The organism is Sphaerisporangium fuscum (assembly GCF_018531465.1).
Taxonomy (GTDB): domain Bacteria; phylum Actinomycetota; class Actinomycetes; order Streptosporangiales; family Streptosporangiaceae; genus Sphaerisporangium; species Sphaerisporangium fuscum.
In genome coordinates, this window is the sequence record NZ_JAHDTF010000055.1 from 1 (window position 1) to 42,527 (window position 42,527).

36 protein-coding genes and 3 pseudogenes are annotated in these 42,527 nt (G+C 69.3%); 26 read left to right on the forward strand and 13 right to left on the reverse strand.

Annotation, left to right across the window (positions count from 1 at the left end; genetic code table 11):
• Nucleotides 1-182: 182 nt before the first annotated feature.
• A pseudogene (locus KIK05_RS49650) lies at nt 183-1,996 on the forward strand (IS481 family transposase).
• Between the two features lie 464 nt (nt 1,997-2,460).
• A pseudogene (locus KIK05_RS44225) lies at nt 2,461-3,210 on the forward strand (NAD-dependent epimerase/dehydratase family protein); the annotation flags it as partial.
• A gap of 300 nt (nt 3,211-3,510) precedes the next feature.
• Here the strand turns inward: KIK05_RS44225 and KIK05_RS44230 are convergent.
• Nucleotides 3,511-3,867 (reverse strand): STAS domain-containing protein, encoded by a 357-nt coding sequence (locus KIK05_RS44230; protein ID WP_214416925.1) that lies wholly within the window; start codon nt 3,865-3,867, stop codon nt 3,511-3,513.
• Between the two features lie 276 nt (nt 3,868-4,143).
• Here KIK05_RS44230 and KIK05_RS44235 point away from each other — a divergent pair, with 276 nt between their 5' ends.
• Entirely contained in the window at nt 4,144-4,482 is a 339-nt protein-coding gene (locus KIK05_RS44235) for a helix-turn-helix transcriptional regulator (RefSeq protein ID WP_308250405.1), read from the forward strand.
• A 124-nt stretch (nt 4,483-4,606) separates the two neighbouring features.
• Here KIK05_RS44235 and KIK05_RS44240 read toward each other — a convergent pair whose 3' ends face one another.
• The gene (locus KIK05_RS44240; protein WP_214416927.1) at nt 4,607-5,569 is read right to left on the reverse strand and encodes an anti-sigma factor RsbA family regulatory protein; all 963 of its coding nucleotides are present in this window, start codon (nt 5,567-5,569) and stop codon (nt 4,607-4,609) included.
• Entirely contained in the window at nt 5,566-6,507 is a 942-nt protein-coding gene (locus KIK05_RS44245) for an MEDS and STAS domain-containing protein (RefSeq protein ID WP_214416928.1), read from the reverse strand. The genes KIK05_RS44240 and KIK05_RS44245 overlap by 4 nt, the downstream gene beginning before the upstream one ends.
• Before the next feature lie 272 nt (nt 6,508-6,779).
• On the opposite strand from KIK05_RS44245, the gene KIK05_RS44250 reads away from it, so the two are divergent.
• The 6 genes and pseudogenes from KIK05_RS44250 to KIK05_RS44270 all read left to right on the forward strand — a co-directional run bounded on the left by KIK05_RS44250 (nt 6,780) and on the right by KIK05_RS44270 (nt 10,526).
• Nucleotides 6,780-7,088: a hypothetical protein gene (locus tag KIK05_RS44250; protein ID WP_214416929.1), complete on the forward strand. Its 309-nt coding sequence runs from the start codon at nt 6,780-6,782 to the stop codon at nt 7,086-7,088.
• Between the two features lie 26 nt (nt 7,089-7,114).
• On the forward strand, nt 7,115-7,249 hold the full coding sequence (locus KIK05_RS48605; protein WP_284681622.1) for a hypothetical protein: 135 nt from the start codon (nt 7,115-7,117) through the stop codon (nt 7,247-7,249).
• Between the two features lie 256 nt (nt 7,250-7,505).
• Nucleotides 7,506-8,378 (forward strand): SDR family NAD(P)-dependent oxidoreductase, encoded by an 873-nt coding sequence (locus tag KIK05_RS44255; protein ID WP_214416930.1) that lies wholly within the window; start codon nt 7,506-7,508, stop codon nt 8,376-8,378.
• Nucleotides 8,379-8,397: 19 nt separating this feature from the next.
• Nucleotides 8,398-8,871, forward strand: coding sequence for a MerR family transcriptional regulator (locus KIK05_RS44260; protein ID WP_214416931.1), 474 nt, complete (start codon nt 8,398-8,400; stop codon nt 8,869-8,871).
• Between the two features lie 322 nt (nt 8,872-9,193).
• Nucleotides 9,194-9,334, forward strand: a complete 141-nt coding sequence (locus tag KIK05_RS44265; RefSeq protein WP_214416932.1) for a hypothetical protein — start codon at nt 9,194-9,196, stop codon at nt 9,332-9,334.
• A gap of 423 nt (nt 9,335-9,757) precedes the next feature.
• Nucleotides 9,758-10,526, forward strand: a pseudogene (locus KIK05_RS44270) (transposase).
• 64 nt (nt 10,527-10,590) lie between these two features.
• Here the strand turns inward: KIK05_RS44270 and KIK05_RS44275 are convergent.
• A complete protein-coding gene (locus tag KIK05_RS44275; RefSeq protein ID WP_214416933.1) occupies nt 10,591-11,034 on the reverse strand; it encodes a winged helix-turn-helix transcriptional regulator in 444 nt (147 codons plus the stop codon).
• A 129-nt stretch (nt 11,035-11,163) separates the two neighbouring features.
• Here KIK05_RS44275 and KIK05_RS44280 point away from each other — a divergent pair, with 129 nt between their 5' ends.
• Entirely contained in the window at nt 11,164-12,036 is an 873-nt protein-coding gene (locus KIK05_RS44280) for an aldo/keto reductase family oxidoreductase (RefSeq protein ID WP_214416934.1), read from the forward strand.
• A gap of 124 nt (nt 12,037-12,160) precedes the next feature.
• A complete protein-coding gene (locus tag KIK05_RS44285) occupies nt 12,161-13,627 on the forward strand; it encodes an SDR family NAD(P)-dependent oxidoreductase (protein ID WP_214416935.1) in 1,467 nt (488 codons plus the stop codon).
• On the opposite strand, the gene KIK05_RS44290 is transcribed toward KIK05_RS44285, so the two are convergent.
• Together KIK05_RS44290 and KIK05_RS44295 are read right to left on the reverse strand one after the other, a co-directional pair.
• A complete protein-coding gene (locus tag KIK05_RS44290) occupies nt 13,560-15,788 on the reverse strand; it encodes a hypothetical protein (protein ID WP_372455666.1) in 2,229 nt (742 codons plus the stop codon). The two genes, KIK05_RS44285 and KIK05_RS44290, sit on opposite strands and share 68 nt — an antisense overlap.
• A 231-nt stretch (nt 15,789-16,019) precedes the next feature.
• Complete coding sequence (locus tag KIK05_RS44295; RefSeq protein ID WP_214416937.1) at nt 16,020-16,994, reverse strand: LysR family transcriptional regulator; 975 nt, start codon at nt 16,992-16,994, stop codon at nt 16,020-16,022.
• Nucleotides 16,995-17,102: 108 nt separating this feature from the next.
• Here KIK05_RS44295 and KIK05_RS44300 point away from each other — a divergent pair, with 108 nt between their 5' ends.
• Entirely contained in the window at nt 17,103-17,726 is a 624-nt protein-coding gene (locus KIK05_RS44300) for a LysE family translocator (RefSeq protein WP_214416938.1), read from the forward strand.
• 107 nt (nt 17,727-17,833) lie between these two features.
• Here the strand turns inward: KIK05_RS44300 and KIK05_RS44305 are convergent, their stop codons facing one another.
• The 3 genes from KIK05_RS44305 to KIK05_RS44315 form a co-directional block, all read right to left on the reverse strand.
• On the reverse strand, nt 17,834-18,772 hold the full coding sequence (locus tag KIK05_RS44305) for an RNA ligase family protein (RefSeq protein WP_214416939.1): 939 nt from the start codon (nt 18,770-18,772) through the stop codon (nt 17,834-17,836).
• A 36-nt stretch (nt 18,773-18,808) separates the two neighbouring features.
• Entirely contained in the window at nt 18,809-19,714 is a 906-nt protein-coding gene (locus tag KIK05_RS44310; RefSeq protein ID WP_214416940.1) for a DUF6924 domain-containing protein, read from the reverse strand.
• A 172-nt stretch (nt 19,715-19,886) separates the two neighbouring features.
• On the reverse strand, nt 19,887-21,056 hold the full coding sequence (locus KIK05_RS44315; RefSeq protein WP_214416941.1) for an ROK family protein: 1,170 nt from the start codon (nt 21,054-21,056) through the stop codon (nt 19,887-19,889).
• A 201-nt stretch (nt 21,057-21,257) separates the two neighbouring features.
• On the opposite strand from KIK05_RS44315, the gene KIK05_RS44320 reads away from it, so the two are divergent.
• Entirely contained in the window at nt 21,258-22,418 is a 1,161-nt protein-coding gene (locus tag KIK05_RS44320; protein ID WP_214416942.1) for an epoxide hydrolase family protein, read from the forward strand.
• A gap of 2 nt (nt 22,419-22,420) precedes the next feature.
• Here the strand turns inward: KIK05_RS44320 and KIK05_RS44325 are convergent, their stop codons facing one another.
• Complete coding sequence (locus KIK05_RS44325) at nt 22,421-23,341, reverse strand: MurR/RpiR family transcriptional regulator (protein ID WP_214416943.1); 921 nt, start codon at nt 23,339-23,341, stop codon at nt 22,421-22,423.
• Nucleotides 23,342-23,519: 178 nt separating this feature from the next.
• Here KIK05_RS44325 and KIK05_RS44330 point away from each other — a divergent pair, with 178 nt between their 5' ends.
• The 8 genes from KIK05_RS44330 (at nt 23,520) to KIK05_RS44365 (ending at nt 33,329) form a co-directional block, all read left to right on the forward strand.
• Entirely contained in the window at nt 23,520-25,073 is a 1,554-nt protein-coding gene (locus tag KIK05_RS44330) for an ABC transporter substrate-binding protein (RefSeq protein ID WP_250564482.1), read from the forward strand.
• Nucleotides 25,074-25,103: 30 nt separating this feature from the next.
• On the forward strand, nt 25,104-26,075 hold the full coding sequence (locus tag KIK05_RS44335) for an ABC transporter permease (protein ID WP_250564483.1): 972 nt from the start codon (nt 25,104-25,106) through the stop codon (nt 26,073-26,075).
• Nucleotides 26,072-26,938 (forward strand): ABC transporter permease, encoded by an 867-nt coding sequence (locus KIK05_RS44340; RefSeq protein WP_214416944.1) that lies wholly within the window; start codon nt 26,072-26,074, stop codon nt 26,936-26,938. Before KIK05_RS44335 ends, KIK05_RS44340 begins: the two co-directional genes overlap by 4 nt.
• The gene (gene murQ / locus KIK05_RS44345) at nt 26,935-27,753 is read left to right on the forward strand and encodes an N-acetylmuramic acid 6-phosphate etherase (RefSeq protein WP_214416945.1); all 819 of its coding nucleotides are present in this window, start codon (nt 26,935-26,937) and stop codon (nt 27,751-27,753) included. The genes KIK05_RS44340 and murQ overlap by 4 nt, the downstream gene beginning before the upstream one ends.
• Nucleotides 27,754-27,838: 85 nt before the next feature.
• On the forward strand, nt 27,839-29,521 hold the full coding sequence (locus tag KIK05_RS44350; RefSeq protein WP_250564484.1) for an anhydro-N-acetylmuramic acid kinase: 1,683 nt from the start codon (nt 27,839-27,841) through the stop codon (nt 29,519-29,521).
• Nucleotides 29,518-30,666 (forward strand): serine hydrolase domain-containing protein, encoded by a 1,149-nt coding sequence (locus KIK05_RS44355; RefSeq protein ID WP_214416947.1) that lies wholly within the window; start codon nt 29,518-29,520, stop codon nt 30,664-30,666. The genes KIK05_RS44350 and KIK05_RS44355 overlap by 4 nt, the downstream gene beginning before the upstream one ends.
• Nucleotides 30,667-30,719: 53 nt before the next feature.
• On the forward strand, nt 30,720-32,438 hold the full coding sequence (locus tag KIK05_RS44360) for an ABC transporter ATP-binding protein (RefSeq protein ID WP_214416948.1): 1,719 nt from the start codon (nt 30,720-30,722) through the stop codon (nt 32,436-32,438).
• 147 nt (nt 32,439-32,585) lie between these two features.
• Nucleotides 32,586-33,329 (forward strand): VOC family protein, encoded by a 744-nt coding sequence (locus KIK05_RS44365; protein WP_214416949.1) that lies wholly within the window; start codon nt 32,586-32,588, stop codon nt 33,327-33,329.
• Nucleotides 33,330-33,473: 144 nt separating this feature from the next.
• Here KIK05_RS44365 and KIK05_RS44370 read toward each other — a convergent pair whose 3' ends face one another.
• Nucleotides 33,474-33,827: a hypothetical protein gene (locus tag KIK05_RS44370; protein ID WP_214416950.1), complete on the reverse strand. Its 354-nt coding sequence runs from the start codon at nt 33,825-33,827 to the stop codon at nt 33,474-33,476.
• A 135-nt stretch (nt 33,828-33,962) separates the two neighbouring features.
• Between KIK05_RS44370 and KIK05_RS44375 the strand changes: the two genes are divergently transcribed.
• From KIK05_RS44375 to KIK05_RS44390, 4 genes are read left to right on the forward strand one after another with little or no spacing between them, the layout of a single operon-like run.
• Entirely contained in the window at nt 33,963-35,063 is a 1,101-nt protein-coding gene (locus KIK05_RS44375; protein WP_308250406.1) for a tyrosine-type recombinase/integrase, read from the forward strand.
• A complete protein-coding gene (locus KIK05_RS44380) occupies nt 35,060-35,395 on the forward strand; it encodes a helix-turn-helix domain-containing protein (RefSeq protein WP_214416951.1) in 336 nt (111 codons plus the stop codon). The genes KIK05_RS44375 and KIK05_RS44380 overlap by 4 nt, the downstream gene beginning before the upstream one ends.
• Nucleotides 35,396-35,433: 38 nt before the next feature.
• Nucleotides 35,434-36,366, forward strand: coding sequence for a hypothetical protein (locus KIK05_RS44385; protein ID WP_214416952.1), 933 nt, complete (start codon nt 35,434-35,436; stop codon nt 36,364-36,366).
• A gap of 38 nt (nt 36,367-36,404) precedes the next feature.
• Entirely contained in the window at nt 36,405-39,515 is a 3,111-nt protein-coding gene (locus KIK05_RS44390) for a Tn3 family transposase (RefSeq protein WP_308250407.1), read from the forward strand.
• Between the two features lie 318 nt (nt 39,516-39,833).
• Here KIK05_RS44390 and KIK05_RS44395 read toward each other — a convergent pair whose 3' ends face one another.
• Together KIK05_RS44395 and KIK05_RS44400 are read right to left on the reverse strand one after the other, a co-directional pair.
• A complete protein-coding gene (locus KIK05_RS44395) occupies nt 39,834-40,763 on the reverse strand; it encodes a hypothetical protein (protein WP_214416954.1) in 930 nt (309 codons plus the stop codon).
• The gene (locus tag KIK05_RS44400) at nt 40,760-41,143 is read right to left on the reverse strand and encodes a PadR family transcriptional regulator (RefSeq protein WP_214416955.1); all 384 of its coding nucleotides are present in this window, start codon (nt 41,141-41,143) and stop codon (nt 40,760-40,762) included. The genes KIK05_RS44395 and KIK05_RS44400 overlap by 4 nt, the downstream gene beginning before the upstream one ends.
• Before the next feature lie 182 nt (nt 41,144-41,325).
• Here KIK05_RS44400 and KIK05_RS44405 point away from each other — a divergent pair, with 182 nt between their 5' ends.
• Nucleotides 41,326-42,252 (forward strand): tyrosine-type recombinase/integrase, encoded by a 927-nt coding sequence (locus tag KIK05_RS44405; RefSeq protein ID WP_214416956.1) that lies wholly within the window; start codon nt 41,326-41,328, stop codon nt 42,250-42,252.
• Nucleotides 42,253-42,527: the final 275 nt, after the last annotated feature.

The window sequence follows — 42,527 nt, forward strand, 5'->3', positions numbered from 1 at the left end:
GGTGGGCCGCCGCCCTTGACCCCTATAAGCACAATTCGGCAATCCACGCCCGGCAACCTTGTCCTGTCTCGCTTGATGGCTGACACTCGGTCCTCGCTTGATGCTTGACACCTTGATCGTCTTCTGGCCTTTCTCGTGGCGTTGTCCGCGTTTCGGAGGAGGCCGGGATGGCGCTGGTGGAGTTGAGTGTCGTGGAGCAGCGATATCACGCGGTGATGGAGGTATTGGCGGGCGCACCGGTCACCGAGGTCGCGGGCCGCTATGGCGTGTCGCGGCAGTCGGTGCATACCTGGATGCGCCGGTATCGCGAGGGCGGGCTGGGGGCGCTGGCGGATCGCTCGCATCGGGTGAAGTCGCATCCGATGCAGACCCCGGCGCAGGTGGAGGTGTTGATCTGCGAGCTGCGGCGTGCGCATCCGCGGTGGGGGCCGCAGACGTTGCTGTGGGAGCTGCGCCGGCGCGGGGTGGAGCCGTTGCCGTCCCGTGCGAGTGTCTATCGGGCTCTGGTGCGTAACGGGCTGATCGATCCGATGGCGCGTAAGCGTAAGCGCTCGGATTATGTGCGGTGGGAGCGGCCGGGGCCGATGCAGTTGTGGCAGATGGACATCATGGGCGGGGTGTTCCTGGCGGACGGCACCGAGTGCAAGCTGATCACCGGGATCGACGACCACGCCCGGTTTTGCGTGATCGCCTCTGTGGTGGTGAGGGCGACCGGCCGGGCGGTGTGTGCGGCGTTCGCCGGCGCGATGCGAACGTTCGGGGTGCCGCAGGAGGTGCTCACCGACAACGGCAAGCAGTTCACCTGCCGGTTCGGTGGTCCGCGAGCGGGTGAGGTGCTGTTTGAGCGGATCTGCCGTGAGAACGGCATCACCGCGCGCACCACCAAGCCCCGTTCCCCGACGACCACCGGGAAGATCGAGCGGTTCCATCAGACCGTCCGCCGTGAACTGCTGGACCAGGCCGACCCGTTCGACTCGCTGCAGGCCGCTCAGGCGTCGGTGGACGCGTTCGTGATCCGCTATAACACCGCCCGGCCGCATCAGGCGCTGGACATGGCCTTCCCCGTCGACCGGTTCACCGAGCCCCGGCCACACGTCCAACAGCAGCAGACGGACCAACCGTTGGCGTTGCGGCTGCCCGCCGGTCTTGCCGCGCTCGATGGGCTTCGGCGGCCCCACCCCCGCACCCGCACCGGCCATCCGTCGCCGCCTCGGCTGCGACCGCGGCGCCGACAAGGGCGTTGCCGGCCACCGTGGAAGCCGTCGAGGTGGACCGGATCGTCCCCGCCTCGGGCAACCTGCAGATCGCCGGCCAGCAGGTCTGGCTCGGTCCGGACCGCGCCGGGATGTCCATCACGTTGTGGATCAGCACCGCCCACCTGCATGTGCTCACCACCTCAGGTGCCCGGCTGAAAACCGTGCCCTCCCGGCTCACCGCCGCCGACCTGACCCGCCTGCTCGCCACGGCCGACGCGCGAGTAGCCGGGCCGGCTCCGATCCTCGCGCTGGATGAGGGCTACCCGGCCGTCGAGATCGACCGCCTGGTCAGCACCGCGGGCACGGTCAGCCTGGCCAACCGGGCCCTGTGCATCGGCACCACCCTGGCCGGCCGGCGCGTCACCATCCGGATGGACGGCATCACCGCCCAGATCCTCGACGAGGAACGCAGCCTGCTGCGGACGGTTCGCTGCCCGCTGCCGATCACCGAATGCGGGCGGCTGCAGGGCGCACGAACCGCCGGCTCGCCCCCGTCGCCTGCGTCCGGGCCGGTCACCGTCCAGCGAGTCGTCAGCATCAAAGGCGGAATCATGGTCACCGGCCAGAAGATCAACCTGGGTCGCGTCCACGCCCGGAAGATCGTCACCGTGACGGTCGACGACAGCCACATCGCCATCCACGACGACGCCGAGACCATCAAGGTCGTGACCCGAACCACCACTCAGGAAGTGGCCCGGATCAAATCCGCAGACCATACTAAGCGGAGAAAGATCGTCTAGGCCGTGTCAAGCATCAACCGAAGCCAAAGCGTCAAGTATCAAGTGAGTCACGACAACGCCCGGCAACCTGACGGGCCCCGGGCAACAGACCCGAGGCCCGCGTGAAACGCCGTCGAGCATGACGTGGCGTTCGAGGGCATTCGAGGACCGACAGTAGCGCAGAACATCGGCGATGCGGCGAAGGCTCAACAGCGCGGCGAGTCTTTCGGCAACGGCTTCGCCCGTAGGTCGCGTGCCGACGAAAGCCTTGCAGGTTAGAGCTGCTGTATCCGGCATGGGGTATCGAAAGACGTGCCGTCCCCGAGCGTCAGAAGCGCAGTTCAGGGCTCAGGTCGAACCCCCAGGAGCCGCATCCCCATTCGTGTCGGTCCCGAACACTGTGGCCTGCGTCGCGTAGGCGTGACCGGGCGTGGCGTTGAAGTGCGGTATTTCGTAGTGCCCGGTGGCGCAGGGGAACTGCTGACTCCAGCGCGGCCGTCGTCTACCACTGCGCCGCATCCGCCTACCACCGTTGGGTGCAGGAGCTTCCCGGGCTGACCGCGGCGATCCGCCAGGGCGCAGCCGGCGCGAAGCTGGTCTTCGCCGACAACTTGTACATGTACGGTCCGGTGGACGCGCCCATGACCGAGGACCTGCCGTACGCCGGGCGCACCCCCATGAGCCGAGTTCGCGCCGAGATGGCCGAGTCGCTCCTGGCCGCGCACCGCGCCGGCGACCTGCGCGTCGCCATCGGCAGGGCCTCCGACTATTACGGTGCCGGCGGTGTTAACAGCACGGTCGGCGCCACCGTGTTCGGGCAGGCGACTCGCGGCCGGACCATCCGCTGGACCGGCTCGCTGGACCAGCCGCACTCGTTTAACTACCTGCCTGACATCGCCCGTGCCCTGGTCACGCTAGGGACAGACGAGCGGGCCGACGGCCAGGTCTGGCACCTGCCGGCCGACCGGCCTGTGACCGGGCGAGAGTTCATCGATCTGATCTCCGCCGAGCTCGGGCATCCGGTGAAAGCCGCGGCCCTCGGCCGCCTCATGCAGCGCGTCCTTGGGCTGTTCAACCCCACCATCCGGACCCTCGGCCAGACCTGGTACCAGCGAGACCGCCCATTCGTCGCTGACACCTCCACGTTCACCCACACCTTTGGGCCGCTCTCCATAACCCCGCACCGTGAGGCCATCGCCGCCGCCCTCGACTGGTACCGCACCCACCCCTCGTGACCGGTCGGGGGCCCGAAGCGGTTCGTCGAGGTGCTCACGTGGATCGGTACGCGGCGCACATGCGGTGCCATCGTCGCGGCCGTCGAGGACTGACCTCGGGTGCGTCTGTCTTCGAGGTCACTCGTCCCGGTCCGGTCGCCACAGGTCGCGGCCGACGAGCCAGGCCAGGGTGCCAATGCGGTCGCGGGTGAGCTGGTCGGCGGGGACGCGGCGGTTGCGGGTGGAGAGCGAGATCATAGGAGCTCTCCTCACCACCACCCTCAATCCCGAATTGTTCTTTCGGGTATCAAGAAGGCCAGATCATGCGCAGGTGTCGATGACGTTCCCCTGGCCCAGGAGGTGGAGCAGGCGACGCATGAGCGACGGAACGTTCGCCAGTCGGGCCGAACCATCGCGGCACAGGCCGGCCAGCATGCGCAGACCGGCGACGTCGACGAACTCCAGTCGGGCGACGTCGATGGTCAGGACCCCCTCGCCCGCCCTGACCTCTGTCAGCGTCTTTGCGACTGCCGGGGTGTTGCCGGCGTCGAGTTCGCCGATCAGCCGGACCAGGCCCCCCTGGGAGAGCGGGCTGTAGGTGATGCGAAGCGTGCGATCGAGATGGAGCACCGCCTCGATGAGACCGGCGTCGGGTGCGGACTCGTCGTTGATCGTCACGGGAGCGCCCTCGGTTGTAGCCGGATTCCGGCTGGCGTGGTCGACGGCCGGCGCGCCCAGGGGTGGCGAAGCGGCCCCTGGGGGCCGGTGCTGCGTGAGAGCCATTGACCCCCCTGCCTGCGTGGGCATGTAGGCACAAACCTGGGCATTTCAGTCATACATTGGAACAATGATACACGAAACAATGTTCCTGTATAGTACTTCGTGTAGCGGCGTCTGGCGATGTCCGCTTCGGGAACATGTGTCTACCGATGCCGGGATGACGGGATATGCGACGTGGCCGCTAACAGCATCGACGAGCGTTCGTCGTCCTGGACGTTCCTGACCCACCACGCCCGCGTCCTGCTGGAGATCGCCCGCAACCCGCAGACGCGGCTGCGCGACATCGCCGCCGTCATCGGCATCACCGAGCGCGCGGTGCAGGGCATCGTGAGCGACCTGCACCAGGAGGGCTACCTTTCCCGATCCAAGATCGGCCGCCGCAACCGCTATACGATCAATCCTGATCGGGGCTTCCGCTACCCGACGGAGTCGAACGTGCCCATCGGCGTACTGCTGGACATCTTCACGCGCCACCAGCGAGCACGCGACACCGATCAGACGCCCAGACGGTAGACCGCTGCCCGGACGAGATCGCGCAGGACAGCGCCGACTACCTACGGCACCATCCGGCACGAACGGATAGTCGGCGGCCTGCCCAGGCTGGATGCGGCCCGGCAGCTCATCACTTGCGCGTTGGTCAGGTGCGAGCCAAGTGCAGGCGGATCTGCGTGCCGGGCATCTGGGTGCGGATCTGCATCAGGGTGCACAGCTGGCGGACCACCCACAGGCCATGCCCGGACGAAGCGTCGGGGGCGGGCGCCAGATAGCCGGGGAACGGGGCCGTCATCTGGCCGAGGTCGATGACGTCGCAGATCACCCCATCACCGTCAGCCCACATGCGTACCCGTCCCCGGCCGTCGGCATGCTGAAGGGTGTTGGTGGCCAGCTCGCCGACCGCGAGGATCAGCCGCTGGGTCTGCTCGCTGCTCATCCCCAGCGCGCACGCACCCTCGGCCAGGCGGTGCCGCAGGGCCCTCAGGTCGGCGTCGAATTCGACCTCCATCACACTCCCCGGAAAGCTCGGTGGGGGTGGCAGCGGCAGCTCGTCCCCCGGGTAGGTGAAGGCGGCCGGGGCAGTGTAGGCCTCACTGACGTGCGGGCCGGCGCCGGACAGAAGCTCGGGGTGAGTGCGGCGGGCGTGCGCGACGATGCGTCCGGGCAGTGTCCGCTCGTCGTAGGGGCACACGATCCAGGCGGGGGCCGCGGCGAACGCGGCGTTGATCACCGATTCGTAGCGGGTCCACTCGGCCTCCTCCACGTCGCTGCGGCCATGCCAGACCGGCTCCCCGATGATCCGCACCCGCGGGTGGCCGGTCTTATGGGTGTCGACGTACCTGCCGTAGGCGGCCAGCGTGCGGCCGGGCGCGTGGTACCAGTCGGCCGCCTCGATGAACTCCACCTGGGTTGCCGCCCGGCCGAGAGTGTCCTTAAGCAGGGCGACGTTCGCCCGCGTGGTGACCGCCAGCACCCGGTCGCCCCGCTCCAGCCCCTCGCGGCAGAACGGCGTCATCGCGGCAGCGAACGCCTCGTCGCTGTCGTAGAACAGCGCCTGATGGATCAGCCCCGCCTCGGGTTCCAGGCCGGATGCCAAGATGGTCACGCGCCCACCTCCTGCGGCCTTTTGTCGATCACCAGGCCTGGTGCGTCGTCCCAGCCGACAAGAGTGACGACCTGGGCCAGCATGGGAGCCATGTTCCGCACCCGGACCCTCCCAGGGCGCAGGCACGCGGCCGCGCGGACAAGCACGCGCAGCCCGGCCACGTCGATGAACTCCAGTCCGGACATGTCGATACGGGCCTCACCCCCGGCGCCGACCTGACCGGCCGCCCAGCTGAGAACATCGGCCCAGCCATCGGTGTTGGAGTGGTCGATGGTGCCGGTGACGCGCAGCACCAACCCGCCGTCGGGGTCCAGGGCGGAAACCACGCGCAATGGTCCGTGCTGGAAGATCGCGTTCAGGTGTACTCTCCCTGGATGGCATGCGGCCAGCGTGGTCAACTGGTCGGGCGGGAACCGGCGCGTGTCGTACTGGCAGATCGCCGCCGCGTGCCCCTCCTCGAATAGGGCGGTCGCCCGGCGTTCGTACTCCTCCAGCCGCTCGGCTCCTGGGATCGGGGACAATGCCCAGCTCATCTCGCCGGTCATTCGCAATCCCGTGAACCCGCAGGCCAGGCTCGCGTCGATCTCGCTCCGCAGGGCGACGATCATCTCGGACGGGTCGAACCGGCCCGATGCCAGATAGCTGTCCTCGGCGGATCGGATCCCCAGGGCTCCTCGCTGGACGGCGGCGTCCACGTCCAACCCGGCCTCGGACAGCCAGCCGTGTACCCGCCGCTCGCCCACGCCCTCGGTGAAGTACACAACCCGCTCCCCGGCCGCCAGAGCGCCACCGACGAATTCGGTCACCACTTGACGCTGTTCATCCTCGTGAGCATACGCCAGGCACAGATGATCACCCAAACGGATGTCTTTGACCTCGCGCACCGCATCACCCACAGGAACAAAATTCTTTTCCGCTCGAAGGATAACGTCACGCATTCCTGACTCGATAGCAGGGGACGCTCCGCCCCGCCAGGCCCCGCAGCCCGGGCGCGCAGGTGACCATTGCTGGCGCCCAAGCCCTCTGCTTCTCAAGCGGTGCCCGGGGCTGAGGGAGCAGCGCCGAGCACCACCAGTGAGCCCATCACACCGGATACGCCACGGTCAGCCGCTCCCGGACCCGGCATGCACACCCGGCGCCCTCAACCCGAAGGTCACCCCATCGACGCTGACCACGACGATCCGGGTACACCAAGGGCATCCGTCCCCCGGTGAACATCACCAGCCGGGAGAAGGTGGCGAACGCCCGGTCCTACGGCTACACCGGCCCGCTCCGTGACGCCGAGTACGACCACCTCATCAGCCTGCAACTGGGCGGCGACCCCAACGACCCGCCCAACCTGTGGGGCGAGCCACCCTCCCCCGGCCACAAGCCCGGCGCCGGCCCCAACAACCCCAAAGACGCCGTAGAGAGCCGGCTGCACTCCGCCATCTGCAAGGGAACCGTCACCCTGGCGGCGGCGCAGCAGGCCATCGCCACCGACTGGAGCACCGCCGAATCGGTCCTGCACCTGACCTGACAGCTATCCCGGCTGGCGTCCGGCCGGTGACGTTCGAGCGTGGCGCGCCCCGCCTCGAGGGGGACGGGGCCGCCACGGCCGCCGATCAGGCCAGCGTCAGCGTGATGGTGACGCCGAACCGCACCAGCACGACGACGGTCACCACGCCGAGCGCGACGTAGGCGGCGGCGCGGCCGAACTTCCCGCGCCACTCCGGCTGCCCGTCACCCGGCCGACGCGGCAGGTCACGACCGTTCCCGCTCCCGCTCCCTTAGGACAAGATCGTCCTGGACGGCATCGGCCTGCGCCGCACGCTGTGGGGCCTGCCGGCCCGCTACGACGTCATGTTTGGGAGCCTCGTGGCCATCGGAATCATCGTTGCACCGGCCGGAAAGCCTGCTTGCCTTCGAGCGCGCTCGAATGTCTATCTTCGCCGTCATGACTACAACAAACGGGACCAAGACCTGGATCATCACCGGTGCGAGCTCCGGCCTCGGCCTGGCGTTGGCCGAGGCGGCGCTGGCCGCGGGCGAGCAGGTGGTCGGCACGGCGCGGCGGGCCGGCCGGTTCGACGCGCTCCGGGCTCAGTACGGTGACCGGCTGCTGCCGGTCGAGCACGACGTGCGCGACACGGACGCGGCCGCGGCGGTCGTACGGCGCGCGCTCGACGCATTCGGGCACGTCGACGTACTTGTCAACAATGCCGGAGTCGGGCAGGTGGGCGCCGCGGAGGAGGTCACGGACGCGCAGTTGCGCGACATGCTCGAGCAGCACCTCTTTGGCCCGGCCGCCTACGTGCGCGCGGTGCTGCCGCACATGCGTGCGCGTCGTTCCGGTGCGATCGTGCAGATGAGCAGTCAAGGCGGGCGGATGTCCTTCCCCGCCGTCGGCAGCTACTCGGCTGGCAAGTTCGCGCTCGAAGGCTGGTCGGAGGCGCTGGCGGGCGAGGTCGCGCCGTTCGGCGTCCGCGTCCTCATCGCCGAGCCCAGCCGCTTCCGCACCGCCTTCAATTCCGCCGAGGTACTCAACACCGTGGACCAGAACCCGATCTATGACGAGGTGCTCGGTGCCGTCCGCGCGAACATGGCCGAGGCCGACGGCATCCAGGAGGGCGACCCGGCACGCGCCGCCTCGGCCATCCGCGACATGCTCGACACGCCCGACGCGCCGCTCAGGCTTCCGCTCGGCGCCGAGGCCGTGCGCAATCTCACCCGCACTTACAGGAACGCACTCAGCGACGTCGAGAAGTGGGCGCATGTAAGCCAATCGGCCGACTTTCCCGGCATGCCGCCAGCGCTACGCGCGTTCTGAGCTCCGTACCATGTCGAACATGGCCACCGAAGACCTGATCGAACGCATCCTCGCCGCCGGCGACGAACCGTCCGCATCGGTCATCGATGCGCTGCACGAACTCCTCGACGACACCACGATCGAGACCTCGGCGACGCCCAAGAGTGTCGCCGAGGCCGCCCGCCTGATCGGCCTGTCCCCCCACACCCTCCGCTACTACGAGCAGGAGGGACTCCTGCGGCCGGCACGCAACGCCTCCGGTTACCGCGAATACTCGGCGTTCGACCTGCGCCGCCTCATCTTCCTCACCCGGATGCGGCTGTCGGGAATGACCATGCAGGATCTCAAGCGCTACATCGCCCTCGTCGAGCATGGCCCGAGCACCATCCCGGAACGCCGGCGCATCATGCTCGACCAGCGCGACCGCATCGTGCGACAGATCCGCGAACTCACTCTCGCCCTGGAGACGACCGAATACAAGATCCGCGTCTACGACGGGCACCCAGAAGGCTGACCGGCGGCCGGGGTGACCGCGCAACAAGCCCTGACGAGCCTTCTCAGGCGCTCCTAGACCGGTCCAGTCCCTTCACAACAGGTCCACAGGACCCGGATCCCGCCGTGGCGAACGTGCCTGACAACCCTAGATAACGTGTCAGGCACGTCTGTTGGAGCGCATTTGCCTGACGTGCCTGACGCTTCAAAAAGACCCAAGATAACTCGCGCACCTGCCCTAAGGCGCGTCGGCGACCGCGCGTGCATGCTCACGTCCGACGCGAAGGAGCACGCGGCCAGAACGCCAATCCCGAGGAGCGTCACGCTGGTGGCCTGCAGCACCGGTGACCGTCGTCGACGCTGCGCTGTTCGCCGAGATCCTCGCCGAGCGGAACCCGGGACCAATCTCGACCACGAGCGCGACAACCGGCGGAGCGATGAACGCGCCCGCTGGCGAGGTGAGGCGCATGACGCTGTTCGCGTAGGTCACGCTGCGGAGCTGTTCGACCTGGCGGGGAAGCCCGCGCCGTGGCGCGCTCGATCGGGGGCGGTGCTAACGCGGCGGGTGACTGACCGGTCGTCCCGCCGCGTCATCGAGCGTAGCAATCCCCTGACACAGACTCCTGCTGCCCCGGCCGCGCCCTTCTGACCTGCACTTCAACCCACCTCTGTGGCGTAGAAAGGAATCAGCTCCCGTGCACAACCTGCCTTCCCCACCGTCGGAGGTCGCGGCAACTCCCAAGGCCGAACGAGCCGCTCGCGTCCGCCGGCGTTCCCACCGGATGGAACATGCTTGTAACCGGGACACCACTCTGCGACATCATTTAGAGCCTGCGCAGATAGGCGGGGGGACCCAGGCAGCGAGGCGGGGACCGGTCTCCGTGATCATAGAGGTGCGACGCTCGGTGATCACTGGGGAGTCCTGTGCCCGTCCTTCCGCATGGCTGACCGCCCCGCTGTGGGACCGATTCGCGGCCCTGCTGCCCGAGCCTCCCGCGGTCGATCCGGCCCATCCGTTGGGGTGTCACCGGCCCCGCTCGGCGACCGGATCGTGTTCGACAAGCTACTGCAACTGCTGCGGTTCGGCTGCTCGTACCGGGCGATCGCCGACACCACCTGCTCGGCGACCATCATCCGCAACCGCCGCGACGAGTAGATCTCCCTCCGCGTCTTCGTCCCGCTCAAGCAGATCGCGTCGCCGGGCGCTCACCGGTCGACCGCGGCGAGCAAGGCCTCAAACGCTCGGGCATGACCGATGGTTACGGAATCCCGCTCGGTAGGGTCCTCGCCGGAGCGAACCGCCACGACTCCCCACTGCTCGCCCCGATCCTGGACTTGCTGGAGCACCTGGGACCGCTGCCCGACGACATCACCGTGCACCTGGACGCCGGCTACGACTCGGACAAGACCCGCACCGAACTCGCCGCCCGCCACCTGCACGGCCGCATCGCGCACAAGGGCGAGAAGGCGCCGATCCAGGCCAGCGAGCGGTGGCACGTCGAGCGCACCCACGCCTGGCAGAACGCCTTCCACCGCCTTGCCCGCTGCTACGAGCGTCGTGCGACCGTCGCCAACGCCTTCTTCGACCTCGCAGACACGATCATCACCGTCCGTAGCCTGATCCGCCGAGCCTGGACCACCCATCGCTGGGACGACCGCCCCAAGCGACGTCCTTGAGCCCCGTCCATCTGCCCGGCCTCTTGCGCACACGTTCGGCGCTGATGAGCAACCCTGGTGTGGTTCAGGCGACGCGGGTGTCGTAGGTCTCGCGGTTGGCGAGCACATCGTCCATGTGCGTCTCGGCCCAGGCCTTGATGCCCCGCATCATCTCGTACAGCGACAGGCCGAGATCGGTCAGCTCGTAGGAGACCGTGACCGGTACGGTCGGCACCACAGTGCGGGACACCAGGCCGTCGCGCTCCAGGGAGCGCAGCGTCTGGGTGAGCATCTTCTGGCTGACGCCGGCCAGCAGGCGCTGCAGCTCCGAGTAGCGCATCACCCGGGGCCCGCCGGCGCAGTCGGCGCCGGGCTGATGCGCGCTGTCGCTGCCGAGCGCGGCCAGGATCAGCGTAACCCACTTGTCCGAGATCCGGTCGAGCAGCTTGCGGCTGGGGCAGGCCGCCACGAAGGCGTCGTACTCCACCTTGGCCTGTGCCCTTTGCTGGGCTGCCGTCATCGTCGCCATGGACCATTCCTCTCATCCGAGGTGCCTTACGCACTTCGAAGTGCCTACTTCCCGACAAGAAGCTACGCCCCAATAGTGGTGCAAGGCGCCGTCAGGCACCACCCCCTGGCTCAACACGAAAGGCACACCATGGGCACCCCCTCCGCCTCGCTTCCCGGCGGCACCTGGACCCTGGGCGACCTGATTGTCACCCGGTTCGGCTACGGCGCCATGCAGCTCGCCGGCCCCTGGGTCTTGGGTCCGCCTGCCGACCGCGAGGGCGCACTCGCCGTTCTCCGTGAGGCCGTCGGCCTCGGCATCACCCACATCGACACCGCCGACGCCTACGGGCCACACATCACCAACCAGCTGATCCGCGAAGCGCTGCACCCGTACTCCGACTCGCTGCACATCGTGACCAAGGTCGGGGCGACCCGCGACGAAGAGGGAGGCTGGCCCCCGGCACGCAGGCCTGAAGAGCTGCGCCGGGCCGTCACCGAGAACCTTGAGAACCTCGGCCTCGACACGCTCGACGTGGTCAACCTCCGGCTCGGCGACGCCCAGGGCCCCGTGCCCGGTTCGCTCGCGGAGGCGTTCGGGGCGCTCGTCGACCTCCAGCGGCAGGGCCTCATCCGGCATCTCGGCGTGAGCAACGCGACGGCGGAACAGGTCGCCGAGGCACGCTCGATCGCGCCGATCGTGTGCGTGCAGAACATGTACAACCTCGCCCACCGCCACGACGACGACCTGATCGACGAACTCGCAGAGCAGGGCATCGCCTACGTGCCCTTCTTCCCCCTCGGAGGCTTCAGCCCGCTGCAGTCCTCGGCACTCACGGCCGTGGCCACCCGGTTAAACGCGACGCCCATGTCGGTGGCCCTGGCCTGGCTCCTGCAGCGGTCGCCGAACATCCTGCTGATCCCCGGCACCTCATCGGTGGCACACCTGCGCGAGAACGCCACCGGCGCGGGCCTCCCGCTGTCCGAGGACGATCTCGCCGAGCTCGACAAGATCGGCCGCTAACCCTGCGGCGCTCTCCAGCGGCTGGGCCGGATCGACCGCGGGACGCTCGGGCACCAGCGCCGCGAATTGATCCGCGGGCCGGTCAGTGGCGTTCCGCGGCACGGTCGGCGGGGAGCATGGGGGTATGGCACGAAATGTGGACCTGAGTGAGTTTCTGCGTCGCTGCCGTGCCCGGATCAGCCCGGAATCGGCGGGCCTGCCCGAGCGGGGCGCCTACCGGCGGGTGCCGGGCCTGCGGCGCGAGGAGGTCGCCCAACTGGCCGGGGTGAGCACCGACTACTACACGCGGCTGGAGCAGGGGCGGCAGATCAGCCCCACGCCCGGGGTGCTGGAGGCGATCGCGGGCGCGCTGCGCATGGACGACGCCGAACGAGCCCATCTGTTCGACCTCGTGCGGCCCCAGCCCGCCGCCCGCCGGAGCCCACTGCGGGTGCAGAAGGTCCGCTCCGGGCTGCATCGGTTCCTGGGCTCCTTCACCGACCAGGCCGCCTTCGTCCTGGGGCGGCGCGGCGACGGCCTGGCCGCCAATCGCCTGGCCAAGGCGCTGCTGGCCGACTTCGACGCCATGCCCTACCGGGAGCGGAATGCCCGGCGAGAACGACCAGACCCTCCTAATCTACCTGCCGGCCACCGACCGGTCCTCCCAGGACGCCTGGCGCCTTCTGGCCAGCTGGGCCGCAGATCCCCTCCCCCGGCCGACAGCCGATCAGGCCGCTTCCGATTCCGCCGGTCGCGCACACGACCCCAGGAGCACCTCATGAGCACCACCCACCGCAATTCCGTCCGCCCTCTCGCCCTGGTGACCGGCGCGTCCGCGGGTATCGGCTACCAGCTGGCCCTGCTGTTCGCCCGCAACGGCTACGACCTGGTCGCCACCGGCCGCAGCGACACCATCGACCGCGTCGCCGCCGACTTCGAACGGCACGGCGCCCACGTAGTTCCCGTACGGGCCGACCTGTCGGAACGCGACGGCGTCCAAGCGGTGTGGCGGGCGGTCCAAGACACCGGCCGACCGCTGGAGGCGGCCGTGCTCAACGCCGGGCGCAGCATCGGCGGCGCGTTCCTCGACACCGATCTGGACGACGAACTCGACCTGCTCGCCCTCAACGTCACCTCCGTTGTCGCGCTCGCCAAACCCGTCGTCCGGCACATGGCCGATCACGGCAACGGCAGAATCCTCATCACCTCGTCCCTGTCGGCGACGCTGCCCACCCCGTACGAGACCGTCTATGGCCCCTCCCGCGCGTTCACGTACATGTTCGCCGAGGCACTGCGCCAGGAGATGAAGGACCGCGCGCCCGGTGTCACCGTCACCGCGCTGCTGCCCGGCGCCACCGACAGCGACTTCCACGCCCGTGCCGGAATGAGCAAGACCGCCTTCGGCCCCGGCGCCAAGAAGAACAGCCGCGTTCAGGTCGCCGCCCAGGGTTACCGCGCCCTCATGGCCGGCAAAGACCATGTCATCGGCGGAGACCTGCGCACGAAACTCACCGCACTGACCAACCGTCTGCTCCCCGAACCGTTCAAAGCCGCCCGTCACGCCCGTAAGGCGCGGCCCCGCAACACCGCGCCCCGGCAACGCCGGGGCTGAGGATCCGGCTCCGGGACGCCATCACATGATCACGGTACATGGCGTATCTGATGACCGCCGAGGTCATCTTCCGTGGTTCGAGCGGCCCCCAGAAGATCGCGCTCGACGCGGGTCGCATCCCACATACACGGGTGCTCCCTCCTTGATCTGCTCGGCTATCGTCTCGTCGATGCAGTCGGCGAGATGTAGCTCGTAGACCTGTACAAGCTCGCCGTTCTCCTCGTACGTGCTGGGGCCGTCGCCGAAGCGGCGCCGCACCGCCTCCAGCGCCGGTCCCACCTCGCGGGAGGCCGCCAGCCGTGGACGGCATGCCCACCAACACCTCGAGCAGGAGGCTGAAGCCTTCCGACTCGTCGTCCTCGCCGTTCTCGTCGTGGACGAGGTCCGCCCTCCGCCGGATCTCGGCGGCGATCGTGTCGGCCGTCTCCGGGAGGCCGATCGCCTGTAAGGTCACCTTCGCCTGATGTCGGGTGTCCCGGTAGATCTCCGCGTCCTCGAGCACCGCCAGCAGAGTCGGCGTCGTGGACGCCGCGGCGGCACCGAGCCGCCTGAGGGCGTCCAGCAGCCGGTACTTGGTCGTCTCGTCACGCCACCAGCCGTCGGCGTCCTCCTGGGTCGGGAAGGGGAACGCGCGCAGCGCCGCATGCACCACCGGGACCGCGGTGGCGCCTCGTTCGCCCAGGGTGGCCGAGGTGAGTATCCCGAGGAAGTCGCCGATCGTGGGCAGGCCGGCGACGAGGTCCTCCGTCGTGGGATCGTCCTCGCCGGTGAAGTAGGCCAGCAACCTCCCGGCGGAACCGTCCCCGTCGTAGCGGCGGAACATCTGGGACAGGGCGGTGGTGGCCTGGCCTTCGTCGATTCCTGCCAGCGCGATCACGGCCGCCTCCCGGGCCGCCGGGTCCGCACCGTTCACGATCAGGTCCGCCAGCGCGTCCGCCGCTGTCCCGCGCCAGGCTTCGTCGAGGTCGCCCGAAGCCAGTTCCCCGACCGCGGCCACGCTCGCCGGGCCGTCGTCCCAGTGGTGGCGGATGTCGTCGAGCAGGGTTTCCACGTCACCACCGTCCATCATCCTGGAAGGGCGGCCGATGCGTTTCGGTATGAGCCCGGCATGGCCGGACCATTGGAGAACGTGGACCTGGCCTCCGCGCCCGCCGATCAGCCAGCACCGCCCGTCCGGCGTGCCGGCCACGTGAGTCAGCTCTCGGGGGACGGCGGGCGTGGGAGGCGTGAAGCGGCCGACGGGCCCGCGGCCGTGTAGTCGCCAGAGCGCGGCCGTCCCGTCCTGGGACGCCGACATCACCAGGTCCGTGCCGGTGGCGAGTGCCAACGCCCGGACGCGGCCGGCATGCGCCTGAACCCGTCCGAGGCAATGGCCGGAGCGGGTATCCCACCACGACAGCGAACCGTCCCGCCCGCCGAGCACCACCAGCGGCCGGTCCGGATGCGCGGCGATCGCCGTGGGCCGGGCGGGCGGGGTGAACGCGGTCACGACCATCCCGGTCTCCGCATCGAGAACGACCATCCGGCCACGCCGCGGGGACACCACGAGCCGCCACAGGTCGCAACAGCGCGTCAGCCGCTGATCCACCGCGTCGTCTTCGCCGCCGAAGGCCCACACGACCTCGGCATCGGCGTACGGTCTTTCCCTGGGAGGCCGGCGCCAGGCCTCGATCAGTCCTCTGTCACCGCTCACGACGATCAGACCGGAGCCGGTACGTCCCAGCGCCGCCAGATCATGCCGACCACTCAAGCCGAAGACGCCCAGCCATCGAAAGTCTCCGCACTGCCTGAGCACCGCCTCCCGGTCCGCGGATGTGAGGAGCCGCCCGCCGTCCCAAGGAAGCCGTCGCCATTCCAGGGCCTCGGCCGCCACCGTCCACAGCGAGGCCGGTCCGTCCGTGGTGAGCAGTTGGGGCCGCCTGGCGTCGCCGATGAAGGCGGCGTTCTCCACAGGTCCGTCCTGCAACCCTCCCACATAGGCGGTGAGCAGGCCATGGCTCAGATCCCACAGCCGGATCTCGCCGGAGCGCGCGCCGGTCGCCCCCATCCGTCCGTCTGCGGAGACCGCGACCGCGGTGACGGCGGCGCCATGGTCCTCGGACGGCCTTGAACAAGATTCATCGTCGCCGGGCATCTCCGAGAGGTAGCACGTTGCCGGCATTTCTGGCGACTCGAAATCCGGCTGGCCCGGCGCGAATTCTCAAGGGTTCAGACACCGTCCTCGTCCACGACGGCCGACGACACGTCCCGAGACAGCGCGCCGTCTGCAGCGGCCGCAGGCCACCACCCCGGGCTCCGGCTACGGCGGGGGCGACGCCGAGCCCGCTGCCGGCGTCGGTGGTCGGGGCGGAGCGGGCCGGCCAGGTGGTGCCGATTCAGAACCGCAGGGGTTTCAGGCTCCGTGCGGTGAGTTCGATGAGCGTCGTTGTTCTGGCAGGGGAGCCTCCCAGGTGGCGGTGATGTCGTGGGCGACATCATGTAGGAGGTCGATGAGCATGTCCGCGAGTGGTGTGAGGCTGGCGTCGGTTCTGGTCAGGGCGTAGAGCCGGCGGTAGGGCCTGGGGTGGGCCAGTTCGCGATGGGTGGTGCCAGGCGCGTGGGTCAGGGCCAGGCGCGAGACCAGGGCCACTGCGATGCCTGTGCCGACGAGGGCCTGGGCGACGTCGTAGGACCCGGTCTCGAACCGCACGGTGGGAGTGAAGCCGGCCTCGCGGGCAGCGTCGTGGAACTGTTCGCGGGCGGCATGGCCGGCCAGGATGGAAACCCATGATTCGTCGCGCAGTTGTTCCAGGTGAAGCTCGGTGTCCGCGGGCTGCCCGGTGGCCAGTGGGTGGTCATCGGGGAGAACCACGACCATCGGGTCCACCAGGAGCGGGTGGGCCCGTAGGTGTGGGGGCGGCGCGAGCGGTGTGCCCCAGGACGCGACGATGGCGAGGTCAAGGCGCCCCGCGCTGATCTCGTCCGCTCCGCGCCCGGACACCACGTCGACGACCGAGACGTCGGCGTTCGGATGGCGGTGCCGCAGGGCCGTCAGGGCAGGTGGCAGCAGGTGCAGGGCGGCCGCCTGGAACGTTCCGATGCGCAGACGGAGCGAGAGGTGGCCGAGCAGCGCGGCCAGTTGCGCCTCGGCCTTGTCCGATGCCTCCTCCACGGTTCGGCCATGGGAGGCGAGGAGCGCGCCGGCCGCGGTGAGCGTTGCTCCGCGAGGACCACGGATGACCAGGGGCACCTGCCAGTCGCGTTCGGCCTTGACCACCTGCTGTGTGACCGCCGCGGGTGTGAGTCGGAGCGCGTGAGCCGCCGCCGTCAAGGAGCCGTGGCGCTCGATCAACGCGAGAAGCCGCAGCTGTCCCGGATCCACCACCATTCAATAATCCTAACGCTGTCCCCTTCTCTTTTAACTTCTCTTACGAGTACGGGAGAGGAAGACTGGTGGGACACCATCGGCCGCAATCCCCGGAAGGGGCTCTTTCCCATGCCCACGCATGTGCCCGTTTTCATCGTCACCACCTTGCTGCTGGCGATGCTGCCAGGCGCGAGTCAGGCCCTGATGATCCGGCAGGTTCTGGAAGGCGGGCAACGCACAGTCCGAGGCACGCTCGCGGGCAACGCCACCGGCTTCCTGCTGTGGTCCACGGCCGCCGCGGCCGGACTGTCCGCCGTCCTGCTGGCCAGCCCCACCGCGTACGCGATGGTCCGGATCGCAGGCGGCATCGTGCTGGTGATCCTCGGGGTGAACACGCTGCGGACCGCGCTCACCACCGTCTCCACTCGCCCGCCCCGCCAGGGCGGGCGCCGCACCGGCTTCGCGGGCGGATATCTCACCGGCCTGATCACCAACCTCGGCAACCCCAAGGCGGGCGTGTTCGCCGTCTCGGTGCTGCCCCAGTTCGTGACCGCGAAAGGCCCGGTGTTCCTGTCGACCGTCGCATTGGGAGCCCTGTGGGCGCTCATCAGCGCCTCCTGGTACACGTTGCTCACCTGGGCCGTCAGCCGAGGACGTGCCCTGGTATCGCGGCCGACCGTCCTGCGGGGACTCCGCGTGACCACCGGCATCGTCCTGGTGGGGCTGGGCGCCGCGGTGGCGGCAGGCGCCTGAGGGCCAGGCCGGTGCTGGCGGGCCAGGCCGACATCGACCGGGCCGGCGTCCACGGCACGCCCATGGGCGGACGAGTGGCCCAGTAGATCGCCCCGGCGTAGCCGCTCTCACTCGTGGCACATCGCTCGGACGACCTCTCGCAGGTAGGCGTGCAGTTCGTCCTCATCGCCATCCCCGAGGGCCGCCATGGCGGCGGGGAAGGCGTCGGTCAGATCGACCATGACGTCGAGCACGACCTCGTCCATGAACTCGCTGAAGGACCCCGGTCCCGTCTTGGATCGCGCGCTGTCCAGCCGTGGTTTGTTCACCATGGTTCTGGCGAGCCGGCCTAAGTCGTAGGAGGAAAGCTGCGTGTGCCGGTTCCAGGGCCGGCTCTCGTCGAAGCGCTGCTCGTCGAACTCCTCGATCTTCATCTTGATGATCGGCCGATGTCCCGCCGGCGCGGAGATGTCAGGACGCATGACGATCCCTTCCGCGAAGTTGCCCGGGATGTCCGGCAGACCGTGCAGGCGTGGCACTCGGGTGGGGAACCGCAGCGGCAGGGCGTCCAACTCCTGCCTGGTGCCCCTGCCGAGCAGGGGCACGACGTCGAGTCCGGCGGACGCCGCCAGGGCAGCCACGTCGGCGTAGGGCAGCAAGAGGCCGGCGTCGTCCGGATGGTCGTGTCGGAGCACGTCGAAGAGCGCGAAGCGCAGGCCCGGGCTGTACCAGACCCCGGTCTGCACCGCGCTGACCCCGGGCACCGGCGCGACGTCGGCGTGTGGGTAGTGGCCGCCGTACAACTCTCCATAGACGCGCACGACCGCGCCGCCTGACGACAGTGCCGCCCTGGTCACCTGCTCCAGTTCGCCGCGCAGCAGTTGCCAGCCGAAGAACGCCTCCTCCCCGTGCAGCCACGCCTTGCGCTTACCGATGCGGAACTCCCGGCCGTCGTAGGCGATGACCAGCTGCGCTCCGTGGATCTTCTCAGTCGCGATCCAGTCGCCGTCGGCGGCGACGGCGGCACTCGACGCAAGGGGGATCTTGGGGAAGGGCACATGACGCATGGCGGAATTCTCGGTCTCCCCACTTCTGATGTCACCTCAGCCGCCTTCCCACCACGGGGTCGTGCCCTCCTCGGCGACGAACTCGTAGAAGTCCATGTTGGCGAGACTCAGGTTGCACTCCATCGGTCCGACCTGGGCGCAGGGAAGGACGGCGGGTTGCCCCGGGGTGTCGTAAAGGTCGACGACGGTCAGTGGCCGGTCGGGCTCGGCGAAGGTCCTCGCGTCGGCGAGCGCGACCAGCGTGGTGTGCTCTTCGGGCGGGACCAGCGCCGGGACCTGACCCGGTAGGAGGCCCTCGAAGGCCGGGTCGTCGACGACGAGCGCTGCCAAAGGGATGTTCTCCACGTCGCTCTCGCCGGGGTTCAGGCCTGCGCCGATCCAACCGTCCTCGCCGACTCCGCCCAGCTCGTCGATCAGGCCGCGCCAGCCCTCCTCGTCGTCGAAGGAGGTCCGGACCAGCAAGGCCGCGTCGGAAGAGGGTAGCGCCGGGAAGGACCGGCCGGGCGACGCCGTCGGCGCGGGGAAGGCCGGTCGGCCACCGTCCCCCTGGTATATGCCGCATATGTCCATGTCGCGTATCAGGTCGTCGAATGCGAGTGCGCCGTCCTGCAAGGCGGTCAGGATCTCGCCGAGCCGGACCGGTGGTACCCGGACGCCGCGCCCGGGTACCACCGCCAGGTCCACCAGCAACGGCGCGTCCCCGCCGTACACCACCAAACCGTCCGACAGGACGGCGACGGGCGGCACAGGGCCGCCGGTCGGGACGAGCGCCGGGATGTTGCCGCCGTGCAGGCCGTCCAGGCCGGGGTCCTCGATCGGGCACAGCCGCACGCCCCTGCCTCCGAGGACGAGGACCTCGCCTTCCCGGCGGCCTCCGATCTCGTCAAGCAGCTCGCCCCACCGTGCGGTGCCGTGCTCGTAGCACGTACAGACCAACAGCACTTCACCAGGCTCTGCCTGGGGAAGCTTGGGTAAGGACATGGCTCTCCTCCGTGTCGTCTCATCGTCAGCAGTCCCGATCATGGTGACTTCCTGCAGGACATCCTGGTTGATCACAGCCGTCTGCGCTCGTTTCCCCGCAGGTCGCCGACCGGGAGTAATCCGGCGCGCGACGCTATGCAGGAGAGCCGAGGGCCGCCCAGGCGGTGAGGCCCTCTTCGGTGAGGAAGTGGTCGAGCGCGGTCACCACCGCCCCGTACAGTGCCCCGTCGCGGCCAAGGGCGGCGGCGACGACGGGAGGTGGGTGCGGGCGGCGGAAGCGCATGAGGCCGTCGGCCAGGGCGGCGGCGAACTCCGGCTCGGCGGCGGCCCGGAGTGACTCCGCGAGGGCGCCCAGTGTGACGACGGCGGGGTCGAGGGCGTTGATCAGCCCGGCGAGGCCACGGGCCAGTCCGGTCGCGGTGTGGCCGACGGCCGCCCGGACGGCCGGATCCGCCGGGATGCGGGTGAGGGCCTGCTCCGCGTACGTGCGGGGGTCGCGGGGCGGGGGCTCGCCGAGATGGCGGGCGATGGCGCGGCCGTCGACCATGAGGTCCCAGCAGCCCCGCGCGCCGCAGGGGCAGCGCAGGCCGTGATCGCCGAATGGAAGGTGACCGAACTCCCCGCCGGCGCCTGTCGCGCCGTCCACCGGCCGGCCGTCGACGACCAGGGTGCCGCCGACGCCCACCTCCACGGTGATGTGCAGGACGGTCGTGGCTCCGGCGGCGGCGCCCTGCCGGGCCTCGGCGAGTCCCGCGAGGGTCGCGTCGTTGCCGATCAGCAGCGGCATGCGCGGATCGGCCGCCAGCGCTGTCAGATCCACCGCGTCCCAGCCGAGCGCGGAGGACTGGACGACGCTGCCGTGCCGCACGGTCGCGGCGATCGCCACGGAGACCGCCCGGACGCGTTCTCCGAGCCGGTGGTGGAGGCGACGCACCGCCTGGGCGACCGTGCCGACCACATGCGCGGGATCACGGCTTCGGTGAGTGCCGGTTTCCGCGATGCCGGGCCTCCCGTCGAGCGGCGCGACCGCGCACCGCCAGTCCTCCTGCCGCAGGTCCACGGCGATCACGACGGGACCGTCCGGATGAGGGGTGAGCACGGTCGTCCGACGCCCTCGGCTCGCCGTGGCGACAGGAGTCTCGGCGAGAAGGCACAGGTCGCGCAACCGGGCGGTGATCTCGGTGGCCGAGCCGGTGCTGAGACCGAGCCGGCGCGCAACGGCGGCCCTGGTCACGCCCGGCTCCCGGCGCATCTGGTCGAGCACCGCGAGCGCGCCGCGCCAGCGGACATCCCTGGCACGCACGGACCACGGTCGGCTTCCGGGGCTTGCCATGCGTAACCTCCCCTCCTTTATGCTCGTTGCACGAGTTTATTCAAAGGGGGCGCTGTGCGGAGGCGACGACCGGACCTCGGGACGATCGAATCGCTCCCCAGCAGGCGCTCCTCCCGGCCGCGCGGACGCCGAGCACATGTTCACCACCGACGCTCCGACGAGGAGGGCGGCATGACCGACGATGTGACCCCTTTCCATCTCGACGTCTCCGAGTCCGTACTGGACGACCTGCGGGAACGCCTGACGCGCACGCGGTGGCCGGAGGAGGAGACCGTCGAGGACTGGTCGCAGGGCGTCCCACTGGGCTACCTGCGCGAGCTGTGCCGGTACTGGGCCGAGGACTACGACTGGCGGGCCACCGAGCGACGCCTGAACGCCCTGCCGCAGTTCCGGACGTCCATCGACGGGCTTGGGATCCACTTCCTCCACGCCCGCTCGCCGCACGAGGACGCGCTGCCGCTCATCCTCACCCACGGCTGGCCGGGTTCTATCGTGGAGTTCCTCAAGGTCATCGGACCACTCACCGACCCGACGGCGTACGGCGGCGACGCCCGCGACGCGTTCCACGTCGTCTGCCCGTCGCTGCCCGGCTACGGATTCAGCGACAAACCGGCCCGCCGCGGCTGGGGCGTCGAACGGATCGCCGACGCCTGGATCCGGCTCATGGCGCGCCTGGGCTACGAGCGCTACGGTGCGCAGGGCGCCGACTGGGGCACCACCATCACCACCCTGATCGGCCGGAACGATCCGGGCCACGTGGCCGGCATCCACCTCACCCCGCCGCTCGCGGCCCCGGACCCGGCGACGTTCGGCGACCTCACCGGCGCGGAGCGGGCCGCCCTGTCCTCGCTGGAGGAGGCCCAGCGGTGGGAGGACGGGTACTCGCTGGAACAGTCCACCAGGCCGCAGACCATCGGATACGGGCTCGTCGACTCCCCATCGCTGCTGTGCGCCTGGATCATCGAGAAGTTCCGCTCCTGGACCGACTGCGACGGCCACCCCGAGAACGCGCTCACCCGCGACGAACTCCTCGACAACCTCATGTTCTACTGGCTGCCCGGGACCGGCGCGTCCGCCGCCCGCCTCTACTGGGAGAGCTTCAAACAGGTCCAGCGGCTCTTCACCGCCGAGACGACGGACCTGGTGACCGTCCCGACCGGATGCTCGATCTTCCCCAAGGAGAACCCCCGCCCCTCCCGGCGGTGGGCCGAGAAGCGCTTCACCGACATCCGCCACTGGAACGAGCCCGACAAGGGCGGTCACTTCGCCGCGTTCGAGCAACCCGAACTCTTCGTCGAGGAGCTTCGCGCCTTCTTTCGCCTCGTCCGCTGACCTCAGGGCGCGCCGGGTGGGCTCATCTGCGGGTCGCGGGTGTGGACCACGGTGTAGGTGCTGCGCAGCGCGTTCATCGATTCGTCGTAGGAGGCTTGGGCGACGGCGGTGAACAGGCAGTCGACGACCATGAGCTGGGCGATGCGGCTGCCGAACGCGCCGGAGCGGAACCGTGTCTCCCGTGCGGCGGTGGTCAGCACCACGTCGGCGGCGGCGGCCAGCGGGGATCGGGGGAAGTTGGTGATCGCGATGGTCGCCGCTCCCGCCTTGCGGGCGACGGTGAGGAAGTGCACGGTGTCGACGGTGGCGCCGCTGTGGGAGATGGCGACGGCGACGCAGTGCTCGTCCAGAGTGGCCGCCGACGTCCAGGCCGAGTGCGGGTCGGGCCAGTTGATCACGGTGCTGCCGATGCGGGTCAGCTTCTGCTGCAGGTCCAGCCCGACCAGTGAGCCGGCGCCGGCCCCGAAGCTGTCGACCCGCCGGGCGGCGCGCACCAGGGCGACCGCCCGGCCGAGTGCGTGGGTGTCCAGCGTGCGCGCGGTGTCGGCGATGGACAGCTTCTCGTTCATCGCCACCTTCGCCACGATCTCCTCCAGGGTGTCGTTGCGGTCGATGTCCCCGGACATCTCCGTCAGGTCGGAGGTCGCAATCTCCTCCCGGGTCACCTCCCGGGTCAGGTCGATCTGGAAGTCCTTGTAGTGCGCGTAGCCCATGCGCTTGTAGAAGCGCACCACCGAGGTGGTGGAGGTGTCGCACACGGCCGCGACCTGCGCGATCGACAGGTTGGCCGCCTGGGCGGGCGAATCGAGGAAGGTCTGCGCGATCCGCTTCTCCGCCGGTCGTAACCAGGGCATCGCCGAACGTATGCGGATGAGCACCGTCCCCGCCTCCGCACCGGACACGTCGGCCCCGCCTCCGCTCATATCTACTCCTCAGCTCGTGCAGCTCGTGCGCCGTGCGGGACCCCGCCTAGGTAATGAAAGTACACAAAACCGAGTAACAGGTGTACTTTTATGCCCACTTTGGATCCCGGTGCTTCCTGGGGACCGCGCGACTTCGCGCGCCGGCAGCGCAGCACCGAAGTCGCTCGAGGGAGACCTTATGTGGCGCACATCGCGCTCGATTCCCGGCGTCGTCTCGGCCATGGGCCTGACCGCCTGCCTCACCCTCGCCGGATGCTCGGCCGCGCCGCAACCAGCCAAGCCCGCGGCCGGCGGCGCAGGCGGCGGCACCCTGGTCGTCGGCGTGACCTCCGACCCCGACACGCTGTTCCCCTGGAAGGCCACCCAGTTCCAGGCGGTCAACGTGCTGCAGAACATCTACGGCACCCTCACCGAGTTCGACAAGGACCTCACCGTCGTCCCCGGGCTCGCCACCTCGTGGAAGACCGCCAAGGACGGCCGGACCCTCACCTTCACCCTGCGCGACGGCGTGAAGTTCGCCGACGGCAGCGCCTTCGACTCCAAGGACGTCAAGTTCTCCCTCGACAAGATCAAGGATGAGGCCACCGCCGCCGTGGCCAGCGCCTCGCTGGCGTCGGTGAAGTCGGTCGACGCGCCCGACTCCCACACCGTCGTCCTGCACCTCACCACGCCCGACGCCGCGCTGCCGGCCAACCTCGCCACGGTCAACATGGCCATGCTCTCCTCCGACGACACCGAGGCCGCCCTCAACACCAAGCCCAACGGCACCGGGCCGTTCACCCTCAAGACCCGCGTCCCCAGCCAGTCGCTCACCCTGGCCAGGAACGACACCTACTGGGGCTCCGAGAAGCCGAGCCTCGCCGCCGTGGAGTTCCGGGTGATCCCCGACGAGTCCTCCATCGTCTCGGCCATGCAGTCGGGCAACGTGCAACTCGCCGTCTTCGACGACTCCCTGGTCGCCAGGACCGCGGAGTCCGGCGGTCTCGCCGTCGCCAAGACCCCGCAGCTCAGCTACCACGTCCTGCAGCTGAACGGACGCCACGGCGACCTGGCCGACCTCAACGTCCGCCTGGCCGTCCAGTGCGCCGTCGACCGCAAGCAGGTGCTGGACACCGCCGCCCTGGGCGAGGGCACCGTCACCGGCCCGATCACCGCCCCGGCCTTCAAATCCGACCCCGCCCGGCGGCCCTGCCCCACCCGCGACCTGGCCAAAGCCGCCCAATACCTGGCCAAGGCCGGCAAGAGCAGCGGCGTGACGATCAAGACGATCGTCTCCCAGGGCGAATACGCGACCTCCGTCAACGAGGCGCAGAACCTCAAGGCGCAACTCGCCGAAGCCAAGATCAACCTCGCTCTGGAGGTGCTGGAGTCCGGCGCGTTCGTCGACCGGTGGATCGCCGGGGACTTCGACGCCGCCGTCGCCCTCAACGGCGGCCGCCCCGACCCCGACGGCATGTACAGCCGTTACTTCACCAGCACCGGCAACCTCAACAAGGTCGCCGGCTACAGCTCCCCCGAGCTCGACCGGCTCTTCGCCGCCGGCAAGGCCACGACCGACCAGGCCCAGCGCAAGACGATCTACGACAAGGTGTCGGCGCAACTGGAGGACAATGCGCCGTGGATCTGGCTGTTCACCGGCTACACCTACACCGCCACCACCACCGGCGTCCACGGCTTCACGCCCATGGCCAACGGCTCCCTGCAGTACCTGCGCACCACGACCGTCAACTAGCCCCCCTTACGGGCCGGTGAGGAACCAGACATGCTGCAGACAATCCTCCACAACCGCCTCGCGCGGCGCGTGGTGAGCATCGCCGGCACGCTCCTCGGAGTGGCCGTCGTGGTGTTCGTCATGCTCCGCGCCATCCCCGGCAACCAGATCACCGCCAACCTGGGCACCGAGGCGGCCGCGCTCACCCCCGCCCAGCAAGAAGCCCTCCAGCGCTACTACGGGCTCGACCAGCCGCTGTTCACCCAGTTCTTCTCCTGGCTGGGCAACCTCGCCACCGGCAACCTCGGCTACTCGGCCCGCGCCCAGCAAAGCGTGCTCGACCTCACCCTGCGCTCGCTGCCCGTCACCTTCGAACTGGCCATGCTGTCGATCATCCTGGCCCTGCTGATCGGCGTCCCGCTCGGCACGCTGGCGGCGTCCAGACGCGACTCCGCCCGCGACGCCCTCGGCCAGCTGGTCAGTCTCGCCGGCCTGTCCATTCCCGCCTTCCTGCTCGCCACCGCCCTGCTGTCGGTCGCCGCCTCCTCCCTCGGGTTCAACCCCAACGGCCAGGGGTTCGCCCCCCTCACCCAGGATCCGCTGCTCAACCTGGAACAGATGCTCATGCCCGCGCTCGTGCTCGGCTTCGGCATCGCGGCCCCCATCCTCCGCACCACCCGGACCGCCATCCTGGAGGTCCGGTCGGAGGACTTCGTCCGCACCGCCCGCGCCAAAGGCGTCCCGCCTCGCCGCCTGCAGGTGCGGCACGTGCTCGGCAACGCCCTGGTGCCCATCGTCACCATGACCGGCCTGCAGTTCGGCTACCTGCTCGGCGGCGCCGTCGTCGTCGAGCAGATCTTCTCCATCCCCGGTATCGGCCGGCAGGTGCTGCTCGGCATCCAGCAGAAGGAGTACGCGGTCGTGCAGAGCACCGTCTTGGTGATCGCGCTGGCGTTCGTGATCGTCAACGTGGTGACCGACGCCCTCTACCGGGTGATCGACCCCCGGGTGCGCGCCTCATGAACACCGCCCCGCACGGCCCAGCCGCCTCCAACCGCCTGCGGGTGCTGCTCGGCAGCCGCACCGGCCTGATCGGCCTGCTCATCGTGGCGGCGCTGACGCTGCTCTCCTTGGCGTCATTCCTCCACCTGCTTCCCTACGACCCGATCGCGCAGAACCCTCCCGCGCGGCTGCTCGCCCCCTCCGGGCGGCACCTGCTCGGCACCGACCAGTTCGGCCGCGACGTGTTCTCCCGCGTCGCCGCCGGCGTGGCGAGCTCGGCGCTCATCTCGGTCGTCGCCGTGGCCTTCGCCGCCGTGGCCGGCACCCTGTGCGGGCTGGTGGCGGGCTTCTACCGGGGCGTCGCCGACGGCGTCGTCGGCGCGGTGACCAACGTGCTGTTCGCCTTCCCGCCGCTGCTGCTGGCCCTGTCGCTGGTGTCGGTGTTCGACCGCGACTGGTTCACCGTCGCCCTGGCCATCGCGATCGTCTATGTGCCCATCTTCATCCGCGTCACTCGCGGCCCCGTCCTGTCGCTGCGCGAGATCGAGTACGTCAGGGCCGCCACCAGCACCGGCCAGACCCGCATGTCGATCATGTTCCGGCACGTGCTGCCGAACATCACCTCGATCATCGTCATCCAGGTGGCGCTGTCGCTGTCGTGGGCGGTCCTCACCGAGGCCTCGCTCAGCTTCCTCGGCCTGGGCACGCCACCGCCCGCCCCCTCACTCGGCTCCATGATCTTCGAAGCCCGCACCCTCATCCAGATCGCCCCGTGGACCCTGATCGCCCCGGGCGTCGTCGTCGTGCTGTTCGTCGTGGGGCTCAACCTGCTCGGCGACGGGCTGCGCGACAGTCTCGATCCCAGAAACCGAGGCACGCGTTGACCGCCGACCCCCGCGACCCCGCCGGACTCGGCGACCTCACCACCGAGACCGCCGACCCCCGTTACGCCCACATCGACACCATGACGGTGGCCGAGCTGGCCGCCACCATGAACGCCGCCGACGCCGGCGTCCCCGCCGCCGTCGGCCGCGCGCTGCCGGAGATCTCCAGCGCCCTCGAGGCCACCGCCGAACGCATGAAAGCCGGCGGCCGCCTGGTCTACGTCGGCGCGGGCACCCCCGGACGGCTCGGCGTGCTCGACGCCTCCGAGTGCCCGCCCACCTACGGCACCCCACCCGGACAGGTCTTCGCGATCGTCGCGGGCGGCCCGGAAGCGATCGCCTCCTCCTCGGAGGGGGCCGAGGACGACGCCGACGCCGCCGTCGCCGCGATCGACGCCGCCGCCATCGGCCCGCTGGACACCGTGGTCGGCATCACCTCCAGCGGCCGGACCCCCTTCGTGCTGTCGGCGATCCGCCGCGCCCGCCGCCGCGGCGCCCTCACCGTGGGCCTGTCGTGCAACGCCGGCACCCCGCTCAGCCGCGCCGCCGACCACGCCATCGAGGTGCTGGTCGGCCCCGAAGTGGTCAGCGGCAGCACCCGCCTCAAGGCCGGCACCGCCCAGAAAATGGTGCTCAACATGTTCTCGACCGTCGTCATGGTGCAACTGGGCAAGACATACGGCAACCTGATGGTGGACGTCAAAGCCGGCAACCAGAAGCTGCGCGAACGGGCGATCCGCATCATGCGCGCCATCACCGGCGCCGGCCGTGAGGAAGCCATCACGGCCCTGGGCAGCAACTCAGACTCGGCCTGAGCCCGCAGGACGCCGTGGCCCGCCTGGCCGCGAACGGCGGCGAACTGCGGGCAGCACTCGGAGAGCGATCATGAGAATCCTCGGCATGATTTCCGGAACCTCCCACGACGGCATCGACGTGGCGCTGGTCGACTTCGCCCCGACCGGTGACACTCTCACCGGGGTCGTCGAACACACCGCGACCACCCCCTACCCGCCCGCGCTGCGCGCCCGCCTGGTCAAAGCGCTTCCCCCCGCGGCCACCACCCTCGCCGAAGTGTGCGAACTGGACACCCTCATCGGCCAGAGCTTCGCCCAGGCCGCCGCCACGGCGATCCAGCAGGCCGGCCCGGTCGACCTGATCGTCTCCCACGGCCAGACCGTCTACCACTGGGTCGAAGGCGCCCACGCCCTGGGCACCCTGCAGATCGGCCAGCCCGCCTGGATCGCCGAACGCACCCGGACCCCCGTGCTGTCCGACGTCCGCATCCGCGACATCACCGCCGGCGGGCACGGCGCCCCGCTGGTCAGCCTGCTCGACGCCCTCCTGCTCGCCGCCCACCCCAGCACCGCCGCCGCGCTCAACCTCGGCGGGATCTCCAACATGACCGTCGTACGCGGCCCGGACGACCTGGTCGCCTACGACATCGGCCCCGCCGGCGCGCTCGTCGACGCCGTCGTCACCAGCCGCGGCCTCAACCCCCGCGGATTCGACGAGGACGGCCGCATCGCCGCCGCCGGCACCCTCGACCAGCGCCTCCTGGACGTGCTGCTCGACGACCCCTACTACCGGCTGCCCGCCCCCAAGAGCACCGGCAAAGAACATTTCAACCTCGCCTACCTCGACGACGTCATCGCCAAGGCCGGCCTGCGGCCCGGCGACGCCGACCTCGTCGCCACCCTCACCGAACTCACCGTGCGAACCGTCGCACGCGAGGTCACCGCCGCCGGCGCCGACCTGCTCGTCGCCTCCGGCGGCGGATCCCGCAACCCTGTGCTCATGGACGGCCTGCGCCGCGCCCTGCCGGGCGTCACCGTCACCTTCTCCGACGCCTACGGCGCACCCGCCGACGACAAGGAGGCGATCGCCTTCGCCCTCATCGGCTGGCACACCATGCACGGCCTGCCCGGCGCCGTACCCGCCGGCACCGGCGCCCGCGCTCCACGCATGCTCGGCACCCTCACCCCCGGCGGGGGGCCGCTCACCCTGCCGGCCGCGCGCACCGAACCGCCCCGCGCCCTCACCCTCACCCGGCGCCGGCCGGAAGGGCACGACATAACCCTGCGGCCGGCGACCCTCGCCGACCTGGACGGTGTCGTCGAGGTCTTCCTGGCCTGCTGGCATCGCAGCTACACGGGTGTCATGCCCGCTTCACTGGTGGCCGCCATGACCCCGGGGCGGGCTCGGGAACTGTGGGCACGCGTGCTCGCCGAGAGCGGCCCGTCCGAGATCGTCGCCGTCCGTTCCGGGGGAGACGCCCCCTCCGTTCTCGGCATCACACGGTACGGCCTGGACGAACACGGCGACGGCACCGTGTACTCGCTGTACGTGCACCCCGACGCCCAGGGGGGCGGCCTGGGCGCCCGGCTGCTGCGCGGCGCCCAGGACGCCCTCGCCACCGCCGGCGCCTCGCGGGCCTCGCTGTGGGTGTTCGCCGACAACGCCCCCTCGATCGGCTTCTACCGCAGCCAGGGCTGGGCACCCGACGGGACCACCCGCGTCCAGGCAGAGTTCGGTGAGCCCGAACTGCGCCTGGTGAAGACCCTCCACCCCGGCCGGCGCACGTGAACCCCTTCGACTCAGCGGCCCGGCGCCTGGTCAGCGGCGCACCGCCCGGTTCCCCGCCCCAGGTGCGCCCGCCGGCCGGCGTCGTCCTGGCCGCGCGCACCCCCTGGTTCGACCTGGCCGGCTGCGCCGGGCACCGCACCGTGCGCCGGCAGGACGGCCAGAGGGTGGGCGTCGATCGCATGACGCTCGGCACCCACCACGACCTCGCCTCCGTCACCAAGATCATCGCCACCACGACGGCGTTGATGCGCCTGGTCTCCGACGGGCTCGTCGACCTGGACACGCGGGTACACCGGCACCTGCCCCGCTTCGCCGGCCACGGACGCGACGACGTCACCGTCCGTGACCTGCTGCTGCACCGTGCAGGACTGTGGGAATGGCACCCGCTCTACATCGCCGCCGACGACCCCGAGGCGGCCCACCGCTTCGCCGAGGAACTCCCACCCCGCTACCGGCCCCGCACCGAGCGCCACTACTCCGACCTCGGCTTCATCCTCCTGGGCCGCGTCATCGCCACCGCCTGCGGCGTCGAACTCGACCAGGCGATCGCCGAACTGGTCACCATCCCCTTCGGCCTCCACGCGACCCGGTACGCCGCCCCCGCCGGGGACGACGTCGCCACCGGCGCCTTCGACGACCGCATCGAGATGACCATGCTGGACACGGGGCACCCGTATCCCGTCCCCCACCGCAGCGCCGACTTCACCCGCTGGCGCCGCCACTCCGTACACGGGCAGGTCGCCGACGGCAACGCCTTCCACGCCCTCGGCGGGACCAGCGGCCACGCCGGACTGTTCTCCACCGTCCCCGACCTGCTGCGATACGCCGAAACGCTGTCCCGCTACCGCGAACACGACCAGCTGGTACGACCGGAGATCGCCGAGGAGTTCTTCGCAGCCGGCCCCGACGACCAGCAGGCCCTCGGGTTCCGCCGCTACCCCCTGCGGGTCGCCGGCCGGACCCTCACCGTGCTCGGCCATCCCGGCTACGTCGGATGCGCCGTCGGCTTCGTCCCCGGACACGGCATCGCCCTCGCCCTGGCCGCGAACCGTCTCCTGGTGGACGGCGACCCCGTCCCCGGCGACGCGCTCTGGCAGGAACTGCTGACGGTCACCGCCGCCCACATCCGCCACACCCGAGGGTGACCCCGCCCCAGCCCCCGCCCCGCCGGGCCGTATCCGAGACCACCGAGGTGACCATGACCAGCCCCAGTCCCCTTCTGGCCATCCGCAACCTGTCGGTGACGTTCCGCGCCGGCGGCCGGGACGTCGCCGCCGTCAAAGACGTCTCGCTGGACATCCTGCCCGGCCAGACCGTGGCCGTCGTCGGCGAATCCGGCTCCGGCAAATCCACCACCGCCGCCGCGGTCAACCGGCTCCTGCCCGACAACGGCCGCATCACCGGCGGCGAGGTGCTCTTCGACGGGCGCGACCTCGTCAAGGCCCGCGAGCGGGAGATGCTCGCCATCCGGGGCGCCGGCATCGGCCTGGTCCCCCAGGACCCCATGTCCAACCTGAACCCGCTCATGCGCATCGGCGACCAGATCGCCGAAGCCCTGGAAGTGCACGGCCGCGTCACCGGCAAGCACGCCCGCGCCCGTGTGACCGAGCTGCTGGAAATGGTCGGCATCCCCGACCCCGCCCGGCGCGCCGAGCAGTACCCCCACGAGTTCTCCGGGGGCATGCGCCAGCGCGCCCTCATCGCCATGGGCCTGGCCTGCCGTCCCAAACTGCTCATCGCCGACGAACCGACCTCCGCCCTCGACGTCACCGTGCAACGGCGCATTCTCGACCAGCTCGAACGTCTCACCACCGAGATGGGCACGGCCGTCCTCCTCATCACCCACGACCTCGCCCTGGCCGCCGAACGCGCCGACACGGTCGTGGTCATGTACCGAGGCGAGATCGTCGAGACCGGCGACGCCGCCGAACTGCTCACCCGGCCGCGGCACGAATACACCCGGCGTCTGCTCGACGCCGTACCCAGCCTGACCTCCAGCACCCTGGTCGCCCCGCCCGACCCCGCCCCCTCCCCCGCCGGCGGCACCCCGGAACCGGCGACCGGCCCTGCCGGCGGCCCGATGTCCGCACGCGACCGCACCGAACCGAACCCACCCGCCACCGGCCGGGCCCTGGTCGACGTCCGGGACCTGCGGAAAGTCTTCACCCTGCGCGCCGCCCGCACCGGTGCCGCCACACGATTCACCGCCGTCGACGGCATCGCCTTCACCATCCCGCGGGGCCGCACCGTCTCCATCGTCGGCGAATCCGGCTCCGGCAAGTCCACCACGGCCAACCTGCTGCTCGGCCTGGACGACGCCACCTCCGGACACATCCTGTTCGACGGCACCGACCTGGCCTCCCTCGGCCGGCGCGAACTGTTCGCCTTCCGCCGCCGCGTCCAGCCGGTCTTCCAGAATCCCTACGCCTCACTCGATCCCCGCTACACCGTCGAGGAATCCATCACCGAGCCGCTGCGCGTGCACCGCGTCGGGACCAAGGCCGAGCGCAGGCAGATGTGCGCCCGCCTGCTCGACCAGGTGTCACTGCCTTCCACCACCGCCGGACGGCTGCCACACGAGTTGTCCGGCGGGCAACGCCAGCGCGTCGCCATCGCCAGAGCCCTCGCCCTATCCCCCGAACTCGTCGTGCTGGACGAGGCCGTCTCAGCGCTCGACGTGCTCGTCCAGGCGCAGATCCTGGAACTGCTCGCCGAACTCCAGCGGGAACTCGGCCTCAGCTACCTGTTCATCAGCCACGACCTCGCCGTCGTCCACATGATCTCCCACCATGTTCACGTCATGCGACACGGGAAGATCGTGGAAAGCGGTACCCCCCGGCAGATCTTCGACCACCCCCAGGACCCGTACACCCGCGAACTCCTCGCCGCCATCCCCGGCGCCCGGCGCGCCGCATGAACACCACCGCACCGAGGACCGGCCGTGCCAGTGCTCGTCACCGCCTCCGCCCCCGTCCGAGGCCGCTCGATGAAGCCCTCCACCTGCGAGTTGAGCGGGAGGTGCGTGGTTCGTCCAGGTTGATCGGTTGGGCATAGGCTAGGCGGCATGGCGCTACGGCTCGTTCAGGTGAATTTCAAGGCCCGGGATGACTCGGCGCTCGGCCGGTTCTGGGCCGAGGCACTCGGCTGGGGTGTCTCCAGCGAGGGACCCGGTGTGACCAATGTCGAACCCGTGGGCTTCGTCTGGCCGGATCCCGCCGCCGTCTGCGTCGACATCGTCACCGTCCCGGACCCGGAAACGGTGAAGTACCGTGTGCACCTCGATCTCGCGACCACCTCCGCGGCCCATCAGGCGGAGTTGGTCGAGCGCCTGAAGGGGCTCGGCGCGACCCCCGCCGATGTGGGCCAGGGCGACGTCCCGTGGACGGTTCTGGCCGACCCGGAGGGCAACGTGTTCTGCGTGCTGGAGCCCCGGGAGATCTACCGGGATACCGGGCCGATCGCCGCGGTGGTGGTCGACTGCGCCGACCCGCGGGCCATGGCCCGGTTCTGGGGCGAGGCGACGGACTGGACCGTGCACGAGGTGACCGACGATCACGCGCGGCTGCGCTCCGCCAAGGGTGTCGGGCCGTATCTCGAGTTCCTCCGCACAACGCCCGGCGTGAACACCGTATGGAACCGTGTCCATCTCGACCTGCTGCCGTACGGCGGTGACGATCAGGCGGCGGAGGTGGCCCGCTTGCAGACCCTCGGCGCGACGCTCGCCGACGTCGGCCAGGGCGACGTCTCGTGGGTCGTCCTCGCCGACCCCGAGGGCAACGAGTTCTGCGTCCTCGCCGCCCCGCGCTGACGCGGAGCCTCCGCCGCCTGAGCGCGAAACGAAGATCACATACCTAGCGCCAATTTCTGCACTCAGACTCCAACTAGTCGCTATTGCAGCTGGTGGAATCTCCGATCACCTGACACGTCGCCTGCCGCCCGGCTGGGATTGCGATCAGGGAGTGGAAGCCGCCTCGCGTTCGGCGAGGTACTCGTCGAGGAGGTTGAACAGGGTGTCGATGACAAGTTCTTCCTGATCGGCGGAGAGCTCCCAGTGGTCCCAGGTGGCGAGAGCGATGTGGCGCACCTGTCCTGACCAGTGGTGACTGCAGGTCTCACCACGGCGGGCGATGAGCCATTCTGTCCATCCCTGCAGGCCGGGTCCACCGTGGCGCTTGGCGTGCTGGTCATAGCCTTCAAGGAAGGCCTCCAGGCCTGCCAGTCGACCGCCGATGACGAACATCCCTGGGCGGCGTCTGATGGTGGCGAAGTACTCGCGCTCGCTCATCTGGGTCAGGGGCGTGGTCATGATCGATGTTCTCACCTGCGTACTTGCCAGGCGATTACTTCTGATGAAAGATTCCTTCGTTTGATGTAACCGGACGGAGGGTGACGAAGCGTGAGCCGGGACGGAGCAGTACCGGGATCGGCGAGCTTGCAGCTTGTGGCTGGAACGGTGCTGCTGCGCCCGCAAGAGCAGGTGGCCGACGCCATGCTGGGCGGGTGGCGCAACCAGCAGCTGGCGCGCAACCTCGCCTTCTCCACGATCGAGGGACGGCTGAACGCGGTGAGAGCTTTCAGCCGTCATGCCGACGCTCATCCATGGGAGTGGACGCCGAAAATGGTCGACGACTGGCTCGGTGACCTGCGCGCGGTCCGTCATCTGAAGCAGTCGACCCTACGCAATTACGCTGAGGCTATTCGGTCGTTCTGCGCCTTCATCACCGACGCGGCCTATGGGTGGGCCGCCGAATGTGAGCGCCGGTTCGGCACGCACCCCATCCAGGTCTGCCACGAGTGGAACACCGCCACCCATCTGCAGGAGTCCGAAGCCGATCCGGCCAAGCGGGCGTTCACCCGCGAGGAACTGCAAGTTTTCTTCGACCATGCCGACGAGCAAGTCGAGCGGATCAGCGGAGCCGGCCGCAAAGGCTGGCTGCCTGCCTTCCGAGACGCCACCTTGTTCAAGACCGCCTACGCCTACGGGCTGCGCCGGCGCGAGACGCGGATGCTCGACCTGGTCGACTTCGGCCCCAATCCTCACGCTCGCATGTTCGGCGATTTCGGGGTCTGTTACGTCCGCTTCGGCAAGGCCATGAAGGGCTCTCCACCCAAGCGCCGCAGCGTGCTGACCGTCGGCCCGCGCGACGGTGTCGGCGGCCTGGACTGGATCGTGGAGATCCTCTCCCAGTGGATCGAAGAGGTCCGCCCGGCCTTCGCCCACGCACATGGGCTCGCACTCTGGCCCTCCGAACGCAGCCTGCGCATCGGGTTCTCCCAGATGAACACCCGCTTCGCCACCTACCGTGACGCGCTGGGACTCGATCAAGGCCTGGACTTTCATTCCTTCCGCCGCTCCTACGTCACCCACCTGATCGAGGACGGCTGGGATCCCCGCTTCGTCCAGGAGCAGGTCGGCCATGAACACGCCTCCACCACCTCGATCTACACCTGCGTCTCCTCCGACTTCCGCACCCGCACTCTGCGCAAGGCGATGGAGAGCACGGTCGACGCGGCCCTGCGCACCGGAAGGAAGAACCGATGAAACGCCAGGTCAGCTACCAATGGCGGCTGCGCGAGGTCATGGCCGCCCACGGGATGTTCAACGCCACCGATCTCGCCCAGCCGCTGGCCGACCGAAGCATCACCCTGTCGTCGGTGCAGATCTGGCGCCTGGTCACCCAAAGCCCCGAACGCCTGTCGCTCCCGGTCCTGGCAGCACTCTGTGACATCTTCGACTGCACCCCGGCCGACCTCATCGCCACCAGAGCCGAGGACGCTAGGCCACGCCGCACCGCCACCGGTGAAGGCGGAGGCCCAGTGACCGATCTGGCGGCCATCCGGCCCAAGCGCGCCCGAATCCGGCCCCAGGAATGAGCAGATCCCGTGCACAAGAGAACTACGAGCGGTGGCACATGGGCGAGTGCGTCCGTTGCGGCCGGCGGGCGTCCAAGGCCGCCACTTGGGAAGGGCTGATCTGCCGGACCTGCTGCGAGAAGGCGGCGCGCACCTACGGCATCTGCCCCGGCTGCGGCGCCGACCGGCTGCTGCCGGGCCGCCGCGACGGCATACCGACCTGCCGGGATTGCTCAGGCATCACCCGCGACTTCCGCTGCGCTCGTTGCGGCATTGAAGCCCACCTTCTCGGCGGCCGCCTCTGCGAACGCTGCACCCTGCATGACCGGCTCGACACACTCCTCGAGGACGGCACCGGACGCGTCAGCCCCGCACTCATCCCGCTGCATCACCTACTCACCGACATGCCGCGGGCGAAGAGCGGGCTGGCCTGGCTCAGAAGCACGAAGGTCCAGAACCTGCTGACCGCATTGGCGACCGGAGTCATGCCGCTCTGCCACCAGGCGTTCCACGAACATCCCGATTGGCGCACCGCGGCGCATCTGCGTGACCTGCTGATGTCCTGCCGTCTGCTTCCGACAGTCGACAAACACCTGCTGCACGTCGAAAGCTGGCTGCAACGGCGCCTGGCCGAACTCGCCGGTCACGAGCACCTACCGATCCTGCAGCGGTCTGCGACCTGGCACCAGCTAGCCAGACTCCGAGAACGAGCCGCCCGCCACCCGCTGACCGCGAGCACCGTTCCCCTGGCGACGCACGAGTTCAACCGAGCCCATGAATTCCTCCTCTGGCTCGCACGGCGCCAGTGCCCGCTGGACCGGTTGAGCCAAGTGGACGTCGACCTCTGGCACGCCACTCACAAACCTCACGAGCATCGTTCCCTGCGCGCGTTTCTCACCTGGGCGATACGCACCGGACGCGCGCCTCGAGCGGGTGCCACCGGAATACGGCAGAAACGGGCCTCGGGCTTGATCACCGGTCGTAGGATCTGATGGTTCGCGCTGATTGGTGACGGTTTCCGGGGGTTCGGGTGGCGTCGATCGATCGGACGGCCTATCCGAGGTTCGCGCGGGCGGTGTCTGCTCGGGAGTTGGCGGAGGTGTTCACGCCGTCGCTGGCTGAGGTGGAGTGGGCGCGTGGCAAGACGCAGGACGATCAGCATCTGCTGGCGCTGCTGGTGTGGTTGAAGGTCTACCAGCGGCTGGGATACTTCCCGAAGCTCGTAGACGTTCCCGGGGTGGTGGCCGAGCACATCCGCGGCGTGACCGGATTGGCAGACCAAGTCGTGCTGACCGATGCCGCGGAGCGCTCGGCCAAGCGGCATCGGAGCTTCGTACGCCAGCGCATGGGCGTGGTGTACGACGCGGCCGGGGTGCGGGCGGTGGCGGCCGAGGCGATCCGCAAGGCGGTGCAGGCGAAGGACAACCCGGCCGATTTGATCAACGTGGCGTTGGAGGAGCTGGTCCGGGCGCAGTGTGAGCTGCCCGGTTACACGACGTTGGACGAGCTGACCAAGAAGATCCGTACCGAGGTCAATCGCGGCTTCTTCACGCTCGTGGCGGGCCGGGTTGATGCGGTCTCTCGTGCCAGGCTGGCCCGACTGCTGGTGGTCGATCCGGTCACCCGGCGCAGCGAGTACGACGGGCTGAAGGACGTGGCGCAGGCCGCGTCCCTGGGCAAGTTCAAGGCACGCCTGGCGTTCTTGCAGAACCTGGACGCGCTCGGGCCGACGGAGAAGTGGCTGGAGGCGATCCCGCCGGGGAAGATCGCGCATTTCGCGGGCGAAGCGCGGGTGACCGACGTCGCCGACCTGCGCAAGGTACTGGATGAAGACAAGCGGCTCACCCTGATCGTCAGCCTGCTGCACACGGTACGGACCGGAGTCCGCGACGACGTGGTGACGATGTTCTGCAAGCGGATGGCCGCGATCCACAAGAAGGGCCGCGAGCAGCTGGAGACGCTGCGGGAGATGCACCGAGCCGAGTCCGAACGACTCTTGGGCGTGTTCGGCGACGTCCTGGACGGCGTCCGCGAGGCCATGGCCCCCAGGGCCGGGCAGAGCAGTGAGGATGGCGCCGACGCCGCGGCGAGCACACCGGACAGCGGCGATGACCCGGAGGCGGTGACCGAGCGGGCGGGCCGGCTGGTGCTCAAGGCCCTCGACCAGGCCGGAGGTCTGGAGGCGCTCGCGGCCGCGCACGAGGCGGTCTCAGCCCATCACGGCAACAACTACCTGCCGCTGCTGGACCAGCACTACCGCTCGCACCGCTCAGCGTTGTTCACCCTGGTGGAGTCGATCGACCTGGAGTCGACCAACGCCGAACGCAGCGTTCTGGACGCGGTGGAGTACGTGATGGCCCAGCGCGGCGCCCGTTCCGCCTTCGTCCCCGAACGCCTCACCGTGCAGCGGCAAAGCCTCGATGGTGCCCCGGTGACCGTGACACTGTCGGTGGCCGTCGACGCGTTCGTCTCGGCGATGTGGCGGAAGATCCTCAAGGATCCGGCCCGGCCGGGCATGCTGGTGCGCCGGCATCTGGAGGTGTGCGTGTTCTCCTACCTCGCCGCCGAGCTGCGATCAGGCGATATCGCGGTGGCCGGGTCGGACTCCTACGCCAACCTGCACGACCAGCTCATGTCCTGGGAGGAGTGCGCGCCACTGGTCGAAGAGTTCTGCACCGAGGCCGGGCTGCCGACCGAGGCCCGCGAGCTGACCGGCCACTACAAGAAGCTCCTGGCCGACACCGCGGCGAGCGTTGACACCGGCTACCCGGGCAACACCGACCTCGTTCTGGAGGGCGGCCGGCCCGTCCTGCGCCGCCGCAAAGGTGCCGAGCGGAGCGCGGAGGCGCTCAAGCTGGAGGAGGCGGTGCATGATCGGCTGCCGCAGCGCGACCTGCTGGACATCCTCACCCGCACCGCCTACCGGCTGGGATGGCACCATCACTTCGGGCCTGCCTCCGGCTCCGACCCGAAGATCAAGGAAGCGCTCGGCCGGTATGTGCTCACGGTGTTCACCTACGGCACCCTGCTCGGTCCGGCCCAGGTCGCCGCGCACATGCGGGGCAAGGTCAGCCCGGCTGAGCTTGCCCTGGCCGCGAACAAGCACGCCACCTGCGAGAAGATCGCCAAAGCATCCACCACGGTGATCAACGCGTTCAACCAGCTCGACATCGCCTCGGTGTGGGGTGACGGCAAGACCGTGGCCGCGGACGGCTCCCAAGTCGAGACGTGGGAGAACAACCTGCTCGCCGAGTCCCACATCCGGTACGGAGGCTACGGAGGTCTGGCGTACCGGCACATCTCGAACACCTACGTCGCCTTGTTCAGCCACTTCATACCCTGTGGGGTGTGGGAGGCGGTCTACATCATCGAGGGCCTGCTGAAGAACGCCTCGGAGATCCAGCCGGACACCATCCATGCAGACACGCAAGGCCAGTCGTTGCCGGTCTTCGGCCTGGCCGCGCTCCTGGGGTTCGATCTGCTGCCCCGCATCCGCAACTGGCACGACCTGATCTTCTACCGGCCCGCCGCCGAGACCCGCTATGAGCACATCGACTCGCTGTTCGGCGACGAGGCGATCGACTGGCGGCTGATCGAAACTCACTGGAGCGACCTGCTGCGCACCGCGATCTCCATCCGCCAGAATCGGATCTCCTCGGTCACCCTGCTGCGCAGGCTCGGCAACAACTCCCGCAAGAACCGCCTCTACCGGGCCTTTCGAGAACTCGGCCGCGCGGTGCGCACCGTCACGCTGCTGCGCTATCTGTCGGATCCAGACCTGCGTGAGCAGATCACCCAGGTCACCAACCGCAACGAGGCCTTCCACGGCTTCGCCGACTGGCTCATGTTCGGCGGCAAGCTGATCGGCCACAACGACCCCGACTATCACGAGAAGATCATCAAGTTCAACGAGCTGCTCGCCAACTGTGTGATCTACTCCACCGCTTGCGACATCACCGACGCTGCCAACGCCATCGCAGCCGAAGGCCGCCCCGTCGACCCTGACGACCTGGCTACCGTCTCGCCCTACATCACCCACGTCATCCGCCGGTTCGGCAACTGGATCCTCAACCTCACCCCGCCGGCGATGGAGCCCACTACCCACCTCGACCTCGAATCCCGCGTCCTGTTCGCTCCATGAGGTTGCGAGATAACAACTTCTTGGGCCGCTACGCCTCCCCTCGCGCTGGCATAGACATGGGTCTGCGGCCCTGCCACGAGTCGGCCGATCCTACGCTGCTGCGTGCCCGGCTCCCGGCCGCTGCTCCGGGAAGTGTGTCCGGGCAGCGCCTACGTCACTGGCGACCTGCGCCGCCAGCCCGACCCCTTCGACCCACTGCCGAACTTCAGGCCGTCGATCCGACTACCTGAATCTCAGGCGTGCAGTGAAGGGGGCCGGAGGCCGGGGGGACAGAGTCTGGATGTTCAGGTCCATCCCGCAATCCCTACGTACCGCTCGTTAGACGTTTGCCGGACTTGAGGCGGTGGTGCCGGTTCTGGCCAGCCACGCCGTGACAGCCAACACCGCCACCGAGAGCGCAGCCACCACCGGAAGGTTCGCCGGATCCTCTACCCAGCGCAGCCAGCCGAGGGTGACGCTCATGAGCGGCGACACGATGAACACGGCCCGCCGCCCTACAGGGGAGCGCACTGCCACTACCGCCGCCACCGCGAACACGAGAAGGGGGAGGTAGCCCGCCCATGGCAAGGGAATCTGAGTACTCGCCACGACGCCCGCGAGCATAACGGCCGTCCATCCGACCAGCCGCCGGGCACCCAAAGGCGCAGGACCGGATGATGGAGTGAACGTAAGCATCACGGCGGTCAGGCAGGCGGGCAAGACGAACCGCACCACGCTTTCGAATCCCGACCCAACGAGGAGCACACCGTCCCACATCACGTAGATGGGAGAAAGGCCAAGATCGGGCGGGCTGGCGACGAGCCCGGCGTACAGCACGGTCCAGCCCCATGCCACGGCGGCCGCGACCATTCGCGAGTTCCGCCATGCCAGGAAGGCGATGACTCCGTAAGGCAGGGCGATAGCGAGTGTTTTTAGCGCCATCCCGGGGCCCATTTCCGCGTTTCGCAGCGCATGTCCGGCGTAGGCGGCGGCTCGGCCGAGCTCGGTGATGAGCAGCCAGATCGGTGCGAGGAGCGCCGCGAGGTTGAAGGCGGCATGCCAGTGCCGGCGGGAGACGGGCCCCACGGCACGGCGCAACCGGATGGCGAAGGCTCCTTGCAGCAGGTCGAACATCTCGCGGATGCTTGGCCGGTCGCGGCCGGTCGCGGCTGCCGCGAGGAGCACCGCGACCATTTCCTCCTCATGCAACGCGCGGTGTTCCCTCGGATACCACGCCAGCAACCGCCGGTAACGATCCTCTAAGTTCACGTGGCGCTCCCGAAGGATGTGGCGAGGCCTGCTTCCCAACGAGGCGGCGCCGGTTTCATGCTGAACGCCGGGCGTAGTCCGCCGCGCAGACGAGAGGCGGCAGTGTCGGCGTTGCGACGCAGGTGCCCGGCTTCGACGGCCAGCCGGGCTTCACCCTCGGAGGTGAGACGGTAGTAACGCCGCGCGCGGCCGTCGACGACTTCCTCGCGGTCGGTCTCGACCAGCCCCTCTCCCTGCAGACGGTCGAGCGCGGCGTACAGCGTGCCGGCTTGCAGCCGTATCCGCTCACCCGAGATCTGCACAACGTCCGTGATGATGCCGTAGCCGTGCTGAGGCCCGGCCGCGAGCGCCGTAAGGATCAGGAACGTCGGTTCCTGCATAGATCTTCGACTCATACGATCTATATATAGAGATAAATTGACTGAGTCGCAAGTCATGCCTGGAAGCCACTTCCGGAATGACTCAATTCCGGAAGTAGACTCCGGGAGTGCCTTCCGGAAACACAACGCCAGAGATCTCCCAGGGCCCCGGAACAGCTTCTGGAAACACAAGCCGGTCGCGAGTGGTCGCGCTCCCCGGCCGCTACGCGGCGATCCTCACCGACTATGCCGCCGCGCTCGAGCGATCACCGCTGGCCGACTCCAGCAAGACCAAGTACCAATCGCGGCTGCGCGGCTACCTCGCCTGGCTAGCCGACCAAGCCGAAGCCGGCGCGCTCGACGGCGACCCGCTTACCAACCCCATCGCCGCCACCGGCGCCGTGCGCGACTTCCGCCGCCACCTGAAGAACGGCCGCCGCGCCCCCAACACCATCGACACCTACCTGTCGGCCATCGACGACTTCTACACCCGCCGCGGCCTCGGCAAACCCCAGGCCCGGCGCGAACGCGACTCCCGCCGTACCGCGCCCCGCGCGCTCGACACCCGCCGCGCCCGCCGGTTCGTCCGCCACGTCCAGCTCACCGCTGGCCCGCGCGACAAGGCCATCGCACTGCTGCCCTACTTCGCCGGGCTGCGCATCTCCGAAGTCGTCGGCCTCGACCTGGCCGACGTCCGTCTGTCGGCCCGCAAGGGCGAGCTACGCGTCCGTGGCAAGGGGCGCGACGGCGGCAAGATCCGCCACCTGCCCGTCCACCCTGACCTGCGCCAGGCCCTCACCGACTGGCTCCAGGCGCGCGCCACCTGGAAAGGCGCCGACACCACTGCAGTGTTCCTCAACCAGCGCGGCGGCCGCCTGACCGACCGCGCCGCCCGCGACATCATCACCGGCCTCGGCGAAGCCTGCGGCATCCACGACGACCCCACCGAACCCTTCGGCCCCCACGTCCTACGCCACACCTTCGCCACCCAGCTCATCCGCGATGGCAAAGACCCCATCCTGGTCGCCGAACTCCTCGGCCACGGCTCCCTCGACACCACCCGCCGCTACGCCCTACCCACCGAGGCCGACAAAGCTTTCGCTCTGGACGCCCTCATCACCGATCACTAACAGGCGAAGAAGTCACAGGTCGCTACCGCCAATTTCTGCACTCAGCCTCGAAGGCCGTACGGGCCGCCCGACGGCCGCCGAGACCGCCGCTAACCAGCAACTTCCTCAGCACGCGGCCCGTTTCTGCCGTATTCCGGTGGCACCCGCTGATCTCTCAGAGTTCACGCGAACTGAAGGTTCATCAGGCCGAACCGAGAGGTCTTCACGCATCATGGATGGTTTCAGCCCTTGGGTTCGGCTGAATGCGCGGGGTCTTGTTCCTCTGCGCGCGTGGT

Coding starts and splice junctions, on each gene's coding strand:
- KIK05_RS44245 (WP_214416928.1), bottom strand. CDS start 6,507: ATGCGTGACGTTATCCTTCGAGCGGAAAAGAATTTTGTTCCTGTGGGT.
- KIK05_RS44255 (WP_214416930.1), top strand. CDS start 7,506: ATGACTACAACAAACGGGACCAAGACCTGGATCATCACCGGTGCGAGC.
- KIK05_RS44260 (WP_214416931.1), top strand. CDS start 8,398: ATGGCCACCGAAGACCTGATCGAACGCATCCTCGCCGCCGGCGACGAA.
- KIK05_RS44275 (WP_214416933.1), bottom strand. CDS start 11,034: ATGGCGACGATGACGGCAGCCCAGCAAAGGGCACAGGCCAAGGTGGAG.
- KIK05_RS44280 (WP_214416934.1), top strand. CDS start 11,164: ATGGGCACCCCCTCCGCCTCGCTTCCCGGCGGCACCTGGACCCTGGGC.
- KIK05_RS44285 (WP_214416935.1), top strand. CDS start 12,161: ATGGCACGAAATGTGGACCTGAGTGAGTTTCTGCGTCGCTGCCGTGCC.
- KIK05_RS44290 (WP_372455666.1), bottom strand. CDS start 15,788: ATGCCGGCAACGTGCTACCTCTCGGAGATGCCCGGCGACGATGAATCT.
- KIK05_RS44295 (WP_214416937.1), bottom strand. CDS start 16,994: ATGGTGGTGGATCCGGGACAGCTGCGGCTTCTCGCGTTGATCGAGCGC.
- KIK05_RS44300 (WP_214416938.1), top strand. CDS start 17,103: ATGCCCACGCATGTGCCCGTTTTCATCGTCACCACCTTGCTGCTGGCG.
- KIK05_RS44305 (WP_214416939.1), bottom strand. CDS start 18,772: ATGCGTCATGTGCCCTTCCCCAAGATCCCCCTTGCGTCGAGTGCCGCC.
- KIK05_RS44320 (WP_214416942.1), top strand. CDS start 21,258: ATGACCGACGATGTGACCCCTTTCCATCTCGACGTCTCCGAGTCCGTA.
- KIK05_RS44325 (WP_214416943.1), bottom strand. CDS start 23,341: ATGAGCGGAGGCGGGGCCGACGTGTCCGGTGCGGAGGCGGGGACGGTG.
- KIK05_RS44330 (WP_250564482.1), top strand. CDS start 23,520: ATGTGGCGCACATCGCGCTCGATTCCCGGCGTCGTCTCGGCCATGGGC.
- KIK05_RS44335 (WP_250564483.1), top strand. CDS start 25,104: ATGCTGCAGACAATCCTCCACAACCGCCTCGCGCGGCGCGTGGTGAGC.
- KIK05_RS44340 (WP_214416944.1), top strand. CDS start 26,072: ATGAACACCGCCCCGCACGGCCCAGCCGCCTCCAACCGCCTGCGGGTG.
- KIK05_RS44350 (WP_250564484.1), top strand. CDS start 27,839: ATGATTTCCGGAACCTCCCACGACGGCATCGACGTGGCGCTGGTCGAC.
- KIK05_RS44360 (WP_214416948.1), top strand. CDS start 30,720: ATGACCAGCCCCAGTCCCCTTCTGGCCATCCGCAACCTGTCGGTGACG.
- KIK05_RS44365 (WP_214416949.1), top strand. CDS start 32,586: ATGGCGCTACGGCTCGTTCAGGTGAATTTCAAGGCCCGGGATGACTCG.
- KIK05_RS44370 (WP_214416950.1), bottom strand. CDS start 33,827: ATGACCACGCCCCTGACCCAGATGAGCGAGCGCGAGTACTTCGCCACC.
- KIK05_RS44380 (WP_214416951.1), top strand. CDS start 35,060: ATGAAACGCCAGGTCAGCTACCAATGGCGGCTGCGCGAGGTCATGGCC.
- KIK05_RS44385 (WP_214416952.1), top strand. CDS start 35,434: ATGGGCGAGTGCGTCCGTTGCGGCCGGCGGGCGTCCAAGGCCGCCACT.
- KIK05_RS44400 (WP_214416955.1), bottom strand. CDS start 41,143: ATGCAGGAACCGACGTTCCTGATCCTTACGGCGCTCGCGGCCGGGCCT.